Annotated in this window: 58 protein-coding genes, 1 tRNA gene, 1 pseudogene and 1 riboswitch (2 of these 61 only partly in view); of the genes and pseudogenes, 38 read left to right on the top strand and 22 right to left on the bottom strand. The window is 70.1% G+C overall.

Going from position 1 to position 56,375, the window contains the following annotated elements; genetic code table 11:
• The 4 genes from CLT71_RS23180 to CLT71_RS23165 form a co-directional block, all read right to left on the bottom strand.
• A protein-coding gene (locus tag CLT71_RS23180) for a sensor histidine kinase (RefSeq protein WP_486483401.1) crosses the window boundary here: on the bottom strand, positions 1-117 show its beginning. It extends 1,290 nt beyond the left edge of the window; 117 of the gene's 1,407 nt are visible here — the first part of the coding sequence; its start codon is at positions 115-117; its stop codon lies beyond the left edge, outside the window.
• Positions 118-229: 112 nt separating this feature from the next.
• Entirely contained in the window at positions 230-913 is a 684-nt protein-coding gene (locus tag CLT71_RS23175) for a response regulator transcription factor (protein ID WP_101371713.1), read from the bottom strand.
• Between the two features lie 195 nt (positions 914-1,108).
• The gene (locus tag CLT71_RS23170; RefSeq protein ID WP_143743562.1) at positions 1,109-1,690 is read right to left on the bottom strand and encodes a hypothetical protein; all 582 of its coding nucleotides are present in this window, start codon (positions 1,688-1,690) and stop codon (positions 1,109-1,111) included.
• Between the two features lie 59 nt (positions 1,691-1,749).
• Positions 1,750-2,940, bottom strand: coding sequence for an acetyl-CoA C-acyltransferase (locus CLT71_RS23165; RefSeq protein WP_101368958.1), 1,191 nt, complete (start codon positions 2,938-2,940; stop codon positions 1,750-1,752).
• A 165-nt stretch (positions 2,941-3,105) separates the two neighbouring features.
• On the opposite strand from CLT71_RS23165, the gene CLT71_RS23160 reads away from it, so the two are divergent.
• Positions 3,106-3,549, top strand: a complete 444-nt coding sequence (locus tag CLT71_RS23160; RefSeq protein WP_199187688.1) for a PH domain-containing protein — start codon at positions 3,106-3,108, stop codon at positions 3,547-3,549.
• An 18-nt stretch (positions 3,550-3,567) separates the two neighbouring features.
• Here the strand turns inward: CLT71_RS23160 and CLT71_RS23155 are convergent, their stop codons facing one another.
• On the bottom strand, positions 3,568-4,479 hold the full coding sequence (locus CLT71_RS23155; RefSeq protein ID WP_101368957.1) for a rhomboid family intramembrane serine protease: 912 nt from the start codon (positions 4,477-4,479) through the stop codon (positions 3,568-3,570).
• Between the two features lie 150 nt (positions 4,480-4,629).
• Positions 4,630-5,160 (bottom strand): peptidylprolyl isomerase, encoded by a 531-nt coding sequence (locus CLT71_RS23150; RefSeq protein WP_101368956.1) that lies wholly within the window; start codon positions 5,158-5,160, stop codon positions 4,630-4,632.
• Positions 5,161-5,425: 265 nt separating this feature from the next.
• Between CLT71_RS23150 and CLT71_RS36585 the strand changes: the two genes are divergently transcribed.
• Positions 5,426-6,028, top strand: coding sequence for a hypothetical protein (locus tag CLT71_RS36585; protein WP_143743561.1), 603 nt, complete (start codon positions 5,426-5,428; stop codon positions 6,026-6,028).
• Between the two features lie 103 nt (positions 6,029-6,131).
• On the opposite strand, the gene corA is transcribed toward CLT71_RS36585, so the two are convergent.
• The 3 genes from corA to CLT71_RS23125 all read right to left on the bottom strand — a co-directional run bounded on the left by corA (position 6,132) and on the right by CLT71_RS23125 (position 9,463).
• Positions 6,132-7,283, bottom strand: coding sequence for a magnesium/cobalt transporter CorA (gene corA / locus CLT71_RS23135; RefSeq protein ID WP_101371711.1), 1,152 nt, complete (start codon positions 7,281-7,283; stop codon positions 6,132-6,134).
• 549 nt (positions 7,284-7,832) lie between these two features.
• The gene (locus CLT71_RS23130) at positions 7,833-8,927 is read right to left on the bottom strand and encodes an aminotransferase-like domain-containing protein (protein WP_101368953.1); all 1,095 of its coding nucleotides are present in this window, start codon (positions 8,925-8,927) and stop codon (positions 7,833-7,835) included.
• 143 nt (positions 8,928-9,070) lie between these two features.
• The gene (locus tag CLT71_RS23125; protein WP_101368952.1) at positions 9,071-9,463 is read right to left on the bottom strand and encodes a CBS domain-containing protein; all 393 of its coding nucleotides are present in this window, start codon (positions 9,461-9,463) and stop codon (positions 9,071-9,073) included.
• 112 nt (positions 9,464-9,575) lie between these two features.
• On the opposite strand from CLT71_RS23125, the gene CLT71_RS23120 reads away from it, so the two are divergent.
• From CLT71_RS23120 to CLT71_RS23100, 5 genes are all read left to right on the top strand, one after another.
• On the top strand, positions 9,576-10,025 hold the full coding sequence (locus CLT71_RS23120) for an NUDIX domain-containing protein (RefSeq protein ID WP_101368951.1): 450 nt from the start codon (positions 9,576-9,578) through the stop codon (positions 10,023-10,025).
• On the top strand, positions 10,022-10,858 hold the full coding sequence (locus CLT71_RS23115) for a hypothetical protein (RefSeq protein ID WP_101368950.1): 837 nt from the start codon (positions 10,022-10,024) through the stop codon (positions 10,856-10,858). The genes CLT71_RS23120 and CLT71_RS23115 overlap by 4 nt, the downstream gene beginning before the upstream one ends.
• A gap of 156 nt (positions 10,859-11,014) precedes the next feature.
• The gene (locus CLT71_RS23110; protein ID WP_101368949.1) at positions 11,015-11,746 is read left to right on the top strand and encodes a phosphocholine cytidylyltransferase family protein; all 732 of its coding nucleotides are present in this window, start codon (positions 11,015-11,017) and stop codon (positions 11,744-11,746) included.
• Positions 11,734-12,801: an iron-containing alcohol dehydrogenase family protein gene (locus CLT71_RS23105; protein WP_101368948.1), complete on the top strand. Its 1,068-nt coding sequence runs from the start codon at positions 11,734-11,736 to the stop codon at positions 12,799-12,801. The genes CLT71_RS23110 and CLT71_RS23105 overlap by 13 nt, the downstream gene beginning before the upstream one ends.
• On the top strand, positions 12,785-13,504 hold the full coding sequence (locus CLT71_RS23100) for a CDP-alcohol phosphatidyltransferase family protein (protein ID WP_199187941.1): 720 nt from the start codon (positions 12,785-12,787) through the stop codon (positions 13,502-13,504). The genes CLT71_RS23105 and CLT71_RS23100 overlap by 17 nt, the downstream gene beginning before the upstream one ends.
• Before the next feature lie 61 nt (positions 13,505-13,565).
• Here CLT71_RS23100 and CLT71_RS23095 read toward each other — a convergent pair whose 3' ends face one another.
• Complete coding sequence (locus CLT71_RS23095; protein WP_101368946.1) at positions 13,566-14,729, bottom strand: glycosyltransferase family 4 protein; 1,164 nt, start codon at positions 14,727-14,729, stop codon at positions 13,566-13,568.
• A gap of 83 nt (positions 14,730-14,812) precedes the next feature.
• Here CLT71_RS23095 and CLT71_RS23090 point away from each other — a divergent pair, with 83 nt between their 5' ends.
• From CLT71_RS23090 to CLT71_RS23075, 4 genes are all read left to right on the top strand, one after another.
• Positions 14,813-15,685 carry a DNA-formamidopyrimidine glycosylase family protein gene (locus CLT71_RS23090; RefSeq protein ID WP_101368945.1) on the top strand — a complete coding sequence of 291 codons (873 nt, stop codon included), beginning with the start codon at positions 14,813-14,815 and terminating at the stop codon, positions 15,683-15,685.
• A 359-nt stretch (positions 15,686-16,044) separates the two neighbouring features.
• Positions 16,045-17,556, top strand: coding sequence for a sugar transferase (locus CLT71_RS23085; RefSeq protein ID WP_199187940.1), 1,512 nt, complete (start codon positions 16,045-16,047; stop codon positions 17,554-17,556).
• Positions 17,557-17,657: 101 nt separating this feature from the next.
• Positions 17,658-18,836 (top strand): sensor histidine kinase, encoded by a 1,179-nt coding sequence (locus CLT71_RS23080; RefSeq protein ID WP_486483717.1) that lies wholly within the window; start codon positions 17,658-17,660, stop codon positions 18,834-18,836.
• Positions 18,837-18,877: 41 nt separating this feature from the next.
• A complete protein-coding gene (locus CLT71_RS23075; protein ID WP_101368942.1) occupies positions 18,878-19,633 on the top strand; it encodes a LytR/AlgR family response regulator transcription factor in 756 nt (251 codons plus the stop codon).
• A gap of 25 nt (positions 19,634-19,658) precedes the next feature.
• Here the strand turns inward: CLT71_RS23075 and CLT71_RS23070 are convergent, their stop codons facing one another.
• Positions 19,659-20,972: an MFS transporter gene (locus CLT71_RS23070; RefSeq protein WP_143743559.1), complete on the bottom strand. Its 1,314-nt coding sequence runs from the start codon at positions 20,970-20,972 to the stop codon at positions 19,659-19,661.
• A 61-nt stretch (positions 20,973-21,033) separates the two neighbouring features.
• Here CLT71_RS23070 and CLT71_RS23065 point away from each other — a divergent pair, with 61 nt between their 5' ends.
• The 3 genes from CLT71_RS23065 (at position 21,034) to CLT71_RS23055 (ending at position 23,984) form a co-directional block, all read left to right on the top strand.
• Entirely contained in the window at positions 21,034-21,588 is a 555-nt protein-coding gene (locus CLT71_RS23065) for a CGNR zinc finger domain-containing protein (protein WP_101368940.1), read from the top strand.
• A gap of 55 nt (positions 21,589-21,643) precedes the next feature.
• A complete protein-coding gene (gene bla, locus CLT71_RS23060) occupies positions 21,644-22,606 on the top strand; it encodes a class A beta-lactamase (protein WP_101368939.1) in 963 nt (320 codons plus the stop codon).
• A gap of 85 nt (positions 22,607-22,691) precedes the next feature.
• A complete protein-coding gene (locus tag CLT71_RS23055; protein WP_101368938.1) occupies positions 22,692-23,984 on the top strand; it encodes a D-alanyl-D-alanine carboxypeptidase family protein in 1,293 nt (430 codons plus the stop codon).
• A 110-nt stretch (positions 23,985-24,094) separates the two neighbouring features.
• Here the strand turns inward: CLT71_RS23055 and CLT71_RS23050 are convergent, their stop codons facing one another.
• From CLT71_RS23050 to CLT71_RS23040, 3 genes are all read right to left on the bottom strand, one after another.
• Positions 24,095-24,502 carry a VOC family protein gene (locus CLT71_RS23050; protein ID WP_101368937.1) on the bottom strand — a complete coding sequence of 136 codons (408 nt, stop codon included), beginning with the start codon at positions 24,500-24,502 and terminating at the stop codon, positions 24,095-24,097.
• A gap of 82 nt (positions 24,503-24,584) precedes the next feature.
• A complete protein-coding gene (locus CLT71_RS23045; RefSeq protein ID WP_199187687.1) occupies positions 24,585-24,977 on the bottom strand; it encodes a helix-turn-helix domain-containing protein in 393 nt (130 codons plus the stop codon).
• A 7-nt stretch (positions 24,978-24,984) separates the two neighbouring features.
• Positions 24,985-27,708, bottom strand: a complete 2,724-nt coding sequence (locus CLT71_RS23040; protein WP_101368936.1) for an XRE family transcriptional regulator — start codon at positions 27,706-27,708, stop codon at positions 24,985-24,987.
• 185 nt (positions 27,709-27,893) lie between these two features.
• On the opposite strand from CLT71_RS23040, the gene CLT71_RS23035 reads away from it, so the two are divergent.
• From CLT71_RS23035 to CLT71_RS23010, 6 genes are all read left to right on the top strand, one after another.
• Complete coding sequence (locus CLT71_RS23035) at positions 27,894-29,408, top strand: AMP-binding protein (RefSeq protein ID WP_143743558.1); 1,515 nt, start codon at positions 27,894-27,896, stop codon at positions 29,406-29,408.
• Positions 29,408-30,268, top strand: coding sequence for a hypothetical protein (locus tag CLT71_RS23030; RefSeq protein ID WP_101368934.1), 861 nt, complete (start codon positions 29,408-29,410; stop codon positions 30,266-30,268). The genes CLT71_RS23035 and CLT71_RS23030 overlap by 1 nt, the downstream gene beginning before the upstream one ends.
• Positions 30,269-30,613: 345 nt before the next feature.
• Positions 30,614-31,168 carry an SUKH-4 family immunity protein gene (locus CLT71_RS23025; protein ID WP_101368933.1) on the top strand — a complete coding sequence of 185 codons (555 nt, stop codon included), beginning with the start codon at positions 30,614-30,616 and terminating at the stop codon, positions 31,166-31,168.
• A gap of 179 nt (positions 31,169-31,347) precedes the next feature.
• Positions 31,348-32,016 carry a hypothetical protein gene (locus tag CLT71_RS23020; RefSeq protein ID WP_101368932.1) on the top strand — a complete coding sequence of 223 codons (669 nt, stop codon included), beginning with the start codon at positions 31,348-31,350 and terminating at the stop codon, positions 32,014-32,016.
• Positions 32,013-32,357, top strand: a complete 345-nt coding sequence (locus CLT71_RS23015; RefSeq protein ID WP_101368931.1) for a hypothetical protein — start codon at positions 32,013-32,015, stop codon at positions 32,355-32,357. Before CLT71_RS23020 ends, CLT71_RS23015 begins: the two co-directional genes overlap by 4 nt.
• Positions 32,358-32,382: 25 nt before the next feature.
• Positions 32,383-33,147 carry a hypothetical protein gene (locus tag CLT71_RS23010; protein ID WP_101368930.1) on the top strand — a complete coding sequence of 255 codons (765 nt, stop codon included), beginning with the start codon at positions 32,383-32,385 and terminating at the stop codon, positions 33,145-33,147.
• 121 nt (positions 33,148-33,268) lie between these two features.
• On the opposite strand, the gene CLT71_RS23005 is transcribed toward CLT71_RS23010, so the two are convergent.
• Positions 33,269-33,892, bottom strand: a complete 624-nt coding sequence (locus CLT71_RS23005; RefSeq protein WP_143743555.1) for a hypothetical protein — start codon at positions 33,890-33,892, stop codon at positions 33,269-33,271.
• A 34-nt stretch (positions 33,893-33,926) separates the two neighbouring features.
• On the opposite strand from CLT71_RS23005, the gene CLT71_RS23000 reads away from it, so the two are divergent.
• The 3 genes and pseudogenes from CLT71_RS23000 to CLT71_RS22995 all read left to right on the top strand — a co-directional run.
• A complete protein-coding gene (locus CLT71_RS23000) occupies positions 33,927-34,211 on the top strand; it encodes a transcriptional regulator (protein WP_143743553.1) in 285 nt (94 codons plus the stop codon).
• A gap of 349 nt (positions 34,212-34,560) precedes the next feature.
• On the top strand, positions 34,561-34,860 hold the full coding sequence (locus CLT71_RS36580; RefSeq protein WP_143743551.1) for a hypothetical protein: 300 nt from the start codon (positions 34,561-34,563) through the stop codon (positions 34,858-34,860).
• Between the two features lie 197 nt (positions 34,861-35,057).
• A pseudogene (locus tag CLT71_RS22995) lies at positions 35,058-35,294 on the top strand (site-specific integrase); the annotation flags it as partial.
• A 19-nt stretch (positions 35,295-35,313) separates the two neighbouring features.
• Here the strand turns inward: CLT71_RS22995 and CLT71_RS36575 are convergent.
• Both CLT71_RS36575 and CLT71_RS22990 read right to left on the bottom strand, forming a co-directional pair.
• Positions 35,314-35,544, bottom strand: a complete 231-nt coding sequence (locus CLT71_RS36575) for a hypothetical protein (protein ID WP_143743550.1) — start codon at positions 35,542-35,544, stop codon at positions 35,314-35,316.
• Between the two features lie 286 nt (positions 35,545-35,830).
• Positions 35,831-36,415, bottom strand: a complete 585-nt coding sequence (locus CLT71_RS22990) for an NYN domain-containing protein (protein WP_101368926.1) — start codon at positions 36,413-36,415, stop codon at positions 35,831-35,833.
• A gap of 743 nt (positions 36,416-37,158) precedes the next feature.
• Here CLT71_RS22990 and CLT71_RS37095 point away from each other — a divergent pair.
• Both CLT71_RS37095 and CLT71_RS22985 read left to right on the top strand, forming a co-directional pair.
• Positions 37,159-37,320 carry a hypothetical protein gene (locus CLT71_RS37095; protein ID WP_158242283.1) on the top strand — a complete coding sequence of 54 codons (162 nt, stop codon included), beginning with the start codon at positions 37,159-37,161 and terminating at the stop codon, positions 37,318-37,320.
• Between the two features lie 96 nt (positions 37,321-37,416).
• On the top strand, positions 37,417-38,883 hold the full coding sequence (locus CLT71_RS22985) for a hypothetical protein (RefSeq protein WP_101368925.1): 1,467 nt from the start codon (positions 37,417-37,419) through the stop codon (positions 38,881-38,883).
• Here CLT71_RS22985 and CLT71_RS22980 read toward each other — a convergent pair.
• Together CLT71_RS22980 and CLT71_RS22975 are read right to left on the bottom strand one after the other, a co-directional pair.
• A complete protein-coding gene (locus tag CLT71_RS22980; protein WP_101368924.1) occupies positions 38,864-39,793 on the bottom strand; it encodes a DNA adenine methylase in 930 nt (309 codons plus the stop codon). The two genes, CLT71_RS22985 and CLT71_RS22980, sit on opposite strands and share 20 nt — an antisense overlap.
• Positions 39,794-40,320: 527 nt before the next feature.
• Complete coding sequence (locus CLT71_RS22975; protein ID WP_158242282.1) at positions 40,321-41,082, bottom strand: GntR family transcriptional regulator; 762 nt, start codon at positions 41,080-41,082, stop codon at positions 40,321-40,323.
• Positions 41,083-41,981: 899 nt separating this feature from the next.
• Between CLT71_RS22975 and CLT71_RS22970 the strand changes: the two genes are divergently transcribed.
• From CLT71_RS22970 to CLT71_RS22925, 10 genes are all read left to right on the top strand, one after another.
• Positions 41,982-42,338: a hypothetical protein gene (locus CLT71_RS22970; protein WP_143743548.1), complete on the top strand. Its 357-nt coding sequence runs from the start codon at positions 41,982-41,984 to the stop codon at positions 42,336-42,338.
• Positions 42,339-42,399: 61 nt separating this feature from the next.
• Complete coding sequence (locus CLT71_RS22965; RefSeq protein WP_486483400.1) at positions 42,400-43,212, top strand: GntR family transcriptional regulator; 813 nt, start codon at positions 42,400-42,402, stop codon at positions 43,210-43,212.
• Positions 43,200-43,988: a glycosyltransferase family 2 protein gene (locus tag CLT71_RS22960; protein WP_486483399.1), complete on the top strand. Its 789-nt coding sequence runs from the start codon at positions 43,200-43,202 to the stop codon at positions 43,986-43,988. Before CLT71_RS22965 ends, CLT71_RS22960 begins: the two co-directional genes overlap by 13 nt.
• Positions 43,989-44,166: 178 nt before the next feature.
• The gene (locus tag CLT71_RS22955; protein ID WP_101368920.1) at positions 44,167-44,565 is read left to right on the top strand and encodes a transcriptional regulator; all 399 of its coding nucleotides are present in this window, start codon (positions 44,167-44,169) and stop codon (positions 44,563-44,565) included.
• A gap of 273 nt (positions 44,566-44,838) precedes the next feature.
• Entirely contained in the window at positions 44,839-46,473 is a 1,635-nt protein-coding gene (locus CLT71_RS22950; RefSeq protein WP_199187685.1) for an FtsK/SpoIIIE domain-containing protein, read from the top strand.
• Positions 46,470-46,730: a hypothetical protein gene (locus CLT71_RS22945; RefSeq protein ID WP_101368919.1), complete on the top strand. Its 261-nt coding sequence runs from the start codon at positions 46,470-46,472 to the stop codon at positions 46,728-46,730. The genes CLT71_RS22950 and CLT71_RS22945 overlap by 4 nt, the downstream gene beginning before the upstream one ends.
• A gap of 185 nt (positions 46,731-46,915) precedes the next feature.
• Positions 46,916-47,491 carry a DUF2637 domain-containing protein gene (locus tag CLT71_RS22940; protein ID WP_101368918.1) on the top strand — a complete coding sequence of 192 codons (576 nt, stop codon included), beginning with the start codon at positions 46,916-46,918 and terminating at the stop codon, positions 47,489-47,491.
• Positions 47,488-49,245 (top strand): replication initiator, encoded by a 1,758-nt coding sequence (locus CLT71_RS22935; protein WP_101368917.1) that lies wholly within the window; start codon positions 47,488-47,490, stop codon positions 49,243-49,245. Before CLT71_RS22940 ends, CLT71_RS22935 begins: the two co-directional genes overlap by 4 nt.
• 5 nt (positions 49,246-49,250) lie before the next feature.
• Positions 49,251-49,466 (top strand): helix-turn-helix domain-containing protein, encoded by a 216-nt coding sequence (locus CLT71_RS22930; RefSeq protein ID WP_486483398.1) that lies wholly within the window; start codon positions 49,251-49,253, stop codon positions 49,464-49,466.
• Entirely contained in the window at positions 49,466-50,734 is a 1,269-nt protein-coding gene (locus CLT71_RS22925) for a tyrosine-type recombinase/integrase (protein WP_101371707.1), read from the top strand. The genes CLT71_RS22930 and CLT71_RS22925 overlap by 1 nt, the downstream gene beginning before the upstream one ends.
• An 89-nt stretch (positions 50,735-50,823) precedes the next feature.
• Here CLT71_RS22925 and CLT71_RS22920 read toward each other — a convergent pair.
• A tRNA-Gly gene (locus CLT71_RS22920) sits at positions 50,824-50,897 on the bottom strand.
• 212 nt (positions 50,898-51,109) lie between these two features.
• Between CLT71_RS22920 and CLT71_RS22915 the strand changes: the two genes are divergently transcribed.
• Positions 51,110-52,111: a zinc metalloprotease gene (locus tag CLT71_RS22915; protein ID WP_101368915.1), complete on the top strand. Its 1,002-nt coding sequence runs from the start codon at positions 51,110-51,112 to the stop codon at positions 52,109-52,111.
• 1 nt (position 52,112) lies between these two features.
• Here CLT71_RS22915 and CLT71_RS22910 read toward each other — a convergent pair whose 3' ends face one another.
• Complete coding sequence (locus tag CLT71_RS22910; RefSeq protein ID WP_101368914.1) at positions 52,113-52,697, bottom strand: pyridoxamine 5'-phosphate oxidase family protein; 585 nt, start codon at positions 52,695-52,697, stop codon at positions 52,113-52,115.
• A 110-nt stretch (positions 52,698-52,807) separates the two neighbouring features.
• On the opposite strand from CLT71_RS22910, the gene dcd reads away from it, so the two are divergent.
• Positions 52,808-53,386, top strand: coding sequence for a dCTP deaminase (gene dcd / locus CLT71_RS22905; protein ID WP_101368913.1), 579 nt, complete (start codon positions 52,808-52,810; stop codon positions 53,384-53,386).
• A gap of 120 nt (positions 53,387-53,506) precedes the next feature.
• On the opposite strand, the gene CLT71_RS22900 is transcribed toward dcd, so the two are convergent.
• Positions 53,507-54,547, bottom strand: a complete 1,041-nt coding sequence (locus tag CLT71_RS22900; RefSeq protein ID WP_101368912.1) for a C40 family peptidase — start codon at positions 54,545-54,547, stop codon at positions 53,507-53,509.
• A 12-nt stretch (positions 54,548-54,559) separates the two neighbouring features.
• Positions 54,560-54,700, bottom strand: a riboswitch (cyclic di-AMP (ydaO/yuaA leader).
• Between the two features lie 286 nt (positions 54,701-54,986).
• Between CLT71_RS22900 and CLT71_RS22895 the strand changes: the two genes are divergently transcribed.
• Positions 54,987-56,375, top strand: partial view of a peptidoglycan recognition protein family protein gene (locus CLT71_RS22895; RefSeq protein ID WP_101368911.1) — the 5' portion only. It continues 645 nt past the right edge of the window; 1,389 of the gene's 2,034 nt are visible here — the first part of the coding sequence; its start codon is at positions 54,987-54,989; its stop codon lies beyond the right edge, outside the window.

Below are 56,375 nucleotides of genomic sequence, written 5' to 3'. Positions count from 1 at the left end.
AAGTACCGACACCAGGGCCACCGCGCAACTGACCGCGACGGCGCGGGCGGTCAGGGTACGCCCGAACCGGCGGGGCCGCTCCGGCTGGGGCGGTTCACCGGTCGAGCCTGCCGCCAAGTGCCCCGCTCCCGCCACCGGGTCAGCCGGGACAGCGGGCACAGCCGGGACAGCCGGGACAGCCGGCACAGTCGGGTCAGCGCGGTCAGCGCGGTCAGCGCGGTCAGCGCGGTCAGCCGGCACAGGCGTACCCGACGCCGCGGTGGGTCCGGATCACGTCGGCGGCCGGGCCGAGCTTGCCGCGTACCTGCGCGACGTGCACGTCGACGGTGCGGGTGCCGGTGTGTGCGGCGTACCCCCAGACGCTGGCCAGCAGCTCCTCCCGGCTGAAGACCCGGCCAGGTCGCGCCATCAGGTGTGCCAGCAGGTCGAACTCGGTCGAGGTGAGCTGCACGGCTTCGCCGGCCACGGTGACCTGCCGGCGTACCGGATCGAGGGTGACCGGGCCGACCACCCGGGGCTGCTCGGCGGCGTCCGGTGCGCCACCGGTCCGGCGCAGCACCGCGCGGATCCGGGCGACCAGCTCGCGTGGGCTGAACGGCTTGGTCACGTAGTCGTCGGCACCGAGTTCCAGCCCGACGATCCGGTCCACCTCGTCGTCCCGGGCGGTAAGGAAGATCACCGGCGTCCAGTCGCCGGCCGCGCGCAGTCGGCGACAGACCTCGGTGCCGGTCAGTCCGGGCAGCGCGATGTCCAGTACGCAGGCGACCGGGCGCAGCCTGCGGGCCGCGGCCAGCCCGGCGTCACCGTCGTGTTCGACGTGTACGCCGTAGCCGTCCCGGGTCAGATAGAGCCGGACCAGGTCGGCGATGGAGCGCTCGTCCTCGACCACCAGGACGAGACCCCGGTGCGGGATGGTGCCGGGTTGCGCGGTGTCGACGGCCACCGGCCAATGATGGCCGACCGACGGCCCGGTGCCCCCGGCGCCAGTGTTCGGATCCGGTACGGGCTGCCGTGGTCGGTACGGGCTGCCGTGGCTCGTGGGCGGCCAGAAGGCAGCCAGAAGGCGGCCGGGTTGGGCGGGCGGCGGCCGGGGTTCCTGACCGGTGACTCAGACGGCTGCGACGGGGGTGAGTCGCGGGGCGCGGGCCGGGGTGGTGAGTCTGGCCGGCGGGGTCGCCGCCACCGTCGGCACCGGGTGCTGGGGCAGGGTGCCGGGCACGGTCGGGCGGTCCAGCGGTGCGGCCGAGTGCGCCACCCGGGACCGGGCCGCCATCTTCGGCCGGAAGACCTGGCTGAACAGGGCGTCGAGCTGCCACAACTGGCTGGGCCGGTCGGCCCGGATCAGGAACCGCTCGCGTACCCCGTCGACGGCGGTCGCGGCCAGCTCGACCATCGAGGCCCGTGAGTCGGGGTTCCAGGCGACGTTGTTGAGGTGCCGCAGCTCGGTGTTGAGGTGCAGCCGCAGCCGGTGCAGCAACCGGGTCTGCTCGGTCACCACCAGCCGGCGGGTGGTGAGCAGCAGCAGGCAGCCGTGCGCGGGCTGTTCCGGACGGCTGCACCGGGTCACCAGCACCGTGACCTCGCCGGCCGGTACGCAGTTGCGCAGCACCGGCAGGTGCCGGCTCACGGTCGGGCTGGCCACCCCGGTCTCGGCGGCGGCCGGCAGGAACGTTCGACTGAACACATCCACGCAACTTCCAACGAGATCCGGCCGGAGATGACGCGGCCGGGGCATGGATGAGAATGAAATTATAGAAGTTCCACGATGGTTGCGTTGGCCATCCCGCCGCCCTCGCACATGGTCTGGAGGCCGTACCGGATGCCGTGGTCGCGCATGTGGTGCAGCATCGTGGTCATGATCCGGGCACCGGAGCCGCCGAGCGGGTGACCGAGGGCGATTGCCCCGCCCCGAGGGTTCAGCCGGGCCGGGTCGGCCTCGGTCTCGGCCAGCCAGGCGAGCGGTACCGGGGCGAACGCCTCGTTCACCTCGTACACCCCGATCTCCTCGATGCCGAGCCCGGCCCGGCGCAGCGCCCTGGCGGTGGCCGGGATGGGTGCGGTGAGCATCAGGACCGGGTCGTCGGCGGTGACCACCGCGGTGTGGATCCGGGCCAGCGGTCGCAGGCCGTTGCGCCGGGCCCACTCGGCGGTGGTGACCGCGAGCGCGGCGGCACCGTCGGAGATCTGCGAGGCGGAGCCGGCGGTGACCACCCCGTCGGGCCGGAACGGGGTCTTCAGCCCGGCCAGCCGCTCCAGGCTGGTGTCCCGGCGGATTCCCTCGTCGGCCTGCACCTTGGCACCGTCGGGCACGACCACCGGGACGATCTCGTCGGCGAAGGCACCGGCGTCCTGGGCGGCGGCGGCCTTCTCGTGGCTGCCCAGCGCGAACTCGTCGAGCTGCCGTCGGGTCAGCCCCCAGCGCTGGGCGATCAGCTCCGCACCGACACCCTGGTTGAACGGCACCGGATCGTCGGCGGCGAAACCGGGCGTACCCCGGTAGCGGTCCCGGACCAGGTCGCCGTAGGGCAGGCCGGTGCCGACCGTGCCGCCGGGGGCGATGCTGCTGCCCATCGGCACCCGGGTCATCGACTCCACGCCGCCGGCGACCACCAGGTCTGCCTGGCCGGAGGCGACCGCCGCCGCCGCGAAGTGCAGCGCCTGCTGGCTCGACCCGCACTGCCGGTCGAGCGTGGTGCCGGGCACCGACTCCGGCCAGCCGGCGGCGAGTACGGCGTTGCGGCCGACGTTCCACGCCTGCTCGCCGACCTGGGAAACGCATCCCCAGATCACGTCGTCCACCTGCGCCGGGTCCAGTCCGGCGCGTTCGGCGAGTGCCGTGAGCACCCGCGCCGACAGGTCGACCGGGTGTACGGCGCCGAGTGCTCCGCCGCGCCTCCCGACCGGGGTACGTACCGCACCGACGATTACCGCGTCCGCCATGTCTACTCCCCAGTAACTTGGCTGCCCTCGATACTACGTCGTCACCGGCCACCCACCGGAAGAGGACCCGCCCTCCACCGTCCCGCCCTGCCGTCCCGCCCCACCGTCCCCTTCACCCGGCGGCGGGGACGGCAGCGGTACCGGCGGCGGTGGCATCCTGGACCCGTGCACTCCGAACCGGACACCTCCGTACGGCACTGGCGGGTGCAGACCGCGCTGCCGGTGTGCAAGCTCGGCGCCGCCGCCCTCTTCATGGCACTCGGCGCGCTCTTCGCCGAGGGCGACCTGGTACGCCTCGGCGCCGGGCTGCTGGTCGGAGCCGTCCTGCTCGGCTGGGGCATACGGGACCTGGTGGCGCCGGTCCGGCTCGCGGTGGACCCCACCGGGGTCACCGTGATCCAGGGCTTCGCCGGACGGCGGCACATCCCCTGGTCGCAGGTCGACCGGATCACCGTCGACACCCGGTCCCGCCTCGGGCTCTCCTCCGAGATGCTGGAGATCGACAGGGGCGCCTCGCTGCACCTGTTCAGCCGGTACGACCTCGGGGTCGCGCCGCGCGATGTCGCCGAGGTGCTGCACGCCGTACGCCCCGGCGGCCCGGCGTACTGAGCCGCCGGGCCGGCCGGGTCAGGCGAGCAGGGCGGCGGACTGCATCAGGGTCAGCCCGGTCAGCACCAGCCCGATAAGCGCACCGCCGCCGATCTGGAAGAGCGTGCGCCGGGACCGGGGTGCGTAGGCGAGCACCACCGCCATCGCCGCACCGGCGGTCAGCCCGCCCAGGTGGCCGGCGATGGAGATCCCGGGTACGGCGAAGGTGAAGACCAGGTTGATCACCAGGATCGGGATCACCGACGAGGTGTCCCGGCCCAGCCGACGCATGATCACGAACAGCGCGGCGAAGAGCCCGAAGATCGCCGTCGACGCGCCGACCGTCCTGGCCTGCGGCACGCTGAACAGGTACGCCGCGACGTTGCCGCCGACCCCGGCGACGAGATAGAGCGCCAGGAACCGCAGCGGGCCGAGGGTGGCCTCCAGGGACCGGCCCAGCACCCAGAGCGCCCACATGTTCATCAACAGGTGCAGCAGCCCGTAGTGCAGGAACATCGCGGTGAAGAGCCGGTAGTACTCACCGGCCGCGATGCCCTCCTCGACACCGAACGGACCGACCCAGTCCAGGCCGAGCACGGCACCCCAGTCGGTAAGCGGCGTCGCACCGCCGAGCAGACCGCCGAAGCCGGCCCCGGCCACCGCGTCGCCGCCCCGGGCGGTGGAGATGGAGAGCAGGATCAACGCGACGTTGATCGCGATCAGCGCCTTTGTGACGTAGCCGCGGCGGCCGGCGGCACCGCCACCGAAGACGGTGCGCGCCGGCCGCTGCCCGCGACGGCCCTCTGCGACGCATTCCGGGCACTGGTGCCCGACCGAGGCCTCCCGCATGCAGTCCGGGCAGATCGGCCGGTCGCAGCGGGTGCACCGGACGTAGGTCTCCCGGGACGGGTGCCGGTAGCAGACCGGCGTGGTCGGCGGGGACTCGCTCATGCCGGCGCTCCGCCGGGCCGCATGCCACCACCGGACACATCGACGCGGGGGCGCCCGATCCGCTCGCTCATGCCGGATTCCCGCCGCGCCCGCTCATTCCCGACCTCCGCCCGCTACGAGTCATGCAGGCAAAGGTACCCGGGATCGACGTCAGCCGTCCTTACGCTCGATCTCGACGCGCTCGATGACCACGTCCTGGAGCGGCCGGTCCTGGGCGCCGGTCGGGGTGCTGGCGATCGAGTCGACGACCTTCGCCGACGCCTCGTCCGCGACCTGACCGAAGATGGTGTGCCGGTTGTTCAGGTGCGGGGTCGGCGCGACCGTGATGAAGAACTGCGACCCGTTGGTGCCCGGTCCGGCGTTCGCCATCGCGAGCAGGTAGGGCCGGTCGAACCGCAGGTCCGGGTGGAACTCGTCGGCGAAGTTGTAACCCGGGCCACCCCGGCCGGTCCCGGTCGGGTCACCCATCTGGATCATGAATCCGCTGATCACCCGGTGCGAGATGGTGCCGTCGTAGTACGGCCCGCTGCCCGGCTGGCCGGTGCGCGGGTCGGTGTACTGCCGGGTCCCCTCGGCGAGTTCGACGAAGTTCCGCACCGTCTTCGGGGCGTGGTTGGGAAACAGTTCCAGCCGGATCGGACCGGCGTTGGTGTGCAGGGTTGCGTAGGCGGCCTCGGCCACGGGTACTCCTCGCTCGACAGGCCGCCGGCCACGAGGTGCCGGCCGGCGGGGGCGGTCCGCCGGCCACGACGCGCAGGCCGGCGCTGGTAGGTGGTTCCATGCGGATCCTCCCATGTGCCCGTTCTGGCAGTGCGGGCGCATCCGAGGGTGCAGGATGACTGGGGAACAACACCCAAGGAGGTGGGGACCGGTGTTTGGATTCGGGGGGCGCAGATCCCACAGGAAGCTCGTCAAGGCCGAACTGGGCGAGAGCTTCGATCACCTGATGCGCGCGGCCACCCACGCGGCGTCCGGGGTCGGATCGGCGGTGGGGCCGCGGGCGTACGCCGCCGGCGCCTATATCGCGCCGACGGCGACCCGGGTGCGGGCGACGGCGTCGGACGGCTGGGAGTCGGCGATGACCAGGCTCGCGCCGCTGGCCACGGCCGCCACGGACGGCGCCCGCCAGGCCGGCTCGGTCGCCCGCAAGGCGAGGTCGAAGAAGATGAGGGCGATGCGGAAGAAGAACTCGATGATGCGTCGACGCTGGCCGGTCCTGACCGGGCTGTTGGTCGCGGGGGCGGTGGCCGGTGCCATGGGCGCGGCCGTGGTGCGGCGTCGCGCGCAGCGGCCGTGGGACGAGTACGACCCGGCGGCCACCCTGGACGCCGTACGTGACGACGCCGCCTCGATCGTGGGCAGCTCGACGGGCGACCCGGGCACGGGCAGCTCCGTACCGGCGGAGAAGACGAAGGACAGTACGGCGACTACCGGCGAGAAGATCTCGACCGGACCGATCACCGACGGGGCCCGGAAGGTGTCGACCAAGAGCGGCGACCGCTCCGACGGGCTGCTCGGTACGGCCGCGTCCCGCAACAGCGGCACCTGAGCCGCCCGGATCGTCGGGGCACCGGCGACGGCGTTCGGAGACCGTCACGGCGGCGTGGGTCGAAAGCGCCCCGCGCCGCCGTGAGGCGTCTCCGGCGGCGGGATCAGAGCCAGCGGTTACGGCGGAACCAGCGGTACAGGCCGAGCGAGATCGCCAGCATCAGCGCGAGTACGACCGGATAGCCGTACTTCCAGCTGGTCTCCGGCATGAAGTCGAAGTTCATCCCGTAGATGCCGGCGATGGCGGTCCAGACCGCGGCGATGGCGGCCCAGGCGGCGATCTTGCGCATGTCGTTGTTCTGGTCGACGGTCACCTGGGCCAGCCGGGCCTGGAGGATCGAGTTGAGCAGGTCGTCGTAGGAGTTGACCTGCTCGACAGTGCGGGTCAGGTGGTCCTGCACGTCCCGGAAGTAGCGCCGGATCTCCTTGGGGATCTCCCGGTTGACCTGGGCGGTCAGCGTCATCATCGGCCGTTGCAGCGGCACCACCGCCCGCTTGAACTCGACGAGTTCCCGCTTCATCTGGTAGATCCGCTGGATCCGGCCGTGCGCCTGCCGGGCGAAGACCTCGCTCTCCAGCACGTCCAGGTCGTCGCCGACCTGGTCGGTCACCTCCAGGTAGATGTCCACCACCCGGTCCATCACGGCGTACGCCACCGCCCAGGGTCCCTGACGGAGGATCTCCTGCCGGGCCTCCAGCTCGGAGCGGACCGGCGCCAGCCGGCAGGCGTCCCCGTGCCGGACGGTGAGCACGAAGTTCGGCCCGATGAAGAGCATCATCTGGCCGGTCTCGATCACGTCGGAGTTCTCGGTCAACTCGCCGTGCTGGACATACCGGACGGTACGCAGCACCAGGAAGCTCACCTCGCCGAAGCGCTCCAGCTTGGGGCGCTGTTCCGCCTTGACGGCGTCCTCGACGGCCAGCTCGTGCAGCCCGTACGCCGCCGCGATGCCGGCCATCTCCGCCTGGCTCGGCTCGTGCACGCCCAGCCACACGAAGGCGCCGGGCTGCTGCCGTGCCGCGTCCAGTGCCTCGGCGTAGCCGAGCTGCCCCGGCTGCCGTACCCCGTCGACGTAGAGCCCGCAGTCGACCACGCCCATCCCGTCCGGCCGGGAACTGCTCGGGGTCCGCTGCGCGCCCGCCTCGGTGCTCAGCATCCGGGTCACCGCCGCCCGGACCGGCGCCGTCCAGGCCCGGGGTCTCGGTCGGCTGTTCCCACCGACCGCCACCCGGTCGGAATCGGTCTGATCCGGCATCGCCACCGCCCCCTTTCGGCCCGTTCGAGTGCGCGTTGCAGCGTACGCCGCCAGTGCCCGGCACCGGACATGTCGCGGATCACCCCTGGTGGCGCTGTCGGGCCGGGGCTCGGCCCGTCGATGTCGCCGCCAGAAAAAGTGGCGCCGGGTGGACCGTCCACGTCGGGGGGGTAAGGTGCGGACGGCCCACCCGGCGCCGTGGGGGCGGGGGTTCTGCTCGGGGGCGCCAGCCACGGCCGAAGGCCCGCCGTCCGTTGCCGGAACGGGCCGCCTCCAACGCGAGTGGCGCTCGCAGCATTGTGGGCCGGCTACCGGCACGTAGGAAGCCCCGAATTCGTCAGCAGGCACTATTGTCAGATATCTGACAGAAGATTCCCCGGCTGCTTTGTCAGCCAGACGGTTGCCACAAACGCCACGAGTGGGCTGCTCCCACCTCCGGCGGCACCGCCTCCCGGGACGCGAAAGCCGGGGTACGACCCCGGGCGGACGCGTCAGCCCACCCGTGCGTACCCCGGCCCCGGTCGTGCCGGTCAGCCCGGCGGCAACCGGCTACTGGCGTACCGCCCGTACCGCGTCGGCGAGCCGCCGGACCCCCTCGTCGATCTGGTCGGCGGTCACCCCGGAGTACGCCAGCCGCAGCGCGTGCTGGCCCCCCTCGACCAGGAAGTCGCTGCCCTTGACCACCGCGACCCCCCGCTCGGCCGCCGCCGAGGCCAGCCGGTCCACGTGCACGTTCTGCGGCAGCTCGACCCAGAGGAAGTAGCCGCCGTTCGGCTCGGTGAACCGGGCGTCCGGGATGTGCTCCCGCAGCGACGCGGCCAGCGTGGCGGCCCGCTCGCCGAGGGCGGTGCTGACGGTCTGGATCGACCGTTCCAGGGCACCACTGAGGCAGAACTGGTGCACGATCGCCTGGGCCACCATCCCGGGCGAGATGTAGAGGTTGGTGGCTTCCTTGGCGATGTGGGCGATCAGCCGCGCCGGCCCGACCAGGTAGCCGACCCGGACCCCGGGGCAGACCGTCTTGGTGAAGCTGGAGGCGTGCACCACGCTGCCCTGCCGGTCGAGCGAGAGCATCGAGGGCAGCGGCTCACCCCGGAACCGGACGTCCGCGTACGGGTCGTCCTCGAAGATCGTGAAGTCGTACTCGGCGGCGAGGTCGAGCAGGGCCTGCCGCTTCTCCAGCGACAGGGTCACCCCGGCCGGGTTCTGGAAGTTGGGGATGATGTGTGCCAGCTTCGGGCGCACCCCGGACTCGAGCAGTTTGCCCAGCTCGTCGGTGTCGACCCCGTCCGGCTGGATGGTGACCGGGTGCAGTTCGGCGCCCTGCTGTTGCAGGTTGAGCAGGGTCCGGTCGTACGTCGGCCGCTCCACCACCACCGCGTCGCCGGGGCGTACCAGGTGCTGGAAGAGGAACGCGTCGGCCTGGAGCGACCCGTTGGTGACGAGAACCTGGTCGACCTCGACGCCGTGCTTGTCGGCGATCCACTTCCGCAGGGGCGGGTACCCGACGGACGTGCCGTACCCGGTGATGCCGGCCGGATCGGCGTCGAAGGCGCGTCCGGCCGCGGCCTTCAACCCCTCGATGTCGACGATGTCCAGCGACGGCGCCCCACGGGCGAAGGAGATCAGCTGCTCGACAGTCATGACTACCCAGCGTACGGGCGCCGCCAGCGTCCCGGGCGGAGGCACGACAATGTCCGTATCTTGGACGGGCGAAACCGTCCGACGGGCGATCCGCCCGGTCGGCACCGCTCGGACGGCCGCCGGGCGGAGGGGTCGGCCGCGCCTCAGATCGAGGCGACCTCCGGGGCACCGACCCAGACCCGGACGATGTCCCGGACCGAGATCATCCCGACCACCTCGCCGTCGTCCAGCACCACCAGGTGCCGGAAGCCGCCCCGGGACATCGCCTCGGCCGCCTCGTGCACGGTCCAGTCCGGTCCGGCGTAGACGACTTCCCAGGTCAGGTGCGCGGCGGTCCGCTCGACGTCGACGTCGAGGCCGGCGCCGACCGCCTTGAGCACATCGCGTTCGGTCATGATGCCGACACCCTCGGACTCGGGATCGACGACGACAGCGGAACCGACCCCGCGCCGCGCCATCATCTCGGCGGCCTGCCGGAGGGTGTGCTCGGGACCGACCATCAGGACATCACCGGACATCGCTTCGCGAACCCGCATCACTCATCACATCCTTGGGACGTCGACACCGGTCAGGGACAGACTGGACGTTCCCCGGGCGAACCACAAGCGGCGGTGTGGGCCGCCGGACCGGGGTGGCTAGTCTCGACCCGTGTCCACAGAGCCCCTACGCTGCGCCGGAGCCCTGATCGTCGACGACGAGGGCCGGATCTTCATCCAGCGACGGTCCCCCCACCGGAAGCTCTTTCCCAACACCTGGGACATCGTCGGCGGTCACCTCGAACCGGGCGAGACGGTCGAGGAGGCGCTGTTCCGTGAGGTCACCGAGGAGACCGGCTGGACCGTCTCGCTGGTGCTGGGCACGGTCGGCGAATACCGGTACGTCCCCGACGACGGCATCGAACGGATCGAGACCGACTTCCTCGTCCGGGTCGACGGCGACCTCGCCCGCCCCCGGCTGGAGGCGGGCAAGCACACCGAGTTCCGCTGGCTCGCCGAGGACGAGACCGCGCTGCTCGACGAGCACCGCGACGTCAACGACGGGCTGATCCGGCGGATCGCGGAGGACGGTTTCCGCGCCCTGCACCTGATCGGCCTGTGAACGATCCGGTCCCGCTCGCCCCGCACCAGGCCGCCGCACTGGCCTGGCCGGCGGTCGACCGGGTCTTCCGCGGCGTCATGGCGACCGCCCGGTTCCAAGGTGGCGCCGAGCTGGTGCAGAGCTACGGCGGCCCGGCCGCCACCGGCTTCCTGATCGACTTCCGGACCAGGCTCGCGGCCCCCGGCGGCGCCATCGACGGCGTCGGGCTGGCCGCGCTGCTCCGCTACGGCGACCCGGCCGAATGCCAGCGGGTGCTGGACAAGCAGGTCGCGCACGGGATGCTGCACCGGCAGCCGGACGGCGCCATCCTGGCCACCGAGCGGGGCCGGGCCTTCCTGGCCGAACTCGCCGGGGTGCACGCCGAGGTGACCGGCGAACTCTGGGCGGCACACCCCGAACGGGTACGCCGGCTCGTCGGCACCCTCGGCCGGCTGCTCGCCGCCGCACTCGACGAACTGCGTCCCGCCGAGCCCCCGGCCGCCTGCCTCGGGCAGGGGCACCTGCCACCCGGGCCGGTCGAGCACCCGGCCGAGGGACCGACCGACGGGCGGGCCTTCGCGGCGATGGCACCGCCGTACGAGCCGGACGGCAGCGCGCCGGGCGTACTGCTGCTCAACCGGCTCGGCACGCTCCGCTACCACCGGGCCGACGCGCACGCCGCCGCGTGGCAGGCCGCCGGGCACACCGCCCGGAGCATCACGGAACTCGCGGCCGGGCCGGAACGGCTCGCCATCGAACTGGAGACGGACCGCCGGGCGGCCGGCCCGTACGCCGTACTGACCCCGCCGGAGCGGCTGCGGCTCCTGGCCGACCTGGCCGCACTGCCCGGCTGAGCCCTCCGGGTCCGGTAACCGCCGGCAGGGGCGTTTCCACCGGTACCCCCCGACGGTGGCACCGAGCCGGGTTGGCCGGCCGTTCGCCGGGAATTCGTACTCCCGACACACGGCGCTATTCTCCCTGCGTCGGACGTGTCACGAGGAGGACCCGGAATGATCGGTGTGGTACTGGCCGCGGGGGCGGGTCGCCGGCTGCGGCCGTACACGGACACCCTGCCCAAGGCGCTCATTCCGGTCGACGGCGAGACCACGATCCTCGACATCGCGCTGCGTAACCTGGCCGAGGTCGGGCTCACCGACGTGACGGTGGTGGTCGGGTACGCCGCCGAGGCGGTCGAGGCCCGCCAGGCCGACCTCTCCGCGCGGTACGGGGTGAAGCTCACCCTGGTGCACAACGAGCGGGCCGAGGAGTGGAACAACGCGTACTCGCTCTGGCTGGCCCGGGAGCACTTCGCCCAGGGCGCGCTGCTGGTCAACGGCGACACCGTGCACCCGGTCGACGTGGAACGCACCCTGCTCGCCCAGCGCGGCCCCGGCATCCTGCTCGCGGTGGACACCGTGAAGAAGCTCGCCGAGGAGGAGATGAAGACCGTCTTCGACGACTCCGGCCAGCTCGTCCGGATCAGCAAGCTGATGGACCCGGCCCAGGCGTACGGGGAGTACATCGGGGCGACAGTGATCGAGTCCCGGGTCGCCGGCGACCTCGCGGACGCGCTGGAGGCGACCTGGCGGCGCGACCCGAACCTCTACTACGAGGACGGCTACCAGGAGTTCGCCGAGCGCGGCGGCGAGGTGCGGGCGGCACCCATCGGGGACCTGCCGTGGGTCGAGGTCGACAACCACGAGGACCTGGCCCGAGCCCGGGAGATCGCATGCCACTACTAGCCCGTACCGTCAACACCCCGCTGGTGATCGACGTGCGCCGCGGCGCGGTCGCGGACCTCGGCGCGCTGCTGGCCGACCGGCGGATCTCGGCCGGCGGCGAGGTGGCGGTGGTGGTCGGCCCCGGGCAGGGCGAGCGGATCGTCGAGCTGTGCGGACCCGGCCTGGGTAACGCCGACGTCTTCACGGTGACCGGCGGCACCCTGGACGCCGCCCAGGAACTCGGCGAGAAGCTGCACCGCCGCTCCTACGACGCGGTGATCGGGATCGGCGGCGGCAAGACCATCGACACCGCCAAGTGGGCCGCCTCGCGCTACGGCATCCCGATGGTGAGCGTGGCGACCAACCTGGCGCACGACGGGATCGCCTCGCCGACCGCCTCGCTCGACCACGACGGCGGCAAGGGCTCCTACGGGGTGCACATCCCGATCGCCATCGTGGTCGACCTCGACTTCGTGGAGAACGGCCCGGACCGGCAGACCCAGGCCGGGATCGGGGACGCGCTGAGCAACCTCAGCGCGATCGCCGACTGGGAGCTGGCGCACCGGGTACGCGCCGAGCCGATCGACGGGCTCGCCGTCACGCTGGCCCGCTCCGGCGCCGAGGCACTGCTCAACCACCCCGGGAAGATCACCGACGACGCCTTCCTCACCACTCTGGCCGAGGCGCTGATCCTGGGCGGGATCGCCTCCTCGATCTGCGGCTCGAGCCGGCCGGCCAGCGGCGGCTGTCACGAGATCTCGCACGCGCTGGACCGGCTCAACCCGGGCACGGGGTCGCACGGCGAGCAGGTCGGGCTCGGCGCCCTCTTCTGCACCTACCTCCGGGGCGACCTGGAGCGGTTCGCCCAGCTCGCCTCCTGTCTGCACCGGCACGGCCTGCCCACCGTCCCGGCCGAGCTGGGGCTCGCCGACGAGGAGTTCGTGGCGGCCGTCCACTATGCCCCGCGTACCCGGCCGGACCGGTACACGATCCTGGAACACCTCGACCTGGCGCCTGACGCGATCCGTGAACGGCTGGCAAACTACCTCGATGCAATCCGTGAACATCTCGGCTGACCCGGTGACCCCGCCCAGCACCGCCGACTTCTACCGGGTCAACCGGGGCGGTGGCCTGTTCAGCGAGGCGATCAGCCAGCGCATCGGTGCCGCCCTGGCCCTGGTCGCGCACCGGATGGGGCTGCCGCCCACCGCGCTGACCATGGCCAACCTGGTGCTCGGGCTGGCGGTCTCGGTGACCGTGGTGACCCTGGCCGGGCCGGTCGCCGCCGGGGACGTACCCGCCTGGGTGGTCGGGCTGGCCGCGCTGCTCGGCTGGCAGCTGGCGTACGCCCTGGACTGCGCGGACGGGCAGCTCGCCCGGGTCACCGGCCAGGGCAGCCCGGCCGGCGCCCGGGTGGACATCCTCTGTGACGTGGCGGCGCAGATCGCGCTTGTCACCGCGCTCTCGGCGACGGCGGTGGCGCAGCGGCCCTCGGCACCGACCTGGCTGGTCGCCGCGTTCGCCGGCACCTGGATGGTCAACCTGGTGACCTCGGTGATGGCGGCCGGCCCGAACGCGGCAAGCATGGTCACCTCGACCTCGCTGCCGGTACGCCTGGTCAAGCTGGTCCGGGACTATGGCGCGGTGATCTTCCTGGCCGGTCTGGTGCTTACCGTCGTGCCGGAGTGGACCACCTGGGTGATCGCCGCGTTCACGATCGTCAACGGCGGGTTCCTGCTGGCCAGCATCGCCTTCTCCGCCCGCGCCTCACTCCGCTGAGGGTGTAAGGAAGGGCCCCTTCTTATCGTTTTCTGTTGTAGAAGGGGCCCTTCCTTACACCTCACAGTTGGGCGTAGACGTCCAGGAGTTGTTTGGTGACCACGTCCGGGTGGAAGGTGCGCTCGTAGCGGGAGCGGGCCAGCGGGGCGACGGCGGCGGCAGTGTCCCGGGCGGTGGGGAGTGCCGCGGCCAGCGCCGCCGGGTCGGCCGGCACGAGCCAGCCCGCCGCACCGGCCGGGTCGTCCGCGCCAACCAGGTACGGGATGCCGCCGAGCGCGGTACCCAGCACCGGGCGGCCAGCGGCCAGCGCCTCGATCACCACCGTGGGTAGCACGTCGTGCCAGGTGGGTACGGCCAGCACCACGGCGGTGGCGCGGAGCGCGGCGGCCACCCCGGCCCGGTCCAGCGGGCCGAGGAATTCCACGTCGGCGCGTTCGGCGGCAGCCGCCTCGGCCAGCGGCCGCAACTCGCCGTCCCCGGCGATGCGCAGCGGCCCGAGCGCGCCGTCCGGGTGCCGGCGCCAGGCGTCGAGCAGCAGCCCGACCCCCTTCTCCGGGGAGAGCCGGCCGAAGAAGAGGAAGCCCTCGCCGAGCGGCGTCGGCTGGCCGGGGTCCGGGATGCCGTTCGGCTTGACCACGATCCGCTCGGCCGGGATGCCGTAGTCGCGCAGGTGCGCGGCGATGCCGGAGGTGAGCGCGATGTAGCGGTCCACCGAGCGCCAGGTCGGCCGGTGTACGGCCAGGGTGGTCGCCATCAGCGCGCTCTGCGCCCGGGAGCCCCGGTAGCAGCGGTGCACTATCGCCGGCACGCCGAGCGCCCGGCCCCGGCAGTCCTGGCAGATCTTGCCGTCCCGGAAGTAGAGCCCGGAGGAGCAGACCTGCCGGTAGTTGTGCACCGTCTGCACCACCGGCACCCCGCGCCGGTGCGCGGTCCGGACCACCCAGGGCGAGAGCAGCGGGTACGGGTTGTGCAGGTGCAGTACGTCCGGCCGGTGCTCGGTGATCAGCCGACTCAGCTCCTGCTGGGCCTTTGGCGCGTAGATCGGCGAGATCGGCAGGAGTGCCTTGGCGGCCGGGGAGAACTCCGCGATCTCGTCGGAACTGCGCAGGAAGGGATGGACGGTCACCCCGGCGGCCCGGAGCTGGGTGATCTCCTGGTCGACGATTGTGTTCTCGCCGGACGGCTGCGCCTCGCGATAGCGGTTGTGCGCCACGATCACCTGCACGCGGGTCGCTCCTCCTCCATGATCACGCCCTCCCCGTCCGCGCGTTCCGCGCGTGGCCGGGATTGAACGCTACCGTTTATCTCGTGCCCGAGTTACCTGAGGTGGAGGCGCTCGCCGGCTACCTGCGCGAGCGGGCGGTCGGCCGGCGGGTCGACCGGATCGAAGTGGCGGCAATCAGCGCCCTGAAGACGTACGACCCGATGCCGACGGCGGCAGCCGGGCGGCAGGTCGTGGACGCGGGCCGGCACGGCAAGTTCCTCGACGTGACGCTGGCCGGTGACGGTGGACCCGATCTGCACCTGGTGACCCACCTGGCCCGGGCCGGCTGGCTGCACTACCGGGAGTCGTTCAACTCGGGTGTGCCGCTCAAGCCCGGCAAGGGCCCGATCGCGCTGCGGGTACGCCTCGACGACGGGTCCGGTTTCGACCTGACCGAGGCCGGTACCCAGAAGAAGCTCGCCGTCTACCTGGTGACCGATCCGAGCCAGGTGCCCGGGGTGGCCCGGCTCGGGCCGGACGCGCTCGCCGCCGACCTGCCGACCTTCACCGAGCGGCTGCGCAGCCGGAAGGGCCAGCTCAAGGGCATGCTTACCGACCAGGAGGTGCTGGCCGGGGTCGGCAACGCGTACTCGGACGAGATCCTGCACACGGCGAAGCTCTCGCCGTTCGCGTTGACCAACCGGCTCACCGACGAGCAGTTGGCGGCGCTGCACGAGGCGACCCGGCAGGTGCTCGGCGACGCGGTGACGCGGTCGCTGGGGCAGCGGGCGGCGGAGTTGAAGGGGGAGAAGCGGGCCGGTCTGCGGGTACACGCCCGGACCGGGCTGCCCTGTCCGGTCTGTGGCGACACGATCCGGGAGGTCTCGTTCGCCGACTCCAGCCTCCAGTACTGCCCGAAGTGCCAGACCGGCGGCAAGCCGCTCGCCGACCGCCGCCTCTCCAGACTGGTCCGCTGACCCGGCCCGGCCGGCGTTTGAATGGTCCGGTTCGCCGGTTGCGTGGTCGTGCTTGGATGTTGAGCGATCGTGCTTGTACGTTAAGTGCTCCCGGCCCGTACACCGGGTCAAAAACGCCCAGTGGGCAAGAAACCGGCAACGGCCGGGCTCTACCGTCACCGTTGTCCGTCGGTATAGTGACCCCGGTCTGCGACTCCGCGCCTCCGGACCGAATGAGGATCGGGGCCCGCATGGGAGAGACTGAGACGGTGGGCGACCCGAGCCCTTACGGCAAGTGGGCGGCACGTGTCACGCGGGAGGACGTGGGTGAGGTGACGACAAGCCTCCAGCGCCCGGTAGGCAGCGGCCAACCGAGTACTCTGCGTCACGTCGACAGCTTCGAGATCCAGCCACCGACCACTCCGCAGCCGAACGGGGTACCCCGTTCGGCTTGGGCGCGGGCACGGCGGCGGGTGTCCCGCTGGCATCGGCCGTACATCGCGATCCTGCTGCTGTTGGACTTCGGCGCGGCGGTGCTGGCGAGCTGGACCGCGATCCAGTGGTTCGACCAGGCCGCGGCCGGCTTCACCGACGCGGACAAGGACCCCACCTGGTTCCACACCGTCTCCTACCTGCTGCTGCCGCTCGGTTGGTTGATCGTGCTCTGGGCCAACGGCGCGTACGACCGCCGCTACCTGGGGCTCGGCACCGACGAGTTCAAGCGGGTCACCCGGGCCGGGGTCGCGGTCGCGGCCAGCGTCTCGTTCCTCGCCTTCGCCACCAAGACCGACCTGTCCCGGTGGACCGTCGGCACCGCGCTGCTCGGCACGCTGCTGCTGGTGCTCCTCGCCCGTTCCGCCGCCCGGTTGCTCCTGCACACAGTGCGCCGCCGGGCGGGTCAGGCCGCGCAGCGGATCGTGCTGGTCGGCACCCTGCCGGAGGCGCTGGAGGTCTACACGGCGATCAACCGGGTACCCGCGGCCGGGCTGATCCCGGTGGCGATCCACCTCACCGACGGTTACGCCGCGGCCCGGGGCATCGAGACGCCGATCCCGGTCTACGCCGGCCGGGACATCCTCTCGCTGGTCCGCGAGGTCGGTGGCGACACGATCGCGGTCTGCGGCTCGGCCAGCACCGAGCCGGGCGAACTACGCCGGCTGGCCTGGCAACTGGAGGGCTCCGGTGTCGACCTGATCGTGGCGCCGCAGCTCACCGACATCGCCGGTCCCCGGGTGCACATCCGGCCGATCGAGGGCCTGCCGCTGCTGCACGTCGAGGAGCCGACCCTCTCCGGCCCGGCGCTGCTGGCCAAGAACCTGCTCGACCGGTTCGCCGCCGGGCTGGGGCTGCTGCTGCTGATCCCGCTCTTCGTCGCGATCGCGATCGCCATCCGGATCTCCGACCCCGGGCCGGTCTTCTTCCGGCAGCCCCGGGTCGGTCACGAGGGCCGGACGTTCCGGGTCTGGAAGTTCCGGACCATGTACGTCGACGCCGAGCAGCGGCTCGCCAGCCTGGTCGACCAGAACGAGACCGACGGCATGCTGTTCAAGATCAAGCAGGATCCCCGGGTCTTCCCCGCCGGGCGGTTCCTCCGGGCCAGCTCGCTCGACGAGCTGCCCCAGTTGATCAACGTGCTCTGGGGCGAGATGTCGCTCGTCGGCCCCCGCCCGCTCCCCGCCGACGACGGCGACTTCCTCGGCGACGTACGACGCCGGCTGCTCGTCCGGCCCGGGATCACCGGGCTGTGGCAGGTCTCCGGCCGCTCCGACCTCTCCTGGGACGAGGCGGTACGGCTGGACCTCTACTACGTCGACAACTGGTCGCTGGCGTACGACCTGAGCATCCTGTGGCGGACCGTCGGGGTGGTACTGGCCCGCAAGGGCGCGTACTAACCGCCAACCGGCCGACCGGTGGCTTGGCGAACCGGTCCACCAACCGTCAGGATCTCTGCGTGGGGTGGCCCAACCTGTCCACGGCGGTCGCCGTGGTGGCGATGATCAGTGCGCTGGCGGCTGCCCTCTTCGCCGTCGTCCGGCTGCGCGCCAGGCAGGGCATCGCCACCGCCACCCAGCGGGCCACCTACGAGGTGCTGCACACCGCCGGGTTGGCCGCCGAGCCACTGCGCGCCGGGCTCACCCCGGCCGGCGCCGCCAAGGCGGTACGCCACCTGCGTACCCTGGTCGGCTCCGCCGGACTCGCGCTGGCCGACCGGGACCGGCTGCTCGCCCTCGACGGGCGCGGCGGCCACCACGGCGAGCAGCTCCTCGCCGCCGCCGTCAACACCATCAACAGCCGCCGGTCGACGGTGCTCGGCGAGGCGGAGCTGCGCTGTGACCGGGTCGACTGCCCGGTCCGGGGCGCGGTGATCGCACCACTGACCGGCCCCGACGGCCGGGCCGGCGCGGCGCTGGTGGCGATCGCCGACGACCAGCCGGCGCCCGGTCTGGTGCAGGCCGCCCTGGAGACCGCGCACTGGGCCGGCGCCCAACTCGCGCTCGCCGAACTCGACTCGTCCCGGGAACGGCTGGCCCGGGCCGAGGTGCGGGCCCTGCGCGCCCAGATCAGCCCGCACTTCATCTACAACGCGCTGACCGCGATCGGCTCGTTCGTCCGGACCGATCCGGAGCGGGCCCGGGAACTGATCCTGGAGTTCGCCGAGTTCACCCGCTACTCGTTCCGGGCGCACGGCGAGTTCACCACGCTGGCCGAGGAACTGCGCTCGATCGACCGCTACCTGACCATCGAGCGGGCCCGGTTCGGCGACCGGCTCCAGGTGAAGCTGCTGATCGCCCCGGAGGTGCTGCCGGTCAGCCTGCCGTTCCTCTGCCTGCAACCACTTGTCGAGAACGCCGTCCGGCACGGGCTGTCCCGCAAGCCCGGGGTGGGGATGGTGAGCATCGAGGCCCGGGACGCCGGGGCGGAATGCCACATCACGGTCGAGGACGACGGCGTCGGGATGGACCCGACAGTGCTCGCCGCCGGCATCGCCGACGCCGCCGCCGACCCGGCCGACGACTCCGGCCAGCACGTCGGTCTCTCCAACGTGGACGAACGACTCCGGTCGGTCTTCGGGGACCAGTTCGGCCTCGTCGTCGAGACCGACCTCGGATCGGGTACGAAGGTGAGCATGCGGATACCGAAGTTCCACCGCCACGTCCGGGCGAGCGCGTGAGCGCCGGGCATCCACCCGCACCCGACCCGAGGGGCTGATCCGTGACCGGTTTCCTGCGCGTACTGGCCGTCGACGACGAGCCGCCCGCGCTCGACGAGCTGGCGTACCACCTGCGGGCCGATCCACGGGTGTCCCGGCTGCACACCGCCGGGGACGCCACCGAGGCGCTCCGGGTGCTCCGGGACGCCGACGTCGACGTGGTCTTCCTGGACATCCGGATGCCCGGTCTCGACGGCATGGAGCTGGCCCGGGTACTCCGCCGGTTCGCCCGGCCACCGGCCATCGTCTTCGTCACCGCGTACGACGATGGGGCGGTCGACGCCTTCGACCTCGGCGCCACCGACTACGTACGCAAGCCGGTCCGGGCCGAACGGCTCGCCGAGTCGCTGCGCCGGGTCGTGGGCTCCCGGGTGGTCTCCACCCATCCGGCGGCACTGGCCCGGGCCGAACCCGACCCGACGATCCCGGTCGAGCTGGCCGGCACCACCCGGATGCTGCCCCGCTCCGCCGTCCGCTGGGTCGAGGCGCAGGGCGACTACGCCCGGCTGCACACCGCCGACGGCTCGCACCTGGTCCGGGTGCCGCTGGCCACCCTCGCCGAGCGGTGGGCCGACGCCGGCTTCGTCCGGATCCACCGCTCCTACCTGGTGCAACTGCGGCTGATCGCCGAACTCCGGCTCGCCAACTCCGGATATGTGGTGGTGGTCGACGACACCGAACTGCCGGTCAGCCGCCGGCACACCCGGGAACTGAAGGACAAACTGGTCCGGGCCGCCAAACAGGACTGGAACCGCTGAGCCGCTCCGCGGCGTCGGCGCGTCGTCACCTCACCGACGGTGCCGGCCGGGCCTCCTCGACATCGCCGGGCGGGGTGGCATCTGCCTCGGCTGCCGAGGTGGCGACCCTGGCCTGCTGCGGGTCGGTCAGGGTACGGACCCGACGGGCGAACATCGGCAGGGCGGAGGCGACCAGCCCGAGCGTGCCGACAGCGACGCCGGTACGGGCACCGGCCGCCTGCCCCACCACCCCGCCCAGGGCGCTGCCCAGCGGCAGTACGCCGTAGATCAACAACCGGTACCCGCCATTGGTCCGGGCCAGCGAGCCGCGCGGCGCCACCACCTGACGCAGCGTCACGGAAAGCACGTTGGCGCAGCCGAGCCCGATCCCGCTGACGACCTGCACCAGGGCGAGTGAGGCCGCCAGCGCACCACCCCGACCGGGCAGTACGGCGATCAGCGGTGGGGCACCGGTGGAGAGGACCAGCGCGGCGGCGAAGGCCCGGCCGTAACCGAGCCGGTCGGCGAGGCGGAGCGCGACCATGGTGCCGACGAAGGCGCCCAGCCCGGCCGCGCTGAGCGCGAGACCGAAGAGCCCGGCGCCCAGGCCACGGTCGGTGACGGCGTAGACGACCAGGTTCACGGTGACGATCTGGGAGGCTCCGTTGTAGATGGTCGCGTGCGCGGTGAGCGCCCGCAGGAACGGATTGACCGCCACGGTGCGCAGCCCGGCCAGGATGCCGGTCCGCACCTCCTCGGCGGGTGGCGCCGGTTCGGGCCGGCGGGCTCCGGCCACCCCGAGCGCGCTGCCGAGATAGCTGAGCGCGTCGATCAGGACCGCGACCGCCGGCCCGACGAGTTGGGCCAGCCCGCCGGCCAGCCCCGGGCCGGCGACCTGGGCGGCGGTGGTCGAGCCCTGGGTGGCCCGGTTGGCGGCGGCGAGATCGTCCTCGTCGACGAGCGACGGCACATACGCGAAGCTGCCGATCTCGAAGACGACGCTCGCCGCGCCGACGGCGAACGCGACGGCCACCAGCAGCGGCACCGACAGGACGTCACCGAGGTACGCCGCCGGCACCGCCAGCAGCACGGCGGCGCGGACCAGATCGGCCAGCACCATCACCCGACGCCGACGACGCCGCTCCAACCAGTGCCCGACAAGCAGCGGCAGCACCAGGTTGGGCAGGTACGACGCGGTGGCGATCGCGGCCACCCCGCTGGCCCCGGCGTCAAGGGTCAGGGTGGCCAGCAGCGGCAGCGCGACGGCGGTGACGTGGGTGCCGGCCACCGACATGGTGTGGCCGAGCCAGAACCGACGGAAGTCCTGGTTCCGGCGCAACAGTCCCGGTTTCGTTACCACTACCTCAGCTCCTTCCGGTAACGGTTACCGGATGATGCTCCCACAGCGGTAACGTGTTCGCATGCGGCAGCCCGGTGACCGCGCTCCCGCCCCGGAGGCGCTGACCCTCGTCCAGGACCTGGCGAACACCATGGACATCGAGTCGGACCGGGACGGTCTGCGTACCGTCGAGGACCTGGCGGCGTTCTGCGCCGCGCACGGACTCGACGGCCTCACCCTCGACGGGGCCGACGTCGCGGACGCCCGACGACTGCGCGAGGCGTTACGGGACGTCTGCCAGGCGCACGCCGGCATCGACGTGCCGCCGGCCACCCTCGGGACACTCGACGAACTGCTCGGCCGGGCCCCGCTGCGGCTGGTGCTGGACGCCACCGGCCAGGCCGGCGTGCTGCCCGGACCCGGGCTCGACGGGTTCGCCGCGCTCACCGCGCAACTGGCCCGGGGAGTGCTGGTCGCGGTCGCCGACGGCACCTGGGCACGGCTGAAGGCCTGCACAGCGCACGGCTGCCGCTGGGTCTACTACGACCGCAGCCCGGCCGGCCGGAGCCGATGGTGCACCATGAGCATCTGCGGCAGCCGGGCCAAGATGCGCGCCTACCGGCGACGCGTCCGCTGACTGCCGTACCCGGGCGGTCCGCTGCCCGCGCAACTCAGCAACGGGGGGAAGAGGAATGGCACCATCGCGTCCGACCGTCACCCGTCGAGCCCTGCTCGGCGCAGTCCTGCTGGCACCGCTGGCCGGCTGTGCCAAGGGCACGACGACGAAACCTCCGCACGTCTCGGCTCAACCGTCGGCGACCGCTGCGGCCAGCACACCCGCGCCCACCGCCGCGACGCCACAGCGCCACGACATGCTGATCCGGCTGGAGCGCGAGTTCGACGCGCGCCTCGGGGTGTACGCCCTCGCCACCGGCACCGGAAACGTCGTCGCGCACCGGGCGGACGAGCGGTTCGCGTTCTGCTCCACGTTCAAGGGGCTCGCCGCGGCGGCGGTACTGGCCCGCAACCCGCTGTCCCACCTGGACACCGTCGTCCGGTACGACCGGAGTGACCTGACGGCGAACGCCGTCGTCACCAGCCGACACGTCGACAGGGGGAGGATGACGATCCGGCAACTCTGCGACGCCGCGGTACGGCACAGCGACGGTACCGCCGGGAACCTGCTGGTCCGGGACCTCGGCGGGCCGGCCCAGTTGACGGCGTACGCGCGCAGCCTCGGTGACACGGTCACCCGGATGGACCGGATCGAACCGGCGATCACCCAGGCGACCCCGGGAGACCCGCGCGACACCACCTCCCCAAGGGCGATCGGCACCGACTACCAGAAGATCCTGCTCGGCGACGCGCTCGTACCCGAGAAGCGGGCCTTCCTCCGCGACCTGCTGGAACGCAACGCCACGCCCGTCGGCGCCCGACGGATCCGGGCCGGCGTGCCGAAGGGCTGGACGGTGGCCGACAAGACCGGGACCGGCGGCTACGGCACCGTCAACGACATCGGTGTCGTCTGGCCCCCGGGCGCCTCGCCCCTGGTCATCGCGATCATGTCCAGCAAGGCCAGCAGGAACGCCGACCACGACCAGGCGATCATCGCCAAGGCAACCGAGTACGCCGTGGCAACCCTCACCCGAGGCTGAGCCGACCAATAAGCGACAACCACTGCCACCCGCACCGCCCGCCCTGGACGGCGGGCCGGCGCACCACACGGGGGGAATCTCGCACATGCTCGACTCCGCGACGACCCAGGTACTCGAACCTGTGCCGCCACCACCACCGCCGAAGCGGCGTCGCACCCGCGGCTACTGGCTCCTGGTCAGCGGACTGCTGATCGTGCTCCTGGCCGGTGGCACGCTCTTCGCGATCGCGCCGCTGCGCGACCCGCTGCCGGCGGCGGCCGTCACCCGGACCCTTCCCGAGTCGACCACCATCCCCGGCAAGGCCCCGGTGATGCCGTGGCCGAGGACCGGGCAGGCGGCGCTCTCGGTCGAGGAAGTCGGCTCGCTCGGCACCTTCGGCGGCAGCGAACCGGTGCCGATCGCCAGCGTGACGAAGGTGATGACCGCGTACGTCATCCTCACCGAGCACCCGCTCGACCGAGGCGAGCACGGGCCGAAGCTCACGGTCAGCGCCGCGCAGGCCGCCGCGTACCCGGCGGAACTGGCCCGGGGCGAATCCCTGGTACCTGTCGTCGCGGGCGCGGTCTTCACGCAACGCCAGGCGTTGCAGGCGGTGATGCTGCCGTCGGCGAACAACATGGCCCGGATCCTCGCCGCCTGGGACTCCGGCAGCATCGCGGCGTTCGTCGAGAAGATGAACGCCACCGCCGACTCGCTCGGGATGAAGGACACCCACTACACCGACCCGTCCGGCCTCGACCCGGGCACCGTGAGCACCGCCGTCGACCAGGTGATCCTGGCCCGCGCGGCGATGAAACTGCCGGCGTTCGCGGAGATCGTGGCGCAGAAGAAGGCGACCCTGCCGGTCGCCGGCACGGTGAAGAACTACAACTCGCTGGTCGGTCGGGACGGCGTGGTCGGGATCAAGACCGGCTCGACCGACGAGGCCGGCGGCTGCCTCGTCTTCGCCGCCGTCGTCAAGATCGGCGGCCGGAGGATCACCATCGTCGGCGCGGTCCTCGGGCAGCCGGGTGCGAACACCCCCGTGCAGCTCGACCGGGTCTTCAAGGCGACCCGGCCGCTGGTGCGCACCGCCACGGCCGCGCTCGGCGTGCATCCGGTCGTCCGGACCGGCGACGAGGTCGCCACCGTGCAGGGGCCGCTCGGCACCGGCACCACGATCCACGCCGGCGGAGACCTGGCCGTGGTCGGCTGGCCTGGCCTGCGGGTACGCCTGGACGTCGACGTTCCGGCCGTACCGGCCCGGCTGCCGGAGCAGACCGAACACGGCCAGTTGACCGCAGTGGCCGGCGAGGGCGCTCCGGTCACCGGCGCACTGCGCAGCGGAGCCCGGCTGGAGCCGCCGAGCAACTGGGAGCGGATCCGCCGACACCGCTGACCCGGCTCGTGCCGTAGCCGGTTGCACGGCTTCGACAAGGTGGAGCCGACACGTTGCCCCGGCCGGTATTTCGGGTCCGGCCGGGGCAACGTGCTGGAGTGTCGAGCGGTTTACTTCAGCTGGGTGAACCGGATGCTGTTGCCGAACGGGTCGCGCAGGCCACAGTCGATGCCGTACGGGCGCTCGGTCGGCTCCTCGGTGAACTCCACTCCCCGGCTCAACAGGGTCTCGTACGTCTTGCGGCAGTCGTCGGTGCTGAAGATCAGCCCGCCGCCCGTCGCCCCCTTGGTGACCAGCTCCCGGACCTGCTGTGCCGTCTCCTCGGACAGTACCGGCGGCCCCGGCGTCAGCAGCAGGATCTGCCGCTCCGGCTCACCGGGGACGTTGACGGTGAGCCAGCGCATGAAGCCGAGATCGGTGTCGCTGTTCACCTCCAGGCCGAGCTTGCCGACGTAGAAGTCAAGGGCCTCGTCCTGGTCGAGGACGTACAGCTGCGAATGCGTGATGCTCTTGAACATGCCCCTCACGCTACGGCGGGAGCCGGCCGAAAACTTATCCGAAACTGACGAGTGCGCCGGGAGTATGAGCAGGTCAGCACGGTCAGAGGCTCGGCCGCATCCAGGCCATCGCGAAGCAGTTCGGCACGTTCGCCGGTACCGCCTGCTTGCGGTACTCCCGGGGTGATCGCCCCACGATGTCGCGGAAGGTACGGCTGAAGGTGCCCAGGCTGCCGAAGCCGACATCGAGGCAGATCCGGGTCACACTGCGATCGGTCTCCCGAAGCAGGAACATCGCCCGCTCGACCCGGCGCCGCTGGAGGTAACGGTGGGGCGTCTCACCGAAGGTCGCCCGGAAGGTACGCGTGAAGTGCGCTGGCGAGACGTGCGCGATCCGGGCCAGCGCCGGTACGTCCAACGGCTGCGCGTACGCCCGGTCCATCGCGTCCCGGGCCCGCAGCATCCGGCGGTTACGCTCCTCCACGGCCCGGCTCACGGCTCCATCACACCACGCCTGCCCGGTGCCCTTCCCGCACCAGGGGCACCGCTGTGGCGGGCGCTACCCGATCGGTGTATCGGGAGCCGGCCGGTACGCCGGTGCCGAGCCGTTCGGCGAGCGCTGCCGGCTCGGGTACTCCCAGTTCCTGGTAGAGCCGGTGCGCGTCGACCAGGAGTTCCCGCGCCGCCGGATCGCCCACCGAGGCCGCCGCCGAGGCGAGCGCGACGAGTGCGCGTGCCCGCAGCACCGGTACCTGCTGATTGGTCCAGTACCGCAGGGATCGTCGGAGCCGGTCGACGGCGCCCGGGGCGCCACGGCGCACCTCGACCTCGCCGAGACTCAACTCTGCTAGGGCGAGACCCCACTCGTTCCCCCGGTCCCGGAAGATGGCCACCGCGCTGGAGAGTAGTTCCTCGGCCTCGGCCGCACGGTCGGGGTCGCGTGCGATCGCCTCGCCCACCGCACGGAGGCTCTGCGCGGTACCGATCGGATCGCCGATTTCCGCGAAGAGTTCGGCGGCCTTCCTGGCCGGCCGTTCCGCGTCGCCGTCCCGGCCGGCCGCCAGTAGCGCGCCGGCAAGTCCTCGCAGGCTGCACGCCTGGGTGAAGCTGTCCCGGCACGAGCGGGCGATGGCGATCGCATCCCGGATCACCCGCAGGGCCCCATCCGTGTCGCCGCGTTGCCGCAACACGAATCCGAGACTGGTCAGGGTCAGCGCCCTGGTCGGACGCTCGCCGACCCGCCCCAGGGCCTTGGCTGCTGATCGCAACTCGGTCTCGGCCTCGCTGAGCCGCCCGGTCAGGCCGAGTACGACGCCGATGTCCCGGCCCGCCATCGCGGCCCCGGCCACGTCGCCGAGCCGTTCCGCCGCGACCCGGGCCGCCCGCAGCGTCGACAGCGCCGCGTCGGGGTCGTCGAGTTCGACCAGGCAACTGCCGAGCCCCCGGAGGACCGCCGCCTCGCCGACCCTGTCGCCGGCCCGCCGGCAGCAGTCGAGCGCGGCGAGCATTCCCCGACGCCAGTCGTCGTAGTACCCGCGTAGCTGGTGGAAGTCGGCGCCGCAGCCGGCGAGCGCCCGGGTGGCGGCGGCCAGCCCCGCCTCGGCGGACGCCGTCACCAGCGCGCCGAGGGCTTCCCGTTCCGCCTCGAACCACTCGACGGGCTGGTTGGTGGCAACGGTGACGGCCCGCTGGTCGACCTCGACCGCCGGATGGCTCCGGTCGTCGAGGTGGAACCGCCGGCAGTGCAGTCGGTCCTGGGCGTGCCGGGCGAGAGTCAGCCAGCCGGACACGGTCCGTTCCAGCACGGCCTTCCATTCGGCGGGGCTGGTCTCGTCCTGTTGCCGCTCACGCGCGAAGATCCGCGTCAGGTCGTGGAACCGGTACCGCAACTGACCGGCCTGGTCCGGGCCGAGCGCGTCCAGTAACCGGGCGTCGAGCAGTTCCTCGAGTACCGCGGCGCCGACATCCGGCGCGGCGTCGAGCAGCGTGGCCACCGGCCAACCCGGGAAGGTCGGTACGTTCAGCCCGCCGAGCAGTGCGAACGCGCGCGCGGCGGCGGGCGTCAGTCCCTGGTAGGCGAGCTGTAGACCAGGGCGTACGGCGAGGTCACCGTGGCGCAGTTCGTCGAGCCTGTGCCGCTCGTCGGCGAGCCGCCTACCGAGGGTCTCGGTCGTCCAGTGTGGACGGGCGGCGAGTCGCGCCCCGGCGACCCGGACCGCGAGTGGCAGCCCACCGCAGGCGGTGACGATCTCGGCGGCGGCCGGATCGTTCCGGGCCCGGTCCCCGCCGGAGACCCGGCAGAGCAGGTCGATGGCGGCGGCGGTCGAGAGCGGAGGCAGGTCGAGCGTGGTCACGCCGGAGAGCCCGGTGAGCGAAACCCGGCTGGTCACCATGACCGCGGTGCCCTCGGGGGGTAGGAACGGCTCGACCTGACGGTGGCCGCACGCGTCGTCGAGGACGAGCAGGACCCGTCGGCCGGCCAGCCGCGTTCGGAACAGCCCCGCTCGGGCGTCCAGTCCGGCCGGCAGTACCGAGCCGTCGGCACCGAGCGCCCGCAGCAGGGAGGCCAGCACCTCGGCCGGATCGACCGGTTGGCCGTGGGTGTCCCGCAACGAGGCGAACAACTGCCCGTCCGGGAACCATTCGGCGAGCGAATGTCCAGCGTGTACGGCCAACGCCGTCTTACCCACGCCCGACGGGCCGGAGATGACGGCCAACCTGGCAGCCCCGGCCGTCGGCCCGCTCGCGGCGTTGGCTGTCAACCCGCTCGCAGCCCTGGCTGTCGGCCCGCTCGCGGTCCCTGCTGCCACCCCGCTCGCGGCCTCGGACGTCGGCCCGATCGCGGCCTCGGATGTCGGCACGAGTACCCGGCGGAGCAGGGCGACCTCGTCCTCCCGGGCGACGAAGTCGGACAGGTCGGCGGGCAACTGCCGTGGTGCGGAGGTGATCGGGGCGGCCTGCGGCTGGCCGGGCCTGGACTGGCCGGGCCGGTTGGCCCAGAAGAGCAGGCGTCCGGCGCGGACGAACTCGTCCCGGGAGCTGCCGGTGAGTTCCAGCGCCACCGCCAGCCGCTCGACCGTCTGTGGTCGCGGGCTACGCCCTCGGCCCCGTTCCATCTCACGGACGGAACGTGAACTGATTCCCGCCCGTTCGGCGAGTTCCTCCTGGGTGAGTCGGCGATCCAGCCGGTGCTCTCGGAACAGCGCCGCGAACTCCTCCTCTGCCATCTGACCCCCGTCCGATCATCAGCGAGGTAACCGTACGTCCGGCAGAACTTCCGGTTCAAGATCCTGGTACGGCAGGGGCCGGCGGCATTTGATGAATCCACTGGTCAGCACATTCGCGGCAGGCCAGACACTACGACCGCCTCCGCTGGGTCAGCTCTCCTGTTCGGGCGAGTCAAGGAGCACAGATGCTAGAGACCGCATGGGCAACCCTGCGTTTCGGTACCTCGATGGTTTTCAACAGGCCCTTCCACCGGCGCTCCCTCGACCGGATCATGACCGCCATGCGGGCCACGTACGAGGAGCTCGGTCCGATCAGGAGCGATGGCGGGGACATGCTCGGCGGGCCCAGTCTCGACGAGGAGACCCGGAAGGTCGTACAGAGCCGGCGGTTCCGGGAGCAGGCGACGCGGGCCGCCCGGGAGACGGCGTACTACGCCGAGGTGTTCCGAAGCACCGGAATCGACCCGCGCCGCATCCAGTTCGACGACATCGCCTCGGTGCCGGTCACACCGAAGGAGGCGCTCCGGGACGATCCGGAGGCTTTCGTCCGCAGTGGAGCCCGCCCGCACCACCGCAGTACCACCACCGGCACCACGGGCTGGCCCACCACAGTGTGGTTCTCGGACGACGAGTACCACCTGATCGGCGTCCTCTCGGCGATCACCTTCCTCAACCGGGAGATCATCACCCCCGAGGACTTCGTGCAGGTGTCGATCAGCACCCGGGCGCGGCTCGGCGTACACGGGGTGTCGTTCGCCGCCGGAGCGATCGGCGCGGTGATGCACGCCGCCGGGCTGGTCAGCCCCGAGCACACGCTCGCGCTGCTCTCCGAACGGCACCACCTGCCCCGGCACAAGCCGTACGTGAGCGTGATGTCGACCTATCCGTCGTACCTCGGTCAGTTGATCGAGGCTGCCCGGGAGGGGAAGTACCAGCCGAAGGACTTCGGCCTGGAACGGATCCTGATGGGCGGCGAGATCATCACCGCCGGCCTGGAACGCCGTGCCCAGGAGGTCTTCGGCCCGATCACCCTGCTGCAGAACTACGGGATGACCGAGCTGATGCCGTTCGGCGCCAATCTCTGCAACCAGGCTCACCTGCACTACGAGCCGGCGGTCGGGATCGCCGAGTTCCTCGACCTGGAGGGGACGGGCAGGGCGGTGGAAGCCGGCGAACCGGGTTCGGTGGTCGCCACCCCGCTGCCGCCGTTCCGGGACACCACAGTGCTGCTGCGCTACAACACCGAGGACGTGGTCCGGCCGGTGACAGGTCCGCTGACCTGTGACATGCGCCGGATCCCGGCCAGCACCAACCTGCTCGGCAAGCTCAAACTGGCCGTCCGGCACGACGACGGCTGGGTGTTCGTCCGGGACGTGGTGGAGGCCCTGGACTCGGTAGACGCCGTCGTGCTGCCCGCCCGGTACGGATTCTGGGCGGTCCCGCGCGGCGTCGCCGTCGAGGTGGTGGCCCGCTCCGACGACGCGGCCACCCGGGAGGCGATCGGCACCGCCCTGGAGGAACGCGGGGTGCCGCTGCGCGACCTCCGGGTCATCACCGACCGTTCGGCCCTGCAACATCCGCGACCGCTCCGCTGCGACCTGCGGGAGGGGTCGATGGCCAAGCTCGCGGAGAAGCCCAAGGCACCGGTACGGGCACCGGTCGCCCAGCCGGTGCTGGTGGGCGTGGAGGGGAACCGCTGATGCCCACGTCGTTCTACGTCGTCATCGGGATCGTGGCCGCCACCGTGATCGCCGGCTGGTGGTTCTATCGACGCTACACAGTGGACCGGCCGCCGATCGGTGTGGTCACCCGCGCCGACATCGCGATCCTCCTCGGGATGCTGGTGCTGCTGCCGTACCTCTATCTGAACCTGCCGATCGCGGTGGTGACCGTGGTGCTCGCCATCGGCACCCTCGCCACCATGTACGTCACCCTCGAACCGATGCTGCGGTACGGCTGGTTGGCCCTCACCGTCGGCCTGGTCCTGATCGGCGCCGACGTCACCCTCGGGATCGTCGACGGGGTCACGGCCACGTCGTTCCTGGTGGTGAACAACCTCGTCATGGTCATCGGCATCGTCGGGGCGACCAACCTGTGGGCGCAGAGCGGCGCGAAGGCGCGGGACATCGCGCTACTGGCCGCCGCGCTGACGGTGTACGACGTCGTCGCGACCTGGCAGCTCTCCATCATGACCCACATGATGGAGCGGCTCGCGACCGCGCCGCTGGTGCCGATCATCGGTTGGGACCTGGCGAATCTGGCGACGGGCCTGCGGATCGGGCTCGGTGACGTGCTGATCCTGACGGTCTTCCCGCTGGTGATGCGCAAGGCCTACGGGCGGACGGCCGGGCTGGTCGCGCTCGTCCTCGGTCTGACCATTCCGCCGATCCTCTTCGCGCTGCTGGTCACCGGAGTGGTGACGGCAACCGTCCCGGCGATGGTGGTCATCGGTCCGCTCGTCGTCGCCCAGTACCTCTGGTGGCGGCGCGGAGCCGGTCGGGAGCGGACGACTGTCGAGTACCTGCGGGCGGAACCCCTCACCTCGCAGGCCACGACCTGACCGCGCCCGCCCCCCACAGACGGCGTCCACCAGGTCGCCATCGGAATCGGAGACCGAGGGAGGTGTAAAGATGATCAAGGTGCACCTGCAGTACTGCCGGTACGCGCTCACCGCGCTCTCGGCGGTCGGCTTCTCGCTCTGCAAGTCGACCTGAGGCTGGTAGTACCCCGTAAATCCGCCAGGACGCCGGTTGCCCACACCCACGGGCAACCGGCGTCCGCCGTCGGCGGATCGGGGGCACGCCTCGACCAGACCTGTCGCCATAGGCTCCCGGCGGTCGGACCTACCCTGACGTGCGGGCGGTGGCCGCCCACGCGGCGGGTACGGCACCGGAGAGGTGATTGATTGAACGACGAGCTGCGGGAGCTCATCGCGGAGCTGCGTACCGACCTGGCGGCGGACCAGCCCGCGACGCTGGCCTGGGCACAGATCGAGGAGGGCGCCCCGACCGACGCGATCCCCGCCGATCTGCCCCGGTCGGTCCGGGAGCTGCTGGAGACCGCCGACGGCATCCTGGCCGGCGCGTTCGACCTGCCCGGGGCAGCAGGGCTGGGCGGCATCCAGTACTACGTCGAGTACTTCCCCGAGTTCACCGGCGTCGCCGACGAACCCGCCGAGTGGCTGGTCTTCGGCACGCTGCACGACGAGCCGCTGCTGATCCGGCGCGACACCGGCGCGGTCTGGTACCTCCCGGCGGAGAGCACCGACGAGTGGTTCCTGCGTGAATTGTTCCTGGAGGTCGCGCCGGACCTCGACTCGTTCCTCGCCTACTACGTCTTCGGCGCCGGCTACGGCGAGATCGGCTCCGCCGACGACAGGTGGTGGAGCTTCCTCGACGAGCAGGATCTGACCACTCCCGGCGGCGAGCACGAGGACGCGGAAGTGGAAGCGGACGACTGAGCGAGGCACGTTTTCTGCTCGGGCACGACCACAACGGGCGGGAGCGACAAGGGTTGCGATGAACCAGTATCGTCGCGCCTGCAGGCGTCTATTGCCTGCGGTCCGTGCGGTCGGTCTGGTGTCACAACCGGTGGAACCACGCGGTCTGTTCTGTCGACGGGGTAACTGGGGGACGCGGAGTGCAACCTGACCGCCGAGATGAGTTCGAGCTGCGAAGCCTCGATTTCCTGGGCGACGAGCGCGAGTTGCGCGCGGCGGCGCTCGCCGACCTGGAGGCGGTCGGCGGGAAGAACTACCGGGCCCCGTGGCACGAGGAGGCGGCGGACAGCAGCGGCGCCGTTCGGGTTGCTGTCGACCAGAAGGGCGTCGTCATCGACGTCCACTTCCGCACGGACTGGCGTAGGGAGCTGATGCCGCAGGCCCTCGGGCCGGCGCTGCTCGAGGCTCACCGGAACGCGAACTCGGCGATGATGAACGCTCTCGCCCTGGCAGCATTCGCCGAGTCCGAGCGGAACGCCGACGCCGCCGACCGTTTCGAGGAGCCGCCGGAGCCGGAGCCTCTGCCCGAGGCGCCCGATCGGGACATCGCGGAGGTCTGGCGGATGCTCTCCGACGTCGAGGACATGATGTACCGCGCGGACAAGCTGTCCCGAGAGGCACCCGCTCACCACGTTCGGACCGTCTACAGTCCGTTCGGATATTTCCAAGGCACATGCGAAGGCCGCGCGCTCACCAGCATCACGGCGGAGCTGACGCTGGTCCAGCAGGCCGACAGTGAACAGTTGCGCTCGGCGGCCCTGGAGTTGTTCCGGCGGGCGGCGGATGTGACGGGGAGGGAGAACCTGTGAGCGACCCGACGACGACGAAGGTCGTCACGGACAACGTCCGTGAAGAGGCCAAGAAGTGGCGTGACCTGTCGGAAGACATGAAGGACGTCCACACGAACCCGGTGGGCAACGGCCTCGTGCTCGGGTCCACCGCGTTCTTCATCGGGCCCAGCGAACTCGTCTCCACGGCGGCGCACTCCCAGGCCTACAACGGCTATTACGAGCACGTCCAGAAGCTGGTCCTCGGCGCGGTCACCGAGTGGAAGCAGCTCGGCGGTGCACTGGACCGGATAGCCGCCGAGTTCGACCGTACCGACCAGACGGCCAAGGCCGATCTCGAAAAGATCTACACCCAGCCGTGACCTCAGGAAGGGATCACACCCCCGCATGACGAATCCGGCCGAACCGCAGGGAAGCGCGAGCGAGCACACGAGTGCCATCGAGCGGGCCGTCAACCAGATCCGGGAAAACATAGCCAAGATCATCGACAAGGCCAACGCGGCGATCGAGAACGCCAACAGCAACTGGTTCCTGCTCTCGCCGGCGGTGAAGCTGTGGATCACCCGCAGCATCAACAAGTTCAAGGAAGCCCTTGACAAGATCCTGGAGTACGCGCGTGAGGTGCTCGCGCACTACACCCCGGTGTTGTCGCTGATCGACACAAGCTTCCACTGGCTGAACGGCGTCAAGAAGCCCGTCTCCAACCTGAGCTCCGTGGTCGCCCAGCACCGCAACCGCAACCTCGCCTACTGGGAGGGCGGCACGGCCAGTTACTACAACGACAAGGTGGTGCCCCCGCAGAAGGAGGGCGTCGACGCGCTGGCCGCCAAGGCAGGCTTCATCAGCGAGTGGCTGTACGGCATCGCGATGGCCAACGTGAACTTCGTGACCGAGCTGTCCACTGTCGTCGGCCGGATCCTCGGCGAGATCACAGCGGCGGCACTGGAAGCGGCGACGATCATCGACATCCCGTGGGCCATCGACCGGCTCGCCGCCGCGGTGGGTGCCCTCGTGGAGACCGGGGTCAACACCATGCTCAGCATCGTCAAGCGGATCGTGGAGGCGGGCGAGAACGTCCGTAAGACCGTCAGTGACCGCGTGGACTACGGCAAGTTCCCCAACGGCGCCTGGCCGCAGGCCGTCACCGGCTGAGCCGACCCCGTACACACAGGTGGGGCGCTTCCCGTTCGCCGGGAGCGCCCCACATCTGTTACGGCCACGCTACTTGGCCTCGCTACTTGGCCTCGCTACTTGGCCTCGCTACTTGGCCTCGCTACTTCCAGGCGCGCGTGACGGTCGTGTACGTCTCCGCGGCAATCGCCTCGACCATCGGCGCGAGCTCCTCCTTCGGCGTGTACGCCTCCCCGCCGACCGCAAGCCAGACGGAGATGTGCAGGTTGCCGCTGAGCGTGTGTACCAGGTACTCCGAATGCTTGTAGCCCTGGGTCGTGTCCAGCGTGCGTCCCCCGCCCTGCTCCCACGGTCCGGCGACCGGACCGTCGGCCTTCATCGAGTCCTGCTCCACCGCCTGATACATACCCTGCGCCTCGTCCACCGAGTCGGCGGGAATCGCCTCCACTGTCAGACGGGCGATGTGGCCGCCCGACGTCGTCATCTCGTGCAGGCACGCCTCACCCTCGCCCTTGGTGTGCCCAGCGGGCACCGTGCGCCGCTTCTCCTTCACCGTAAGCTTCAGCTTGGCCAGCGGGGCGAGGTCGGTCGCCTCGCACAGGTCCAGCTCCGAGTGGCGATAGGCCGCGAGCGGCGACTGCGAGGGCGACGCGGCCGGTGGCGTGGTCGTCGGTGGCGTCGGGGAAGATTGCGGCGTACCTCCGGTGCACGCGGCCAGGGACAGCACAGTCACCGCGAGTGGTGCAAGGGCGCGCAGAGAGGTCATGGCGGGAATCTACCCGTTCGATACGGTGGATCGCATGCCCCACTTCGAATCTGCGGCGATCATTGCCTCTCAACGGTATGTGTCCGCCAAGGCGCTGCTCGAGGGTCGCGCGGACCTGCGCTCTTACCCGTACCGCAATCTGGCCATCCACTCTCATATTCACGTCATGGGTGAGCGGGTGCAGCTGTTGCTGACCGCGGTCGAGATGGTCGAGCAGTGGGGCTGGGAACTCGTCACGATGGTAGAAATCAACCAGAGCATCTATGCCTTCATGCGTCGCACCACGTACCGGCCGACTCCGGCACCGCCCGGCCCCTGAGGCGGCTATCCCGGGCAGCCGTACTGGTACTCCGGGTCATGTGGCTTGCGGTGCCTTCGGGCTTGCGGTGCCTCCGGGCTTGCGCTGCGTTTGGCGGCACGGCGATGGGGACGGGTACCGGATTGACCGTTAGCGGCTTGTGGGGCGAGGATCGCGTCGTGGTACGCGTGCCACAGCGTAGACGCACCGGGTGACGGGTCGTTTGTGGACGATGCCGTGACGCGGGTCGTGGGCGCTCCTCGGCGTGCCGCTACCGACCCCTCGCCGCGACGGACCGGGCGGCCCGGCCCAGCGACGCCCGACCCTTGGCAACCGCAGACAGTTGTACGAGCACTGCCATACTGTTGCCGTGCGCGAATACCTGATCCGTTCGCTCGGTGCCGACCCCTGCGTTCCCATCCATCGGTCCGACCTTGCCCGGGTCCTGACTCCCCGAGGCTGGGACGTCGAACCGGTCGAGGGTTGGGGCGATTACCGGATCAGGGTTGCCGGTGCAGAGGTCTCATTTTCGATGGAAGCTCCTGGTTGGCAGGTCTCTGTGGAAGGAAATCTTGCCGCAGATCAGGCGGATGCACTGATCGAGCAGATCAGGCAGCAAATTGGGGATCACGCGGGTGAGCGGACGGAGTCTGAGGTACTCCAGCCCTGACCATGTGGTGTATTCCACTTCTGTGAGCGGCGCGTGGGCACCACACGTTGGGCATTGCGGCCACTATCAGTGAGGGCGCCGATCGTGGCCACGGATCGGCGCCACGAAACGATGGTTTCGGGCCGATACCCCGAAGTCCGCGCTGGGAACTGGACGCGGAGCCCGTCCCTCATGAGGCGGAAACCCAGCTCGTGCCGTGGCACGACCTGCGGCACACCGGCAACACGCTCGCGTTGGGGGTACCAGGGGCGAGCCTGCGCGACATCATGGCGCGGATGGGGCACGACAGCCCGCGTGCCGCGCTGATCTACCAGCACGCCAACCGGGAGGCCGACCAGGGCATCGCCGACGCGATCGACAAGGCGGTCAAGGCGGCCCGACGCAAGCCGAGCAAGCGCAAGCGGACCGCCGAGGGCGACGGATCGACGGCCTGATCAGATGGCTCGTTGGGTGTCAATCACGCCGAAACTGATCCTCGGCTGAAGAAAAGGCTTCCATGCGTTGGTCCTGCACTTGGATCTCTTGCCGGGATCGGTGGGCACCTGGGTTGTAGATCTGGTCAATTGGACCCATCAGCCTCGCGCCCACGCCACTACGCCGGACACGACGTGCGAGCCAGGCAAGCCCAGCCAAGATCACGACGAGACTGCCGACAACCATCAGTAGCGCCACGACCGCATCCACGCGACACAGCCTACGACGAGGTAATGGCCCGCTAATGGCCCAGCCCTGTTTCAGCATGCCCTAGAACCACGGAAGCCCTGGCGGGACATCTGTCCCGACCAGGGCTTCCGTGCGTGGAGCGGGTGACGGGAATCGAACCCGCACTGTCAGCTTGGGAATCGCCGATGGGCAGCAGCTCATGAGGGCGGCGGCCTGGTCACGGCGGTCCCTGCTAGCCTGGGTTGACCCTGGTTGGCCTGGCCTAATGGCACGCTAATGGCACGCCGACGATGCTCCACCTGGCGCCTCATGCCTGCTCCGCAGCGGCTCGGCTAAGCGCCTCGAAGTGTGGATCAAGCACCACGAACTCGTCTGCTGACTCGCGCAGCTCGCGGCTGACTGCGTGCGACCAGAAGACGACCCGCACACCGAGCCCACGGCGCTTCAACGACTTGACGGTCGGAACGAAGTCGCCGTCGCCGCCGACAAGCACCGCGACATCCTGTCGGGCCACCTTCATCCACTCGTACGAGTCCTCCATCATCTTGGTGCTCAGGCTGATATCAACTTGCTTCTCCTTGTTGGCGGCGTTCCGGTCGTACGTGATCACCTCGAATCCCTCCCGCCTCGCGATGTTCCAAAGGGAGTCATCAGCCGGCGGTCGCGAGCCAAACAGGATCGACCGCCCAACTTGAGCCGTCGAGGGACAGGCGAGTTCGTAAAGGCGCCCAAAGTCGTAGTGCCACTGCGCGGCCACCTGACGACGCTGAGCATCCGCCAGGTCCACAGCGAGACCTTGGCGGACGGCTTGAATCCGCTGGCCCTCGATCCAGACGTTCGAGTTATCGACGTAGACGAAGAGGACGGGGTTGGGAGGGTTCTTGGACGCCACTGAGGCACGGTACGCCCGACGGCCCGGGATGGAGCAGAGTCCGTCTCATGAGTGTCGGCATGCCGACTCAACCGTCCGCCGGGGCACTACCTCTGCACGCCCGCGCGTCGCTCTGCGGATAGGCCAAGCCTTCGGCTCGGCTTAGCCACGAAGTCCAGTGGCAAGGCGGCGGAGCCGCCGCGGCAGCCGATCGCCTCGACTCCTGCGGCGGCCAACCACCCTCGCGATCGTCACGGCTCCTACCCAGGACGCCACGATCGTCCGACACAGGCGCGGCCAGCCCGGACGCCGTCGGCGGCTTCCCGCCCCGGTGCCGCAGGCGGCCGGGGCGGCTCGCCGCCGGGACGGGATTACCGTGCCCGAGCCGCGCGGAGCGCGGCTCCTTGATCCAGAAGAGAGCGTTTCGGCAGTGCGCGAGGTGTAGGCAGCGAGGTGTAGACAGGGGCGCTTTCAGAGATGTCTGTCTGGACGTCTCGCTTACAAGCTCTGTGCAGGTCGTCCGCCACCGTCCGGGAACGGCCGTTAGCTCGGAGCCTTGTCCGTCTTCACCCGCGCTCGTGCGCTGTTGTCCAGCGCGGTTGCTGTCAGACTTAACTCACGGAGAGCAGGTTAGGGGCTCTGAGCAACGACGACGCTCGTTGTTACCAGGCCGGACCCCCGTCTCGACTACACGGTGTCGGCTACCTGACACTTCCACGGCTCTGGGCTGACGAGTGCTTGGGCAGGAGCGGTAGCCTCCGCCAATGATCCGACCATCTGACCTGTGGGGCCAGCGAGGCTGGTGCAACCAGGAGGCCGTAGGCGAGTCCAACTACGCCAAGGAGATCCGAGCGGCACTCGTCGCGGACTTCAAGCCGTACGGGTGTGGTGTTTCGAGCAGCAGATTCCCGTTGACGTTTCCATGAAGACTGCCGATCGTCTCCCGGAAGTACTACACCGACTCGACCCGCGGCGTCGCCGTCGGTCGGCCTAACCCGCACCGGTTGAAGGGAACCAACCAGATGGTCTACAAGCAGCTGCCGATCATCGAATTACCCGTCGCGTCGCTAGCGCTCGACCTGGAAAACTACCGCATCCCGATCACGCCCGACGACGAATCCGCCGCGCTCAAGTATTTGTTCGCCTCGGAGGACGTCATCGAACAAATTAAGCTGTTTCTGCGCAATGGCTACTTCGACAACGAGGTGCCGATCGTTGTGAAGGAAGGCGGCACGTACGTCGTTCTCGAGGGCAATCGCCGGGTGAGCGCGCTCAAGGCAATCGGCCAACCCGACTTGGTCCCCGAGCACGAGCACCAGGTTCGGGAACTGCTGACCCGCTACGCTGCCGAAGCGACGAACATGCCTGACAAGATCCGAGTGCTCGTCGCGCCGAGCCGAGCAGACGCCGGACCGCACATCGCTCGCCTCCATACTGGGCTGTCGAAAAAGCGTTGGAGTCGGGACCAGCAGGCCCGATATTACGACTCACTGCTCGGACCGGCCGTATCTGTCGACGACCTCCGGGCGCTCTACCCCACCGTCGACGTGGTCCGCTTCCTTCGGATGGTCCAGATGCGGCGCTTCCTCGACGGGGTGAGGTACCAGGACAAAAGCCTGCACGACTACGTGCGTAGCGACAAGCTCACCATGTCAGCCTTCGAGTATGCCTACCGGCCCAGAACGATCGCGGCCGCGATGGGTGCAGTCTTCGACGGCCATCGCCTGACTCCTACCAACAAGAGCCCCGAGTCCATCGCGGCGCGCCTAACGCCGGTGCAACGGGCTGCAGTCGAGTACTTGATGGAGGGCTTTCGCGCCGAGAGGTTCACAACCCGCTCGCCCGAGTTCAAGAAGGATTCGCTCAGTCAGAATGCTCTGCTGGCAATCCTCCTCGGTGCTGAGCCGACGCCGACGGACGACCCGGAGGGCCCGGAGGACCCGGACGACGACGGCACCAGTGGCCCAGAGACTCAGAACGGCGGTGTGGGCCGTGGGAGCGGAGGCGCAACCAACGGAGCGGGAACCGGCGGAGCCGGTGCAGGTCAGCGCGGCCCGAATGCCCCAGATACTCGCAAGGGCCTGCACATCGGTGGGCTCCCGCTCGACCAGATCCCGTCAAATCTCGTCAAGCGCTACCTGGAACTGCGCGCGGTGGTTGTTGCTACGACGCCGGCAGCGACCGCGATGCTGCTCCGGTCCGTTCTGGAAGCCACCATCAAGTGGCACTTCAGCTCATCACCGACACCGGTCAGCGGAGAACTTGGCCCCGTCTTCAAGACCGTCGTGACGACGTATGGCAGCCAGCGGCCACATAAGAACGTCATCAACACGATCTCGACCGGCGCGGTGACCAAGCCCGGCTCAGTGCACTGGTTCAATGCCGCTGCTCACGACCCAAACTTCCCGATCACAGAGCAGGACGTTCGCCTGGCCTACAGCCTAGTGGAGTCGGTTCTCACCCTGCTGCTCAAGCCCTACACGCCGTGAGCGTGGGCAGGAGTTGCCCGACGCGCTCGGATGCCACGACAAGCTCGGTGGCCTTGCCGGGGTAGCGCGCCGAGTAGTTCAGGTCGAGAGTCGCCTGGAAGTGGTCGGCGTAGAGTCGCTCGATGAAGGCCGAACTGTCGTAGGTCATCAACCAATGGGCACCGTCGATACGGCCAACGGTCTTGGCAAGTGCCTGGTGGTCACGGCCCTCGAACGCGTTCAAGTAGAGGTGCGAGCCGGCGTGCACGTACGGCGGGTCGATGTACAGAAAGGCCGTCCGCCTGCGGCGGTATCGCTCTATCACCGTTCTCCCATCGAGCGCGGTGACGTCGACCGAGTCTCGGTGATCACCCAAGGCGCGGAGCCGCTCCACAAGTGTCTGCCGGGTGAAGCGGGCGTCGATTTTGTAGCGGCCGGCTTGGGATTTCCCGCCAATCACTCCGGCGTTCAAGACGCCTGACCTGTTTGTTCGGTTCAGGTAGAAGAACGCACGCCCGAGCGCATCGGCGTCTCGAGGTTTCGCCCGGTAAACCTCGCGCTGACGGTTCCACTCTTCGAGGGTGAGCGGCACCGCCTCGACCCACTCGACGAAGGAGTCGTTACGGTGGATCACGGAGTCCCAGAAGGCATAGACAGCCGGGTCGATATCGTTGATTACAAGCCGGTCAACAACTCCTTCGCGAAGAAGCGCAATGCCGGCTCCCGCACCGCCGGCGTACGGCTCGACGTATGTGCAGCGGCGTATCCCGAGTTCGGTAATGAGGTCGCTGAACATGCCGGCGAGCGCAGACTTGCCGCCGGGGTAGCGCAGCGGCGAGCGGGTTCCGAAGCGCCTCGAGGCCTGAATGCTTAGTCGACTCGTCACGCCGCCGCCTCCCGCGCTCGGAGACGGCAGGCCGCCGTTCGGCATCGTCCAGAGCAGTAGCGGGCTCCCTGCCGCGCCAGGAAGCGGGCATGGCAAGACTGGCACTTCCGCCAAGCCTCTAGACGCCGTAAGCGTTCAGCGCGCACCTGATGCCGGAGCTCGTCCAGACGTGAGTCCTCGAGCTTCTCGATCTCGCCAACCACGTAACGTTTATATACGCTACAACACACGTAGTCCAGAATCTGGCCTGAGCCTCAGCTCGTCGAGCTACCGCCCGCGCTCCCGACCCGCCCTCCGGGGGAGTGGGCCGCCGCCCGGCCCGCCACGTCAAGCGGACCTTGACGTAGGGACGGCCCCTGCGGGGACGGGCAGAGTCGGCTTTCGTGTCACGGACCATGCCCCCGACGGACACCGCCACAGCGGCGCAGTTGACCTGACCTCGACCGGTAAGGGCCCGGCTCCTGGGGGTCGGAGGTGGCCATCGGCGACCCCTCCCCCTCCCCCGGCGCGTGCGGCCCGTCTCGGGCCGCCTTGAAGGCGTGTAGAAAGTCTGGACGGTTGGACATGGAGATCTATGCCCGAATCTCGTACTCCAAGGCGACCCGGTCCGCAGGGAGCACCATGCTGCTGGCAACCTCGACTATTCGCGCCTGAGCGTACGTCCGGCGGATCACGGTGAGGACCGGCACGCCTATCGGTAGGCGGAGGGCCGTGACCTCGTCGGTTGTGGGCACACGTGCCCGTACAACTTCTTGGATCTTTGTCACTGCTACGCCGAGTGACTGCAGCTGTGCGACATGGCCGCCTGGCCATGGTTCACGGCCTGGATCGGCTACTGGTGTCCCGGCGACCATGCTGAGCAGGTAGTACGCGGTGGTCAGTTGCTGTGGCACCCCGTAGGCGCTGGTCAGTAGACAGCGTTTGAGCAGGCTACTTCCAAGCTCGACCCCGAACATCTCGGCGAGTTCGGGATCCGCCGAGACCTCGTGATACTCGGCGTCGACCTGTTCATCGGGCGAGAGTCGATCGCTCCCCGGCTCGGTGGCCCCGTCTCCCGGCTGCGGAAGTCGGTTCAGGTAGCGCTCGGGGCCAAGTCGACGTATGGGCAGGTTGGGGCGGGCGTAGGTGCCTCGGCCGTGTTCGGTCACGACCAGGCCCTCACTGCGGAGCACGTTGATGGCTTCGCGGATGGTCCCGCGAGCGACGTGGAACTCGGCCGTTAGCGCGCTCTCCGAGGGGATGAGGGCACCGGCTGGAATGGCACCTACGGCGATGCGGTGTCGGAGTTTGTCGGCAATGGCGCGGTACCGGGGCTGTCTGTGCGGGGTTGGCACGTGCATCACCGTACCTGTCTGCCATGTTCTCGACAGCCATCCATGCCCGTAATGGACGTCTAGACAAGTTGCCTAGTTGTAGGTACCTTTCGAGGAGTGCGGCCGGGACAGTAGGTCTGACAAGGGGTTGGCACGCCGCTGGCCCGGCCGCACAACCGGAGAGCACTGACGCGCTGGACAGCGGTTCGACGCGTCCCTGCGTGTGCCTGAGCTGTGCACGGCAATACCCGACTCCGCCGATCCGGCGGTGCGCCGTGCCGTCATCGGGCCGGTGGTCGGTCTGCCTTCCCCCGGAAGCCGGCCACCGGCCTACCTCACCCTGCAAGGAGGTCGTGATGGTTCGTGCTCGCTGGCTCGGCCGACTCGTGTTCTGGCGGTCGTCGGCTCGTCACTCTCATCGCTCGGAGCCTGCCGCAACTGTTCACCGTGGGGTGGCCCGCGTAGCTCGCCCGCCCGCTGTCCCGCCGTGGGCTATCACCCGAACGCGTGAGTACCCCGGTTGGCGGTCCGCGAGGCTGTTGACCCTTGGGCAGGAGTCCCGAGGACGTGGCGGGCGGTGCTTCCGGTGAGCGGGACATCTCGACGGCGGCCCGAGGTGGCGCATCCCCCGTGGTGCGTACCTCAGCGCTGTGAGTTCATGGTGCCTGCTCAGGTGGAACGGCCACTACGTCATCACAAGGGGCCGGTGCGGGCGCTCGGGGATCGGCGCGGCGGCGGCAGCGTGGTCGTGTACCTGTTTGCCGGGCAGGCGGGTCTACCGATGCTCGGGGTCCACGCTGCTGGTCGCTGGCGGGGATCCGGCGGGGCGGTGCTTCGGCTACCGGACGTGTGGCGGCTCGCCCGGCACCTGGACGACCTACTGCGCCAAGCGGGATTCACGCCGCCGCAGGGAGGCGACGATGTCCGAGCCTGACCAGCACTACGGACGGGTGCCGTACGCGGGGAGCAGGTCCCGCGATTTGTGCCCCATCTGGTGTCAGGGCTGCGTGTTAGCAGATCTGCGGCACCATAGCCGACTGGCGACCATCGGCCGGGAGGGCAGCGGTTGGATCAGCGTCCAACTCATCGCCGATCGAGGGGCTGCCCACGCTCCGCTGTTGAAGCTCGATGTCACGCGCAACGGCTCTACCGAAACGGTGCTGCTCACGTTCGCGCAGACGGGTCGGCTGATCGCCGAGATCATCCACCTTCCGTACCCGATCGGAGCTTGGCAGGTTCAGGAAGATCCTTTACTGAGGGACGAGGCGGGTGACTGACCGACGTGATCGGTCGACGGCCCGGCAGACGTCTCAACGTCTAGGCGGTAGCGTAAGCGGCGTGAGTTCTCGTGACTGGCGTCCGCGCTATCTCCAGCTTGCCGAGGAGCTGCGCGCCCGGATCGAGAACGGAGAGCTTCCCCAGGGCGTGGCCATGCCCAGCGAAACGGAGCTGGCCGACTCGTCCGGGCTGTCCCGGACCAGCGTGCGGAACGCCATCCGGCAGCTTCGGGAATGGGGCCTGGTCCGGGCCGAGCAGGGTCGGGGCACCTACGTACGGGCGCCCCGGCAGCGGGTCCGGCGTCGCAACACCGAGCGGTACCAGTGGGAGAAGGATCGGGTACTGCTCGACGAGGCCGAGCGGCGGCGGACCGGCGGGACAGAGCACGACACCGGGCTGACGGTGGATGATCTCAAGTTCCACGCCGAGTACTCCGAGGTGAAGGCGGACGAGGAGATGGCGGCGGCGTTCGGGCTGCCGGTCGGTGCGCCGCTGCTGCGGCGGGTCTACTGGACGAGTTCGCGTCATGAAACCGCGCCGCTGTCGGCGTCGTACTCCTACCTGCCGTATGACCTGGTGAAGGGCAACAAGCAACTGCTGTCCGCCGACTACGAACCATGGCCGGGCGGCACGCAACACCAGCTCTCCACCGTCGGCATCGAGCTGGACCGGATCGAAGAGGTCGTACAGGCCCGGCCGCCGCTGCCGGACGAGGCGGAACTACTCGACATCGAATCCGGCGTTGCCGTCCTGGACGTGCGCAAGACGTCGTACGACATCCAGGATCGGGTGGTCGAGGTCGCGGACGTCGTTTTCCCGGGCGACCGGACGGAACTCTGCTTCACGACGAAGCTGAAGCGGTGGAAGGCTTGAGCCGACTCGTTTCGGTCATCACACCGGTTCACTGGCCCAGCGTCGGCTATCTCGCCGACGCCTACGGGTCGTTGGCCGATCAGAAGATGCCGGACGGGTGGGACTGGCAGTGGCTCGTCCAGGAGGACGGGCAGGATGGGCTACTGCTCGACCAGCTTCCCGACGATCCTCGGATCCTGCCCGGCAGTGGCAGACCCGGCGGCCCCGGCGTCGCCCGGACTCTCGCCCTGGCGCGGGCGGAAGGTGAGTTCGTCAAGGTCCTGGACGCCGACGACCAACTCACTCCCGGCGCGCTCGCCCGGGACATCACCACCCTCACCGATCATCCACACCTCGGCTGGGTCACGTCGCGGGTCCTGGACCTGCACCCGGACGGGTCGACACACGGGTGGGACAAGGACCCACCCGACGGCCCCATCAGCCGCGGTGCAGTCCTCGCCTTCTGGAAGGCCAACGACTACCGGGCACCCGTACATCCGGCGACCCTGTGCATGCGCCGGGATCTCCTCCTGGCCCTGGGCGGCTGGATGGCCCTGCCCGCCTCCGAGGACACCGGCCTGCTCATCGCGGCCAGCGTCGTCAGTGACGGCTACTTCATCGCCGAACCCGGACTGCACTACCGCAAGTGGCCCGGCCAGATGACCGGCCAACCCGCACACCGCGACCCAGCCGAACACGCGGCCCGGATGCACATCATCGAAGCACGCGCGGAGGCACTGCGGTCGCTGTTGTCGGCCTCGCTGCCGTCCGTCTCCTCGGACTCGTCGCCTTCCTGACCGCTCCCCACCACCGGAGCCGGCGTCTGTTCGCGCCTGTCCGCCCGGGACTTTTCTGGTCGAAGTAGACCACCTTCCCGGTACTTGTTGACTTGTCTGCCAAGTAGTCGTACTTTCGAATCTCGCACATGGCAGCCAAGTTGGGTACTTGGCAGACAAGACCTCGGAGGTCTGAGCAATGGCTCTGCGTGGAGGGACCCGGTTCGCGGTCCGATGTGAAGACGTGTTTCCGGCGGGGTGCGCGTTGGTGCCCGAGTCGCTGGGCGAGGTGGAGGACTACGACGAGAAGACGGGCCGTCGTAGCCCGGCTAAGGACAAGGTGACGGGCCAGCGGGTGTGGCAGGTCCGGGTGATGGACCTGGATCCCGAGCTGGGCAAGCGGTCGCGGGAAACGACGGTGAAGATCTCGGCGGACTACCAGCCGGTCCCGCCGACCGGCGCGCCGTTCGAGGCGGTCGAGTTCGACGGCATGACCGTCACGCCGTACGTGGCCAACAACGGCCGGATGGCGTACTCGCTGCGGGCAACCAGCCTGCGCGCTCCGGCCGGCGTGAACAGCTCGATGGCGGCGGCCTGACTGCTGCTTGGTGGGCGGGGCTGTCTGATCTTGGCGGACGGCAGCCCCGCCCCTCTCTGTCAATCCCCCTGCTCGTGCGGAGAGAGGTTTCGACGTGTCCAAGCGTAGGCGCCGGACGACCCAGACGCGGTCGCGGTGCGGCATGTGTCAGTCCTTGTTCGACCCGGCCGAGAGTGCGGACGGGCAATGCCCGCTCTGCGTCGACCAGCTCGTCCTACCGCTGCCGGCGGTTCGGGACGCATCCGGTCGGTTCGTGTCGCTGCGGGGTGTCCGATGATCGGGCGGCCCCGGGGTGAGGTGGTGTTGACCTCGGCTGGTGACCTGATGGTGATCCGGCCGAAGCGGCTCGAACTGCCGCAATGGCTGGTAATTCCCGGCCTGCTGCTGCGCTGGGGCTGGCGGGCGCTGTGGTGGTGCCTGCGGCATCCGATGGCTACGGCCTCGTCCGCGCTGCTGCTGACGGTCTACGTCGACTATGGCTGGTCGGGTCTGGTCACGCTGCTGGTCCTGGTGGCCGGGGTGTCGGCGGTGTGGCGTTGGCGGCACGAGTCGTCGTGGTGGGCCTGGTTCGCCGGCCCGTTGCTGGGCTGGTTCCGTCGGGCGTTCGTCTACCGGCGGGTGTGGCGCGAGGCCATGACCCTGTGCGGCCTCGCCGAGCGGTACGACCACCAAACGATTCTGCCCCGGCTGCTGTCGGTCCGCTCCGATCCCGCGTTGGACGTGCTGACGATTCGGATGGTGCGCGGTCAGACGCCGGAGGACTTCCAGCGGGTCACGCCGAACCTGGCGTACGCCTTCGGGCGGCGGCATGCCCGGGTGTACTCCGAGCACCCCGACGACCCACCGACGAGGGTCGGCCGGTGGGCGTGGCTGCTCCGTCTGGTCGACCGGGTGCGGTTCCGGGACCGGCCGAGCGTGGTCTACCTGGTCCTGGTCCGCACCGACGCGCTCCGCACCACCGTCCCGCCGTTCGAGGTGCCGGCGGTGCCGGACTTCACCGCGCTGCCCCTTGCCCGGCGGGAGGACCTGAGTACCTGGTGCCTGCACCTGCTGGCGACTCACGTCCTGGTCGGCGGCGCCACCCGACGTGGCAAAGGGTCCGTGCTGTGGTCCCTTGTCCGGGCGCTCGGTGGCGGCGTCGCGTCGGGGCTGGTCCGGCTGTGGGTCATCGACCCCAAAGGTGGGATGGAATTCGCCATGGGGCGGCCAATGTTCGCCCGGTTCGCCTGCAAGTCGTTCGAGGCCATGGCCGACCTCCTGGACGAGGCGGTCACCGTGCTGCGGGAACGGCAGACCCGGCTTGCCGGCACGGTCCGGGTCCACACACCGACCGTCGCTGACCCCCTGGTCGTGGTCGTCATCGACGAGATGGCCGCGCTGACCGCCTACCTTCAGGACACCGAACTGCGTAAGCGGATCGCGGGATCGTTGCGGCTGCTGCTGTCGCAGGGCGCCGGGGTCGGCGTCCTGGTGGTGGCGGCGTTGCAGGACCCGCGCAAAGAGGTGCTGCCGTTCCGGGACCTGTTCCCCACCCGCATCGCGCTCGGCCTCACCGAAGCGTCGCAGGTTGACATGGTCCTCGGTGACGGTGCCCGCAACCGAGGCGCGCTGGCCGACCAGATGCCGCGCTGGGCCAAGGGCGTCGGGTACGTCATCCTCGACGGCACCCCGGAACCGGCCCGGGTGCGCTTTTCCTACATCTCCGACGACGAGATCCGGGCCATGGCCGCGACCTATCCGGCGCCGGTGGATGCGGCGGACATCCTCGCCCAGGTCGGCCGGGAAACCGCCGACGAACCCGCGCGGCCAGCCCTGCCCCGGCAACGGTCGTCCGGGCCACTGCTCCCCGACGCGCTGCTGAACCTCCTCGACCCCGACCGGAACCGCGACGGGGGTGAGCGGCCGTGACTGACTCGACCGGACGCCGGTTCTACCGCCTCCGCACTCCCGACGACACCGGAGCAGGCACGGCCGTGTCGGTCCGTGTCGACTCCGACCGGCCCGACCCGTACCCCGTCTACCTCGCCGTAGGTGCCGGCCGTCGCCGCATGTACCTCACCCCCGGCGAGGCGTGGGCGCTGTGGCGGTGCCTGTCCGAAGCCGTCGCCTCCCTCGGCGACCCGCCCGACAACATCCGCACCACCATCCGACCGGCCCGGAGGTAGCTGATGAACTCCTGTGCTCTCCACCCCACCGAGCCGGCCTGTAACCGGTTGGGCCTCATCGAGATCGAGGACGGGACCGGCGCGCGTGCCTGGACCTGCGACGAGCACGCGATCCGGGCCATCTGGACCATCGACGGTGCCCACGTCGTCAGGGACCTCCGCACCGAGCGGACGGGGGCTGGCCGATGATGCGGGTACGTGCCGAAGCTGCGGTCCGGCTGCTGATCCTGCTCGCCATCGGCGGGATGGCCGGCGCTGCCGCGTTCACCCATGTCCATGACCTGACCGTCGCGCACGGGCAACCCGACTGGATCGGCTGGGCCAACGCGGTGGCCGTCGAGCTGATGGCTATCTACCTCGGCCTGGAGATCCGCGCCCGGCGCCGGGCCGGTCGTCCGGTCGGGTTCATCGCCGTGCTCCTGGTCGGCTTCGCCATCCTGTCCCTCGCCGCGCAGGTCGCCGAAGCCGAACCGTCCGTCTGGGGCTGGATCGTGGCTGCGGTGCCCTCACTCGCGTTCCTAGCCCTGGTCAAGGTTGTGCTGTCCAGCGCACCCGCCATCGCCCCGGCCGTCGACGACCAGGCGCCGACCGTCCTCAACGAACCCGACCCGGAACCCGTCCACGTCGCCCCCGAACCGGTCCAGGAGCGCGCCCCGGTCGTCTACGCACCGGTACCCACCCCATCGCGGCCGGGGCCGTCGGCGGTGCTGCCTCCGCTCGGCGTCGTCCACCCCGCCCGGACCGTCGGGACCGCACGATGATCGCACCAACGCTTCCCGGTCTCGGTCACCCCGCCCCGACCCCGGAGCAGGCTCGGCCGGGGTCGCGGGCGGCACGGATGGGCCTACCCCGCGCCGTCGACGTCCTCAAGGACGTCGCCACCGAATACGGCGTCTGCATCCGCCCTCTCGCCATGCGCCGTACCGATCTCAACACCGGGCAGACCGAGGTCATCGACCTGCCCTGCGGCGCGACCCGGGAGGACAAGTGTCCGCCGTGTGCCAAGAAGAATCGCCGGCTGCGGCGGGCGCAGATCCGGGAAGGCTGGCACCGCGACGACGAACCCCTACCCGGCCCCGAACCCGCCACCGAGGAACAGAAAGCCCTCATCGTGCTGCGGGCACACCTCGAATACGGCCGCGACGAAGCCACCCGCGCCTCCGAGTGGGACCAGGTCGAAGACCTCGACCAGGGCATCCGAGAGGTAGAAGAAGCGATCACGGCCGAAGGACTGCGCGGGCGGGTCGGCCCACCCCACCAGACCGACGACGACGGCCAGGGCGACGAGGACACCGGCCGGCGACGCAAGCGCTCGACCCGGCGGCGGCAGGACGCACCCGAGCTACCACGCCGCAAGGTCGAGCGCCGCACGGTCGGCAAGACCTACACCGCCCCGGACGGCTCGACCTACCGGCCGTCGATGTGGCTGACGCTCACCCTGGACTCCTACGGACCGGTCCGTCCCGACGGCAGCCCGGTCAACCCCAACCGGTACGACTACCGACGGGCAGCCTGGGACGCGGTCCACTTCCCTCGCCTGCTCGACCGGTTCTGGCAGAACCTCCGACGCTGCGAAGGCTGGAACGTCCAGTACGCCGGCTGCGTCGAGCCGCAACGACGACTCGCCCCACACGCACACTTCGCCATCCGGGGCACCATCCCGCGCGACGTGCTGCGCACCGTGGCAGCAGCCACCTACCACCAGGTGTGGTGGCCAGCCGTCGACGTCCAGCGCTACACCCGCGACCATCCGCCGGTATGGGACCAGCAGGCGGCGGCGTGGGTCGATCCGGCCACCGGGCAACCGTTGACCACCTGGACCGAAGCACTCGACGCCATCGACCAAGACCCCGACGCCGAACCCGCGCACGTAGTCCGGTTCGGCGCCCAGTTCGACGCACGCGGCGTCATGCCCGGCACCGACGACGCCGAACGCACGATCCGGTACGTCACGAAGTACATCACCAAGCAGACCGGCGACTGCCACAAGCTGACCACCGAACGGCAGCAACGCCACCTCGACCGACTTTGGCAGCAACTCCAGATCACGCCCTGCACCGACCGGTGTTCGAACTGGCTGCTGTACGGCGTCCAGCCGAAGAAGGCGCACGCCAAGCTCAAACCGGGCCGGTGCCGGGGCAAGGTCCACCAGCGGGAAACGCTCGGCATCGGCGGCCGACGAATCCTTATCTCCCGCGACTGGTCCGGCAAGACCCTCGCCGACCACAAACACGACGCCAAAGCCTGGGTCCGCGCGCTCCTCGGCGTCACCACCGACCACGCAAGCGCACCCGAAAGCCAGGGCGACAACCCCGAACGCGTCCGGCACGCCTGGGAACTCGCCCGACCGGATGACCCGGACGTCGGCCCCATGTCCCACCGGCTCATGCGTGCCATCTCGGAACGCGCCCGATGGCGTACCGAACTGCTCGCCGCGAAGGACCGGGCGGCCCAGGGAGCCATGCCCGCCCTTTCGGCAACCGCGACCAGTGCAACGGCAAACGGGGAGGCGTGACCACAGTGGACGAGGTTCTGACCATCGAGCAGGCAGCGGTTCGGATCCAGATGAGTGAGCGCTACATCCGGCGGCTCATCGCCGAGCGGCGTATCCCGTTCCACAAGCTCGGCCGGAGCGTCCGCATCAGGGCCGTCGACCTGGCCGCGCACCTGGACGCCGGACGGGTCGAGCCGATGACCGCCTCCGACGTGTGGAGCGGGATGCGGAGGGTCGCCTGATGGCGAACAAGGAGGGACACCGCCGGTTCGGCAACCTGCGCAAGCTCCCATCCGGCCGCTATCAGGCGCGGTACCCCGGGCCGGACGGTCGGCTGCGGTCGGCACCAGAGACTTTCGCTCGGAAGTCCGACGCGGAGCGCTACCTGACGCTGGTGGAATCGCAGATCGCCCGGCGCGAGTGGATCGACCCGGAGCGGTCGAAAGTCAAACTCGTCGACTACGCGGAACGCTGGATCGCGCAACGGCCGAACCTGCGGCCTCGCACCATTCACCTGTACGGCTGGCTGCTCGGCAAGCACATCACGCCCTACCTCGGCGGTGTCGAGCTGGGCCGGCTGGACACGCCGCTGATCCGGGAGTGGCGCGCGCAACTGCTCGGCAACGGCGTCTCGGAGAGCATGGCGGCCAAGGCGTACCGGCTGCTGCGGGCGGTGCTGATGACCGCCGTACGGGAAGACGAGATCCTGCCGAAGAACCCGTGCCGGATCACGGGCGCCGACCAGGAGAAACCGGCCGAACGACCCGTGCTGACCATGGCACAGGTCTTCGCCCTGGCCGATGCCGTACCACCCCGGTACCGCGCCCTGGTCCTGCTGACCACCTTCGGTTGCCTGCGCTGGGGCGAGGTGACGGCGGTGCAACGCCAGGACATTGACACCAAGGCGGGGACGGTACGGGTCCGTCAGGCGTTCACCGAACAGCGGGGCGTCGGCCTGGTCCTCGGTCCACCGAAGTCCCGAGCCAGCCGGCGCATGGTTAGCCTGCCTCCGGCCGTTGTCTCGGCAATCGCCGATCACCTCGCCGCCGAGGTCGACGACAACCCCACCGCGTTCGTGTTCACCACCGAGAGCGGGCGGACCATCTGGCGAGGCAACTTCAACAAGCTGGCCAACTGGAAAGCAGCCGTTGCGAAAGTCGGTCAGCCGAACCTGCACTTTCACGACCTACGCCACACCGGAAACACCCTCGCCGCGCAGACCGGGGCCAGCACCCGCGACCTGATGGCCCGGATGGGTCACGACTCACCGCAAGCCGCGCTGATCTACCAGCACGCGACGGCCGAAGCCGACCGGGCCATCGCCGCCGCGCTGAACGCGGCCGTCCGCGCCGAGCAGAAGGGCGAACGGAAGAAGGCGAAGAAGACCGACCGGAAGACTGACAAGAAGTCCGACGGCAAGAAGGCCAAGAACAAGGCGCGCAAGACGGATGGCACGCGGCCCGGCGACCCGGACGACGGTGCGGCCGGCGCCCTGGTGCACCTGGCCTAATGGCACGCTAACGGCACGCGACGCGATGACGAATCTTGGAACATCGAAGGCCCTGGCTGGGACTGACGTCCTGACCAGGGCCTTCGGGTTGGAGCGGGTGACGGGAATCGAACCCGCACTGTCAGCTTGGGAAGCTGATGTTCTGCCATTGAACTACACCCGCGAGCGGACCCCACTGTACCCGGTCCGGTCCGATCATGCACTCACCCTCCCCCAGCTACGGCTCCGAGCGCTCTGTCACCCCTTCGGATCCCGCGCGAACCACGCCGCGCCGCCTCGTTTGCAACATCGGCCACGGCTAGTAACCTCCGCCTCACCTGCAACTATGTCTCTGCGTCATTGCAGAGCAACTCTCCGAAGGCAAAGGGTGTGGCAATGGCGTTTCGTGGACTGCGGTTGTCGTCGCGTTCCGGCATGACCGGCATGGCGAGCTCGTTTCTCGTCCTGCTGCTCGCGGCCGGCCCGGCGGTGGCGGCACCTCCGGGCTCGGCCGGACAATCCGCCGAACCGGGCTGCGCCGAGACAACCAGAGGCCACCCCCACACCACAGCGCCGAACGCCAAGGCCAAGCCCGGTGTGCCGCACGCTGCCGAGCCCAACGAACTGACCCCGGGCGAGGCCGCCGAACTGGACCGGGCGCTCGACTCGGCGTACGCGCAACGGGTCGGGGTGGCGCCGCTCGGCGTACCGGGCAAGCTCAGGATCACCATCGACGTGGTGTTCCACGTCGTCAGCGAGAATCGGACCCGGGCGGACGGAAACATCCCACTGTCCCTGATCCACGCCCAGATGAAGGTGCTGAACGACGCCTTCGCCGGGCGTACCGGTGGAGCCTGGACGCCGTTCCAGTTCAGGTTGAAGAAGGTGAACCGGGTGGTCAACCCGGCCTGGTATCCGATCGTGGCGGAGAGCCCGGCGGAGACGCAGATGAAGCGTGCGCTGCGGGTCGGCGGCAAGCACACCCTGAACATCTACACCGGATTGCTTGACGACGAGTTGCTCGGCTGGGCCACCTTCCCGGAACGCGAACTCGACCCGTACGACGGGGTGGTGGTGCTCGCCGAGTCACTGCCGGGCGGCACGGCTGCGCCGTACAACGCGGGTGACACGGCGACTCACGAGGTCGGGCACTGGCTGAACCTCTACCACACCTTCCAGCAGGGCTGCTCGGGTCAGGGCGACCACGTCTACGACACGCCTGCCGAGGCGGAGCCGGCCTTCGGCTGCCCGGAGCGGCGGGACACCTGCACGACGAAACCGGGCCTCGACCCGATCCACAACTTCATGGACTACTCGGTCGACGCCTGCATGTACGAGTTCACGTACGGTCAGATGTTCCGGATGCTCAAGGCGTGGAAGGCGTTCCGGGAGCCGTAGGTCAGGGTGTCGGGACCGGCTCCGCCTCGGCGGCCCGACGCCGGCCGCGTCGCCTCGGCCCGGTGGCGGTGTCTCCGCCTGCGGTGCCCACGCCGACGTTGCCGGCGCCGGCCGGGTCGAGCCAGACCTGGACCGCCGGTCGCTCGGACCGGTCTCCGGCGGCGAGCGGGGTGGCGCCGTTGCTGCCGTGCCGGGCCACCATCGCCACGTCGACGGTGAACTCGAAGAGCCGCCAGTCGACCTGCGGCGCGGCCCGCAGGTTGCCGGCGAGCCGTTCCACCCGCGCCTGGTCGGTCACCGGGCGGGCCCGACCGGCGACGTAGGCCTCGTCGTCGCTGTCCTCGGGCGGGAAGGAGTGCAGCGCGTAGCGCCCGTCCCGTTCGAGGTCGCGCCGCTTCGGGGAGTCGACGACGAAACAGAAGAGTCCCTCGTCGGTGATGACCGGGGACACCGGGTGCACCCGCGGCCCACCGTCGGCGCGCACGGTCGCCAGGTAGCCGAGACCCGGACCGTACTGCTGGATGAGAACGCGGATCGCGTCGGCGAGTCGGGGCTCGTCAGAGGCGAATTCGGACCAGGATGCCATGGCCACATTCTATCGAACACATGTTCGATCACCTACCCCGATCCCACCCTCATCCCACCCATCGGCCAGGTCGTGGCCGGTCGGCTCCGCTCGACCGCTAAGGTGATCCGGTGCTGCTCTCCGACCACGACCTAGTGATCGAGATCAAGGCGGGCACGCTCGCGCTGGAGCCGTTCGAGCCCGCGCTGGTGCAGCCGTCGAGCATCGACGTACGCCTGGACCGGCTCTTCCGGGTCTTCAACAACCACCTCTACACGCACATCGACCCGGCGGTGCAGCAGGACGAGTTGACCTCGCTCGTCGACGTGCCGGACGGCGAACCGTTCGTGCTGCACCCGGGTGAGTTCGTGCTCGCCTCCACCCTTGAGGTGATCTCGCTCGGCGACCAGCTCGCGGGCCGGCTCGAAGGAAAATCCAGTTTGGGCCGGCTCGGCCTGCTCACCCACTCGACCGCCGGCTTCATCGACCCCGGGTTCTCCGGGCACGTCACGCTGGAGCTGTCGAACGTGGCCAACCTGCCGATCCGGCTCTGGCCCGGGATGAAGATCGGCCAGCTCTGCATCTTCCGGCTCTCGTCGCCGTCCGCCCACCCGTACGGGTCGGCCGTCTACGGCTCGCGTTACCAGGGGCAGCGCGGCCCCACCCCGAGCCGATCATGGCAGAACTGGCGCACCTGGCCCACCCGCTGAAAGCGGCAACCGGAACCCCGACGCCTGCCGGCCACGGACCCCAACGGACCCCAACGGAGGAACCCCCGCCGCAGTTTGCGCGACGGGGGTTCTTCCGTTGACACGGTCGGCTGGGCGACGTCAGCCGGGTCTGCCGAAGCTGTGGATCTCGCCGTCGTCCATCCGCTTCATCTTCACCGGCTCACCGGCCCGGGAGGCGTGCACGATCCATCCGCCGCCGACGTACATGCCGACGTGGCTGAGGTCGGCGTAGTAGAAGACGAGGTCGCCGGGGCGTAGCTCGGAGCGGCTGACCGACTTCACCTGGCCACGCTGTGCCCGGGCGTTGTGCGGCAGCGACACGCCGCCCTTCGCCCAAGCGGCCAGGGTCAGGCCGGAGCAGTCGTACGAGCTGGGGCCTTCCGCACCCCACTTGTACGGCTTGCCGATCTGGGCGCAGGCGAACTTGACCGCCTGGCCGGCCGGGCCGCCGGGGTACGTCGCCGGGCAGGGCGCGGGCCGCAGCGGGCCGGCGGAGCCGTTCCCGTACGCCTGGATCCGCAGCTTCTGTAGCCGGTCGACCTCGGCGTCGATCTCCTTCTTCTTCGCGGCCAGCTCCGCCTCGGTCTTGGTCAACTGGGTGACCAACCGGTCCAGCGGGGCCTTCTGGGCGGCGTACTTGTTCTTGAGGTCAACGACCGTCTGCACCTCGCGCGCCTGCTGCCGCGCGAACTGGTCGAGCACCGAGAGTTGACCGACCAGCGCGGTCGGCGACTTCGTGGTGAGCAGGGCGTTGACGGCCGAGGCCTTGTCGCCCTTGTACGCCTCGACTGCGAAGTCGCTCACCCGGTTCATCGCGGCGTCGATCTGCGCCTGGAGCGGGGCGATCTTCTTTTGCAGTGCGGCGGCCTGCTTCTTCTTGGCGGTCAGGTCCTGCCGGGTGGCGTTGTGCTTTTCGACGACCGGTTCCAGTTTCCGCCAGGCGGTGTCGATCTGCTGTTCGATCTCGGCCACCGACGGTTCGGCGAGTGCCGGCGTCGTGCCGGTGAACAGCACGGCGGCACTGGCCAGGGCCGTCAGCGCGATGGCGAGAATGGACCTTCGAGGGCGCGGCTTCACTTTCCCGGCGTCGGTGGAGACCGACCGGAGGGATTGCGACCGCAGCGGGGCAGGGGGAGCCACCGGGGTCCGTACTCCTTCTTCCGTAGCCCGCCTACCGGGTTAGCTGACGGGTTCGGGCGGGAAGATTGTCGCCCTACCGCGTGAGACGCGGATTCACCCCATGAAGCTCGGGTCCCCGGTTCGCTGAGTGTGACGATTCGGCGGTGTCGAGACGTCGCCACCCGGTCAGGCGGCCTGCCGTCGGCTCGACGGTCCCCAACACTAGAGAAGGGTGTTATCCAAACGCAACCCCGTGATCTGAGTCGATTCGTTAGGTATTTGATCGGTCGCTGACGGTGGGAGCCTTCGATTCATCGAGGCGACGCCGCGAACTCGCTGATCACGCTCGGTATACGTGAAAGATTTCTACATTGTGCGGAGCTTGGCCGGAAGGTATTGACCGACAACGGTCCCGGGTGGAGGGTGATCACCAGGCCCACCCCCGGCTAATGGAGGTTCGATGCTTCCCACAAAACAGCCGCTGACCAGGAGAATCGCGCTCGGCGTCGCAGTCGTCGGCACCGCCGCGCTGCTGCCGGCCGGCCCCACGCCGGCCGCCGCCTCCGCCTCCGCCGACATCCGGCAACAGGAGTACGCCGCGGCAGCGGCCGAGTTCGGCGTACCCGAGAGTGTGTTGCTCGGCGTCTCCTATCTGGAATCCCGCTGGGACACCAACGCCGGCACCCCGAGCACCAGCGGCGGGTACGGCCCGATGCACCTCACCGACGTCGCCGGGCTGGCCGACACGCCGACGGAGCACCCGGAGCACGGCGAGGACCGGCGCGGTGACCCGGCCAGACCCGCCCGGCCGGCGACCGGACCCGCCGGTCCACACGTCGACCGAAGCACCGACGCGCCGCCCGGCGGACAGACCCAGGACACCGCCGACGCGCCGCCCGGCGGGCAGACCCTGGACGCTGCCGTCGCGCTCACCGGAGCCGACGAGCAGGCGCTCCGCACCGAACCGGCGGCGAACATCCGGGGCGGGGCGGCGCTGCTGGCGTCGTACCAGCAGGAGCTGGCCGCGCCGACGGGCCGGACCAGCGACCCGGCGGCCTGGTACGGCGCGGTGGCCCGGTACGCCGGCAGCGACCGCGCCGACGCCGCGGCCGCCTTCGCCGACGAGGTGTACCGGACCATCGCCGAGGGTGCCAGCCGGACCACCGACGACGGCCACCGGATCACCCTGCCCGGCCACCCCGACCTCGCCCCGCAGCGCTCCTGGCTGGACCGGCTCGGCCTGCCCGGCAGGCCCCGCCCGGACGGGCTGGAGTGCCCGCGCGACATCTCCTGCGAGTGGATCCCCGCCCCCTACCAGGAGTTCGGGGACGGCGACTACGGCAACCACGACCTCTCCGACCGGCCCGCCCGGCAGAAGATCGAATACATCGTCATCCACGACACCGAGGGCAGCTACGACACCACGCTGCGGCTGGTGCAGGACCCGACCTACGTGAGCTGGCAGTACACGCTCCGCTCGGCGGACGGGCACATCGCGCAGCACATCAAGGGCAAGGACGTGGCCTGGCACGCCGGCAACTGGTACGTCAACGCCAAGGCGATCGGTCTCGAACACGAGGGGTACGCCGCCCAGGGCACCTGGTACACCGAGGCGATGTACCGGACCTCGGCCAAGCTGGTCCGCTACCTCGCCGCCCGGTACGACGTCCCGCTGGACCGCAACCACATCATCGGGCACGACAACGTACCCGGCATCCTGCCGGCGAACGTGCGCGGCATGCACTGGGACCCCGGCCCGTACTGGGACTGGTCGCACTACTTCGACCTGCTCAGGGCGCCGTTCCGGGGCGTCGGCACCCCGGTCGCCGGACTGGTCACCATCGACCCG

The organism is Plantactinospora sp. CNZ320, assembly GCF_002846275.1.
This window is presented reverse-complemented; position numbering and strand designations above follow the sequence as displayed.

Coding starts and splice junctions, on each gene's coding strand:
- CLT71_RS23105 (WP_101368948.1), top strand. CDS start 11,734: ATGCCACTACTAGCCCGTACCGTCAACACCCCGCTGGTGATCGACGTG.
- CLT71_RS22925 (WP_101371707.1), top strand. CDS start 49,466: ATGGCGAACAAGGAGGGACACCGCCGGTTCGGCAACCTGCGCAAGCTC.
- CLT71_RS22950 (WP_199187685.1), top strand. CDS start 44,839: ATGATCGGGCGGCCCCGGGGTGAGGTGGTGTTGACCTCGGCTGGTGAC.
- CLT71_RS22980 (WP_101368924.1), bottom strand. CDS start 39,793: ATGCCGAACGGCGGCCTGCCGTCTCCGAGCGCGGGAGGCGGCGGCGTG.
- corA (WP_101371711.1), bottom strand. CDS start 7,283: ATGCCGGATCAGACCGATTCCGACCGGGTGGCGGTCGGTGGGAACAGC.
- CLT71_RS23165 (WP_101368958.1), bottom strand. CDS start 2,940: ATGGCGGACGCGGTAATCGTCGGTGCGGTACGTACCCCGGTCGGGAGG.
- CLT71_RS23050 (WP_101368937.1), bottom strand. CDS start 24,502: ATGTTCAAGAGCATCACGCATTCGCAGCTGTACGTCCTCGACCAGGAC.
- CLT71_RS23130 (WP_101368953.1), bottom strand. CDS start 8,927: ATGACTGTCGAGCAGCTGATCTCCTTCGCCCGTGGGGCGCCGTCGCTG.
- CLT71_RS23155 (WP_101368957.1), bottom strand. CDS start 4,479: ATGAGCGAGTCCCCGCCGACCACGCCGGTCTGCTACCGGCACCCGTCC.
- CLT71_RS23010 (WP_101368930.1), top strand. CDS start 32,383: ATGACGAATCCGGCCGAACCGCAGGGAAGCGCGAGCGAGCACACGAGT.
- CLT71_RS36585 (WP_143743561.1), top strand. CDS start 5,426: ATGCGCGCGGCCACCCACGCGGCGTCCGGGGTCGGATCGGCGGTGGGG.
- CLT71_RS23000 (WP_143743553.1), top strand. CDS start 33,927: ATGCCCCACTTCGAATCTGCGGCGATCATTGCCTCTCAACGGTATGTG.
- CLT71_RS23080 (WP_486483717.1), top strand. CDS start 17,658: ATGATCAGTGCGCTGGCGGCTGCCCTCTTCGCCGTCGTCCGGCTGCGC.
- CLT71_RS22910 (WP_101368914.1), bottom strand. CDS start 52,697: ATGGCATCCTGGTCCGAATTCGCCTCTGACGAGCCCCGACTCGCCGAC.
- CLT71_RS22915 (WP_101368915.1), top strand. CDS start 51,110: ATGGCGTTTCGTGGACTGCGGTTGTCGTCGCGTTCCGGCATGACCGGC.
- CLT71_RS22940 (WP_101368918.1), top strand. CDS start 46,916: ATGATGCGGGTACGTGCCGAAGCTGCGGTCCGGCTGCTGATCCTGCTC.
- bla (WP_101368939.1), top strand. CDS start 21,644: ATGGCACCATCGCGTCCGACCGTCACCCGTCGAGCCCTGCTCGGCGCA.
- CLT71_RS22955 (WP_101368920.1), top strand. CDS start 44,167: ATGGCTCTGCGTGGAGGGACCCGGTTCGCGGTCCGATGTGAAGACGTG.
- CLT71_RS22970 (WP_143743548.1), top strand. CDS start 41,982: ATGTCCGAGCCTGACCAGCACTACGGACGGGTGCCGTACGCGGGGAGC.
- CLT71_RS23005 (WP_143743555.1), bottom strand. CDS start 33,892: ATGACCTCTCTGCGCGCCCTTGCACCACTCGCGGTGACTGTGCTGTCC.
- CLT71_RS22935 (WP_101368917.1), top strand. CDS start 47,488: ATGATCGCACCAACGCTTCCCGGTCTCGGTCACCCCGCCCCGACCCCG.
- CLT71_RS23035 (WP_143743558.1), top strand. CDS start 27,894: ATGCTAGAGACCGCATGGGCAACCCTGCGTTTCGGTACCTCGATGGTT.
- CLT71_RS23125 (WP_101368952.1), bottom strand. CDS start 9,463: ATGCGGGTTCGCGAAGCGATGTCCGGTGATGTCCTGATGGTCGGTCCC.
- CLT71_RS23040 (WP_101368936.1), bottom strand. CDS start 27,708: ATGGCAGAGGAGGAGTTCGCGGCGCTGTTCCGAGAGCACCGGCTGGAT.
- CLT71_RS23055 (WP_101368938.1), top strand. CDS start 22,692: ATGCTCGACTCCGCGACGACCCAGGTACTCGAACCTGTGCCGCCACCA.
- CLT71_RS23110 (WP_101368949.1), top strand. CDS start 11,015: ATGATCGGTGTGGTACTGGCCGCGGGGGCGGGTCGCCGGCTGCGGCCG.
- CLT71_RS22985 (WP_101368925.1), top strand. CDS start 37,417: ATGGTCTACAAGCAGCTGCCGATCATCGAATTACCCGTCGCGTCGCTA.
- CLT71_RS37095 (WP_158242283.1), top strand. CDS start 37,159: ATGATCCGACCATCTGACCTGTGGGGCCAGCGAGGCTGGTGCAACCAG.
- CLT71_RS23030 (WP_101368934.1), top strand. CDS start 29,408: ATGCCCACGTCGTTCTACGTCGTCATCGGGATCGTGGCCGCCACCGTG.
- CLT71_RS23065 (WP_101368940.1), top strand. CDS start 21,034: ATGCGGCAGCCCGGTGACCGCGCTCCCGCCCCGGAGGCGCTGACCCTC.